At 73.8% G+C, this 44,148-nt stretch carries 37 protein-coding genes (1 of these 37 running past the window's edge); 19 read left to right on the plus strand and 18 right to left on the minus strand.

Annotation, left to right across the window (positions count from 1 at the left end; translation table 11 throughout):
• Together AB0K92_RS20700 and AB0K92_RS20705 are read left to right on the plus strand one after the other, a co-directional pair.
• On the plus strand, positions 1-831 hold the 3' portion of the coding sequence (locus tag AB0K92_RS20700) for a nickel transporter (RefSeq protein WP_365924838.1). 735 nt of this gene lie to the left of the window's left edge; only the last 831 of its 1,566 coding nucleotides appear in the window; its start codon lies off the left edge, out of view; its stop codon occupies positions 829-831.
• A gap of 53 nt (positions 832-884) precedes the next feature.
• A complete protein-coding gene (locus AB0K92_RS20705) occupies positions 885-2,522 on the plus strand; it encodes a serine/threonine-protein kinase (protein ID WP_365924840.1) in 1,638 nt (545 codons plus the stop codon).
• 3 nt (positions 2,523-2,525) lie between these two features.
• On the opposite strand, the gene AB0K92_RS20710 is transcribed toward AB0K92_RS20705, so the two are convergent.
• Positions 2,526-3,329, minus strand: a complete 804-nt coding sequence (locus tag AB0K92_RS20710) for an SGNH/GDSL hydrolase family protein (protein WP_365924842.1) — start codon at positions 3,327-3,329, stop codon at positions 2,526-2,528.
• A 383-nt stretch (positions 3,330-3,712) separates the two neighbouring features.
• Here AB0K92_RS20710 and AB0K92_RS20715 point away from each other — a divergent pair, with 383 nt between their 5' ends.
• The 7 genes from AB0K92_RS20715 to AB0K92_RS20745 all read left to right on the plus strand — a co-directional run bounded on the left by AB0K92_RS20715 (position 3,713) and on the right by AB0K92_RS20745 (position 13,421).
• Positions 3,713-4,918 carry a S8 family peptidase gene (locus tag AB0K92_RS20715; RefSeq protein WP_365924844.1) on the plus strand — a complete coding sequence of 402 codons (1,206 nt, stop codon included), beginning with the start codon at positions 3,713-3,715 and terminating at the stop codon, positions 4,916-4,918.
• 140 nt (positions 4,919-5,058) lie between these two features.
• The gene (locus AB0K92_RS20720) at positions 5,059-5,562 is read left to right on the plus strand and encodes a hypothetical protein (protein ID WP_365924846.1); all 504 of its coding nucleotides are present in this window, start codon (positions 5,059-5,061) and stop codon (positions 5,560-5,562) included.
• Between the two features lie 4 nt (positions 5,563-5,566).
• Positions 5,567-6,688 (plus strand): GNAT family N-acetyltransferase, encoded by a 1,122-nt coding sequence (locus AB0K92_RS20725; RefSeq protein WP_365924848.1) that lies wholly within the window; start codon positions 5,567-5,569, stop codon positions 6,686-6,688.
• Between the two features lie 320 nt (positions 6,689-7,008).
• The gene (locus tag AB0K92_RS20730) at positions 7,009-7,830 is read left to right on the plus strand and encodes a glycosyltransferase family 2 protein (RefSeq protein ID WP_365924850.1); all 822 of its coding nucleotides are present in this window, start codon (positions 7,009-7,011) and stop codon (positions 7,828-7,830) included.
• Between the two features lie 95 nt (positions 7,831-7,925).
• Complete coding sequence (locus AB0K92_RS20735; RefSeq protein WP_365924906.1) at positions 7,926-8,897, plus strand: glycosyltransferase family 2 protein; 972 nt, start codon at positions 7,926-7,928, stop codon at positions 8,895-8,897.
• Positions 8,894-9,697 (plus strand): polysaccharide deacetylase family protein, encoded by an 804-nt coding sequence (locus AB0K92_RS20740; RefSeq protein WP_365924852.1) that lies wholly within the window; start codon positions 8,894-8,896, stop codon positions 9,695-9,697. The genes AB0K92_RS20735 and AB0K92_RS20740 overlap by 4 nt, the downstream gene beginning before the upstream one ends.
• Positions 9,690-13,421 (plus strand): lipopolysaccharide biosynthesis protein, encoded by a 3,732-nt coding sequence (locus tag AB0K92_RS20745; protein ID WP_365924854.1) that lies wholly within the window; start codon positions 9,690-9,692, stop codon positions 13,419-13,421. Before AB0K92_RS20740 ends, AB0K92_RS20745 begins: the two co-directional genes overlap by 8 nt.
• A gap of 12 nt (positions 13,422-13,433) precedes the next feature.
• Here the strand turns inward: AB0K92_RS20745 and AB0K92_RS20750 are convergent, their stop codons facing one another.
• The gene (locus AB0K92_RS20750) at positions 13,434-14,846 is read right to left on the minus strand and encodes a xylan 1,4-beta-xylosidase (protein WP_365924856.1); all 1,413 of its coding nucleotides are present in this window, start codon (positions 14,844-14,846) and stop codon (positions 13,434-13,436) included.
• 203 nt (positions 14,847-15,049) lie between these two features.
• Between AB0K92_RS20750 and AB0K92_RS20755 the strand changes: the two genes are divergently transcribed.
• Together AB0K92_RS20755 and AB0K92_RS20760 are read left to right on the plus strand one after the other, a co-directional pair.
• Positions 15,050-16,144: a DUF5925 domain-containing protein gene (locus tag AB0K92_RS20755; protein ID WP_365924858.1), complete on the plus strand. Its 1,095-nt coding sequence runs from the start codon at positions 15,050-15,052 to the stop codon at positions 16,142-16,144.
• Between the two features lie 15 nt (positions 16,145-16,159).
• Positions 16,160-16,939, plus strand: a complete 780-nt coding sequence (locus tag AB0K92_RS20760) for a DUF72 domain-containing protein (RefSeq protein ID WP_365924860.1) — start codon at positions 16,160-16,162, stop codon at positions 16,937-16,939.
• Positions 16,940-16,966: 27 nt separating this feature from the next.
• Here AB0K92_RS20760 and AB0K92_RS20765 read toward each other — a convergent pair whose 3' ends face one another.
• Positions 16,967-17,338, minus strand: a complete 372-nt coding sequence (locus AB0K92_RS20765) for a GntR family transcriptional regulator (protein ID WP_365924862.1) — start codon at positions 17,336-17,338, stop codon at positions 16,967-16,969.
• 71 nt (positions 17,339-17,409) lie between these two features.
• On the opposite strand from AB0K92_RS20765, the gene AB0K92_RS20770 reads away from it, so the two are divergent.
• The 3 genes from AB0K92_RS20770 (at position 17,410) to AB0K92_RS20780 (ending at position 19,166) form a co-directional block, all read left to right on the plus strand.
• Positions 17,410-18,342: a GNAT family N-acetyltransferase gene (locus AB0K92_RS20770; protein ID WP_365924864.1), complete on the plus strand. Its 933-nt coding sequence runs from the start codon at positions 17,410-17,412 to the stop codon at positions 18,340-18,342.
• Positions 18,323-18,835, plus strand: coding sequence for a DUF402 domain-containing protein (locus AB0K92_RS20775; protein ID WP_365924866.1), 513 nt, complete (start codon positions 18,323-18,325; stop codon positions 18,833-18,835). The genes AB0K92_RS20770 and AB0K92_RS20775 overlap by 20 nt, the downstream gene beginning before the upstream one ends.
• A gap of 196 nt (positions 18,836-19,031) precedes the next feature.
• Complete coding sequence (locus tag AB0K92_RS20780) at positions 19,032-19,166, plus strand: hypothetical protein (protein ID WP_277347392.1); 135 nt, start codon at positions 19,032-19,034, stop codon at positions 19,164-19,166.
• 9 nt (positions 19,167-19,175) lie between these two features.
• Here the strand turns inward: AB0K92_RS20780 and AB0K92_RS20785 are convergent, their stop codons facing one another.
• Positions 19,176-19,643, minus strand: coding sequence for a GNAT family N-acetyltransferase (locus AB0K92_RS20785; RefSeq protein ID WP_365924868.1), 468 nt, complete (start codon positions 19,641-19,643; stop codon positions 19,176-19,178).
• 179 nt (positions 19,644-19,822) lie between these two features.
• Here AB0K92_RS20785 and AB0K92_RS20790 point away from each other — a divergent pair, with 179 nt between their 5' ends.
• On the plus strand, positions 19,823-20,878 hold the full coding sequence (locus tag AB0K92_RS20790; protein ID WP_365924870.1) for a lytic polysaccharide monooxygenase: 1,056 nt from the start codon (positions 19,823-19,825) through the stop codon (positions 20,876-20,878).
• Between the two features lie 58 nt (positions 20,879-20,936).
• On the opposite strand, the gene AB0K92_RS20795 is transcribed toward AB0K92_RS20790, so the two are convergent.
• The 4 genes from AB0K92_RS20795 to AB0K92_RS20810 form a co-directional block, all read right to left on the minus strand.
• On the minus strand, positions 20,937-21,797 hold the full coding sequence (locus tag AB0K92_RS20795; RefSeq protein ID WP_365924872.1) for an alpha/beta fold hydrolase: 861 nt from the start codon (positions 21,795-21,797) through the stop codon (positions 20,937-20,939).
• Between the two features lie 159 nt (positions 21,798-21,956).
• Complete coding sequence (locus AB0K92_RS20800) at positions 21,957-22,532, minus strand: GNAT family N-acetyltransferase (RefSeq protein ID WP_365924874.1); 576 nt, start codon at positions 22,530-22,532, stop codon at positions 21,957-21,959.
• A 9-nt stretch (positions 22,533-22,541) separates the two neighbouring features.
• Positions 22,542-23,549: a hypothetical protein gene (locus tag AB0K92_RS20805; RefSeq protein ID WP_365924876.1), complete on the minus strand. Its 1,008-nt coding sequence runs from the start codon at positions 23,547-23,549 to the stop codon at positions 22,542-22,544.
• Entirely contained in the window at positions 23,546-27,160 is a 3,615-nt protein-coding gene (locus AB0K92_RS20810; RefSeq protein WP_365924908.1) for a DNA polymerase III subunit alpha, read from the minus strand. Before AB0K92_RS20810 ends, AB0K92_RS20805 begins: the two co-directional genes overlap by 4 nt.
• Positions 27,161-27,292: 132 nt before the next feature.
• Here AB0K92_RS20810 and AB0K92_RS20815 point away from each other — a divergent pair, with 132 nt between their 5' ends.
• Positions 27,293-28,327: a DUF3533 domain-containing protein gene (locus tag AB0K92_RS20815; RefSeq protein WP_365924878.1), complete on the plus strand. Its 1,035-nt coding sequence runs from the start codon at positions 27,293-27,295 to the stop codon at positions 28,325-28,327.
• 227 nt (positions 28,328-28,554) lie between these two features.
• Here AB0K92_RS20815 and AB0K92_RS20820 read toward each other — a convergent pair whose 3' ends face one another.
• The 8 genes from AB0K92_RS20820 to AB0K92_RS20855 all read right to left on the minus strand — a co-directional run bounded on the left by AB0K92_RS20820 (position 28,555) and on the right by AB0K92_RS20855 (position 37,535).
• Positions 28,555-29,205 (minus strand): 2'-5' RNA ligase family protein, encoded by a 651-nt coding sequence (locus tag AB0K92_RS20820; protein ID WP_365924880.1) that lies wholly within the window; start codon positions 29,203-29,205, stop codon positions 28,555-28,557.
• Positions 29,206-29,378: 173 nt separating this feature from the next.
• Positions 29,379-30,461 (minus strand): S1 family peptidase, encoded by a 1,083-nt coding sequence (locus AB0K92_RS20825; protein WP_365924882.1) that lies wholly within the window; start codon positions 30,459-30,461, stop codon positions 29,379-29,381.
• 400 nt (positions 30,462-30,861) lie between these two features.
• Positions 30,862-31,173: a hypothetical protein gene (locus tag AB0K92_RS20830; protein WP_365924884.1), complete on the minus strand. Its 312-nt coding sequence runs from the start codon at positions 31,171-31,173 to the stop codon at positions 30,862-30,864.
• A 135-nt stretch (positions 31,174-31,308) separates the two neighbouring features.
• On the minus strand, positions 31,309-32,214 hold the full coding sequence (locus AB0K92_RS20835; protein WP_365924886.1) for a S1 family peptidase: 906 nt from the start codon (positions 32,212-32,214) through the stop codon (positions 31,309-31,311).
• A 268-nt stretch (positions 32,215-32,482) separates the two neighbouring features.
• A complete protein-coding gene (locus AB0K92_RS20840; RefSeq protein ID WP_365924888.1) occupies positions 32,483-33,262 on the minus strand; it encodes a DUF1684 domain-containing protein in 780 nt (259 codons plus the stop codon).
• Between the two features lie 58 nt (positions 33,263-33,320).
• Positions 33,321-35,078, minus strand: coding sequence for an FAD/NAD(P)-binding protein (locus AB0K92_RS20845; protein WP_365924890.1), 1,758 nt, complete (start codon positions 35,076-35,078; stop codon positions 33,321-33,323).
• Positions 35,075-35,923: an amino acid ABC transporter permease gene (locus AB0K92_RS20850; RefSeq protein ID WP_365924892.1), complete on the minus strand. Its 849-nt coding sequence runs from the start codon at positions 35,921-35,923 to the stop codon at positions 35,075-35,077. Before AB0K92_RS20850 ends, AB0K92_RS20845 begins: the two co-directional genes overlap by 4 nt.
• A gap of 313 nt (positions 35,924-36,236) precedes the next feature.
• Entirely contained in the window at positions 36,237-37,535 is a 1,299-nt protein-coding gene (locus tag AB0K92_RS20855; protein ID WP_365924894.1) for a DUF5685 family protein, read from the minus strand.
• Positions 37,536-37,827: 292 nt separating this feature from the next.
• Here AB0K92_RS20855 and AB0K92_RS20860 point away from each other — a divergent pair, with 292 nt between their 5' ends.
• The gene (locus tag AB0K92_RS20860) at positions 37,828-38,265 is read left to right on the plus strand and encodes a cell division protein SepF (protein WP_165997137.1); all 438 of its coding nucleotides are present in this window, start codon (positions 37,828-37,830) and stop codon (positions 38,263-38,265) included.
• Positions 38,266-38,309: 44 nt separating this feature from the next.
• Here the strand turns inward: AB0K92_RS20860 and AB0K92_RS20865 are convergent, their stop codons facing one another.
• Together AB0K92_RS20865 and AB0K92_RS20870 are read right to left on the minus strand one after the other, a co-directional pair.
• A complete protein-coding gene (locus AB0K92_RS20865; RefSeq protein WP_365924896.1) occupies positions 38,310-39,500 on the minus strand; it encodes an acyl-CoA dehydrogenase family protein in 1,191 nt (396 codons plus the stop codon).
• A gap of 137 nt (positions 39,501-39,637) precedes the next feature.
• Entirely contained in the window at positions 39,638-41,242 is a 1,605-nt protein-coding gene (locus AB0K92_RS20870; RefSeq protein WP_365924898.1) for an MFS transporter, read from the minus strand.
• Between the two features lie 258 nt (positions 41,243-41,500).
• Here AB0K92_RS20870 and AB0K92_RS20875 point away from each other — a divergent pair, with 258 nt between their 5' ends.
• Positions 41,501-42,757 carry a mannosyltransferase family protein gene (locus AB0K92_RS20875; protein WP_365924900.1) on the plus strand — a complete coding sequence of 419 codons (1,257 nt, stop codon included), beginning with the start codon at positions 41,501-41,503 and terminating at the stop codon, positions 42,755-42,757.
• A 240-nt stretch (positions 42,758-42,997) separates the two neighbouring features.
• Positions 42,998-44,116, plus strand: a complete 1,119-nt coding sequence (locus AB0K92_RS20880; protein ID WP_365924902.1) for a phosphatase PAP2 family protein — start codon at positions 42,998-43,000, stop codon at positions 44,114-44,116.
• Positions 44,117-44,148: the final 32 nt, after the last annotated feature.

The raw sequence follows: 44,148 nt of genomic DNA on the forward strand, positions 1-44,148 counted from the left end.
TTCGCCGCGCTCGCCCTGGCCGTCGCGCTCGGCCTCGGCGCGCTGCACGCACTGGCGCCGGGCCACGGCAAGACGCTGATGGCCGCGACGGCGGCGGCCCGCGGCGGCCGGGCCCGGCTGCGGGACGTGCTGCCGCTGGCCGCGTCGGTCACGGCCACCCACACCCTCGGCGTGGTCGCCCTCGGCCTGCTCGTCACGGCCGGTTCGGCGGCCGCCCCGTCCGTGGTGGCCTGGCTGGGCATCGCGAGCGGCGCCCTGGTCACGGCGGCGGGAGTGGCCCTCGTACGACGGGCCTGGCGCAACCGAGGACACGGGCACGAGCACGTACACGGTCATGCTCACGGGCACGCACACGGCCATGCCCACGCCCACGTCCACGGCCACTCCCCCGAACCCGGTCACTCCCCCGACGACGAACACGAACACAAACACGAGCGCGACCACGACCACGCCCACGAGCACCCCCACCCCCACGAGCACGCACACCCCCACCCCCGCCCGTCCCTCCGCGGCACCCTCTTCCTCGGTTTCGCCGGAGGACTCGTCCCCAGCCCCTCCGCGGTCGTCGTGCTGGTCGGTGCGGCGGCGCTGGGGCGGGCCTGGTTCGGGCTGCTGCTCGTCGTCGCGTACGGCGCGGGGCTCGCGGTGACGCTCACCGCGGCCGGGTTCGCCGTGTTCCGGCTGGGTGCGGGCCTGGCGGCGCGGGTCCGGCGGCCCGCGGGCCCGCTGGCCCGGGCGCTGCGGCGCGGCGCCCCGCTGGGGTCGGCGTCCGTGGTCGTGGCCCTCGGCGCCGGATTGGTGCTCAAGGGGGCGGCAACGGCACTCGGGTGAGCTACTTTCGTGAAGAAACAGGGATTTCGCCCGGATGCGAATGGGGGACGCCCGTGTCCGACGTACCGGGTCGTGAACGGCTGATCGCGGGGCGCTACCGGCTGCTGTCCCCGCTCGGCGAGGGCGGTATGGGCACGGTGTGGCGGGCCCGTGACGAGGTGCTGCACCGCGAGGTCGCCGTGAAGGAGGTGCGCGCCCCGGCGGGGCTGGCCGCGTCCGACGTGGAGCGGATGTACGCGCGGCTGGAGCGCGAGGCGTGGGCCGCCGCGCGGGTCGCGAACCGCAATGTGGTGACGGTGTACGACGTGGCGACCGAGGAGGGCCGCCCCTGGATCGTGATGGAGCTGGTGCGGGGCATCTCGCTGGCCGAGCTGCTGGAGGCGGAGGGTCCGATCGCCCCGCGGCGGGCGGCGCGCATCGGCGCGGAGGTGCTGTCCGCGCTGCGGGCCGCGCACGCGGCGGGGGTGCTGCACCGGGATGTGAAACCGGCGAACGTCCTGCTGTCGAACGACGGCCGGGTGGTGCTCACCGACTTCGGGATCGCCATGGTCGAGGGCAGTTCCGCGCTGACCATGACCGGCGAGGTCGTCGGCTCGCCGGAGTTCCTCGCCCCCGAGCGGGCGCTGGGCCGCACGCCCGGCCCGGAGTCCGACCTGTGGTCGCTGGGCGTGCTGCTGTACGCGGCGGTGGAGGGCAGTTCGCCGTTCCGGCAGGACACCCCGCTGAGCACCCTGCGGGCCATCGTCGACGAGGAGCTGCCGCCGCCGCGCCGGGCGGGCCCGCTCGGTCCGGTCATCGAGGGGCTGCTGCGCAAGGACCCGGCCGAACGGCTGTCCGCCGAGCGGGCCGAGCGGGATCTGCGGCTCGTCGACGCGGGCGGTACTCCGCGCGCCGATCACGCGGACACGGCCCCGACGACGCCGTACGCGCCGTACGCCCCGACCGTCGCCGCGGGTGCCGCGGGTGCCGCGGGGGCGGCCGCCCCGCCGCCGGGACAGGGAGGCCACTCGACCGGCCCCGCCGCGCCCACCGCCCCCGGCCGGGAGCCGCCGTCCCGCGACCGCCGGGCCGTGACCGCCCTGGTCGCGGGCGTGGCCGCGCTGGCGCTGGCGGTCGCGGGGCTGACGTACGCGCTGCTGAACCGCGAGGACCCGGGCGGCGGGAACACGGGCGCCGGCACGGACACCCCCACCGTGCAGCAGGCTTCGCCGACGCCCTCGGACGAGGAGACCGGCGGGAAGTCCCCCTCGCCCACGCCGAGTCCGAGCCCGAGTCCCCGCCCGAGCCGCAGCCCCTCCAGCACTCCGCCGCCCCAGTCGGTGACCGTGGCGGTCACCGGGGCGCGCACCGAGTACGAGGGGCCGTGTCCGCCGCCGGCCGAGGACGCGCCGCGGTTCACGGCGACGTTCACGGTGGGCCGGGTGCCGGCACAGGTCGTGTACCAGTGGGTGGACGAGGACGGCGAGCCGTTCGACGGCGGCTGGAAGACCCTGTCGTTCCCGGCGGGCGGCGGCAGCAGCGCGCAGGACCGGGTGACCGTGACGACGTACGACGACAGCGGGACGTTCGAGAACGCGATCGGGGTGGAGGTGCGTGAGCCGGTGCACACCACGTCCGGGAAGGTGGCGTTCTCGGTGACGTGTGTGACGGAGACCCCGACGGACGGGGCCTCCGCCTCACCGAGCGCGTGAGGGTCAGGCCGCGCTGCGGAACACCGGCAGATAACCGCCGGACTGACCGTTCGCGGTCGGGTGGTACGAGTCGCCGATGTTGAGCCAGTTGACGCTGTGCAGCCACGAGCTGCCGGAGCAGATCTCGTGGCCGGTGAACGTGGTGCGCACGTCACCGAAGGTGAAGCCGTGGTTCAGGGCGCGCTTCTCGATCGCGGCGTTCAGATGGTCGGAGGCCTGGTTGATGGCGGCGCGCTTGGTCTCGGACAGGCCGAGGCAGGCGGTGCCGAGCTGGTAGAAGCGGGGGTAGCCGAGGACGACGACGTGGGCCGACGGCGCCTTGGAGCGGATGGCGTCGTACACGGCGTCGAGCTTGCCGGGCAGGGTGCTGTCGACGTACGCCTTGGCGGTGTTGATGCGGCTGACGCAGGCACTGTCGGACTGCGTCACACAGGTGATCATGACGTCCGCGAAGCCGGCGTCGTTGCCGCCGACGCTGATGGACACGAGGCCGGTGCCCGTGCCGAGCGGGGTGAGCTGACCGGCGAGGACGTCGTCGGTGCGGGCGCCCGAGCAGGCGGTGAAGTGGAAGGAGGCGGGGGCGTTGGCGGCGGCCCACAGGTACGGGTACGCCTTCGTGCTGCGCTTGCAGTCGCCGCTGGAGCTGAGGTAGCTGCCCGCGCCGACGCCGGAGGAGTAGGAGTCGCCGAGCGCCACGTATCCGGTGGCGGCGGCTTCTGACGCGTGGACCGCGGTGGCTCCGGTGAGCGTCGCTACGACGCCGAGGAGTACCGAGGTCACGTATGCGACAAGTCGGGAACGTCTCATGCAACCTCCCTTTAGCAGGGTCTCTGCCTCAACCGTGGTACCAACTACGCGCATTGACGGGAAGTGTCCATGCCAAGTCTTTTTGTGTGCGTTACCGGCCGGTTCCTGATCGGTCATCACGTGGTTCCGGCGATTTTCGGACCGTCACCGATCACTTTCCGGACCGATGCACCGACGCCCCCGTGCGCTTGATTTCGCGTACATGACAGATTTGTTGATGGGTGTTCAACTCCCTTGTTCCACACCCGTAGATCACCCACGCTTTACCTCAGCCCGGAGCGGTACGCGCCGCTCCGGGCCGTGTGCGCGAGAACGCGCGCATCCCCCACACGCGCGGCGCCCCACCCGGGCGCGCGCGCCGCCTAGAGGAGGACTCCCTCGTAATGGCACACCTGCGGAGCAAGAAGGTGCGGCTCGCCGCGATAACCAGCCTGGCCACCGCCGCCCTCGTGGGCGGGCTCACCACCCTCCCCGCCCAGGCCGCCCCGGCCGTGGGCCCCGTGCTCGCGGCCGACTCCCCCACCGCGATCAAGGACAGCTACATCGTCACGCTCAAGAAGGGCGCTGGCTTCAAGGCCACGTCCAGCCAGGGCAAGAACCTCATCAAGGAGTACGGAGGCTCCGTCAAGCGGACGTTCGGCAGCGCGCTGAACGGCTACACCGCCACCCTCTCGGCGGCCGAGGCGAAGAGACTCGCCGCCGACCCGGCGGTGGCCGCGGTCGAGCAGAACCAGCGCGTCTCCATCGACGCCACCCAGACCAACGCGCCCTGGGGCCTGGACCGCATCGACCAGGCCTCGCTCCCGCTGTCCGGCACCTACACCTACCCGGACACCGCGGGCAGCGGCGTGACCGCGTACGTCATCGACACCGGCGTGCGCATCACCCACTCCCAGCTCAGCGGCCGGGCCGTCAACGGCTACGACGCCGTCGACGGCGACACCACCGCCCAGGACGGCAACGGCCACGGCACCCACGTGGCCACCACGATCGCGGGCTCCACCTACGGCGTCGCCAAGAAGGCGAGGATCGTCGCGGTGCGGGTGCTGAACAACAGCGGCTCGGGCACCACGGCGGGCGTCATCGCGGGCATCGACTGGGTGACCAGGAACCACTCCGGCCCCTCGGTCGCCAACATGTCCCTCGGCGGCGGCGTCTCCAGCACCCTGGACACCGCGGTGCGCAACTCCATCGCCAGCGGCGTCACCTACGCCGTCGCGGCGGGCAACAGCAACACCAACGCCTCCTCGTCCTCCCCGGCCCGGGTCGCCGAGGCCATCACGGTCGGCGCCACCACCAGCACCGACGCCCGCGCCAGCTACTCCAACTACGGCTCGGTGCTCGACATCTTCGCGCCCGGCTCCTCCATCACGGCGGGCTGGCACACCAGCGACACCGCGACCAACACCATCTCCGGCACCTCGATGGCGACCCCGCACGTCGCGGGCGCGGCCGCCGTCTACCTGGCCAGCCACACCTCGGCGACCCCGGCGCAGGTCGCCTCCGCGCTGACCGCCGGCGCCACCACCGGCAAGGTCACCAGCCCGGGCACCGGCTCGCCCAACCGGCTGCTGAGGCTCGTCCCCTGATGCTCCGCAAGCAGATGTGAGCCACGGTTCCCCGGGGGCGCGCGCCGCCTCCGGGGAACACCTGCGCGCTCTTGACGGCCCCCTCGGCACTGGGCCACATTGAAGCCCGGCATCCGGCGCTTCGGGGGGCAAAGTCGCCCATGCAGAACATCCGCAGCACAACCGATCCAGACCGAACTCCAGAGGCAAGAGACGGAACAGACGGAACAGGCGGGGCGGACGGAACAGAGACGGGGGACGAGGCGGGCGCGACGGACGACGCCGGGCGGACGCGGTCAGGGCCGGGGAGGGACCTGACGCCGCTGCTCGCGGGCGCCGCGACCGCCATCGGGGGGCTGGGCGCGCTGCTCGCGCTCACCGACTCGGGCTCGCCGCTGCGCGCCCCGTTCACCTTGTTCTTCCTGCTCGCGGCACCGGCCGCGGCGATCGCCGCCGCGCTCACCGGGCTGGAACCCTTCGGCCGCACCGTCGCCTCGCTGGCGGGCGCGGTCGCCGTCGACATGCTGGTGGCCCAGCTCCTGCTCGCCACCCACCACTGGTCGGCGGGCGCCGGACTGGCGGCCGTGACCGCGTTCAGCGCCCTCGTTCTCCTGTCGGCCCTCCTGCGCCGGCCGGCCCGCCGTACACCGAAGAGACAGGGCTAGTGACGTGGACATCAGCGTGTACCGCCCGGGCGAGCTGACCGCCGCCGACCGGGCGGCGTGGACCGCCCTGCAGGCCAAGGCGCATCTGCACGGGGCGCCGCAGCTCGCGAACCCCTTCCTGTCCCCCGAGTTCGCGCTCGCGGTGGGCAGGTACCGGCGCGGGGTGCGGATCGCGGTGGTCCGGGAGGGCGGCGAACCGGCCGCGTTCCTCCCGTTCCAGCGGTCCGCCGCCGGGGTCGGCCGGGCCGTCGGGCTCGGCCTCTCGGACGCGCAGGGCGTGGTGCACCGGCCCGGGTTCACCTGGGACGCCGGCCGGCTGCTGCGCGCCTGCGGGCTCGCCGTGTGGGAGTTCGACCACCTGGTGGACGGCCAGCGGCCGTTCGAGGCCGGGATCTCGGGCACCTTCCCGTCCCCGGTCATGGACGTCGACCAGGGCTACGACACCTATCTCGCCGGGCTGCGCGAGCGCTCGCCCAAGTTCACCCGGACCACGCTCGCCAAGGAGCGCAAGCTGGACCGGGACACCGGCGGGCTCCGCTATGTGCACGACGAGCGGGACCCCGCCGCGCTGCGCACCCTGATGGAGTGGAAGTCGGCGCAGTACCGCCGCACCGGCCGCAGCGACCGCTTCGCCCAGGACTGGATCACCGACCTGGTCCGCCATCTGTTCCACACCCGCACCGACCGGTTCGCCGGGAACCTCTCGGTGCTCTACGCGGACGGCCGTCCGGTCGCCGCCCACTTCGGGCTGCGCAGCGAGCGCGTTCTCGCCTGTTGGTTCCCGGCGTACGACCCGGCGTTCGCCAAGTACTCCCCGGGCCTGATCCTGCATCTGCGGATGGCCGAGGCCGCCGCGGCCGACGGCATCGCCTACCTGGATCTGGGCCGGGGCCGCAAGGAATACAAGGAATCCCTGAAGACGCGCGACATCCGGGTGTCGGAGGGGTGGGTGACCCGCCGTCACCCGGTGGCGCTGGGCCACCGGGCGCGCCGGGCCCCGGTGCGGGCGCTGCGCAACGCCGTGGTGTCCCGGCCCGAACTGTTCGAACCCGCCGACCGGCTGCTCAAACGGGTGGGAAAGATCCGCTCGGGCCGGGCAGCCATGGATAAACCGACAAAAACGTGAGACCTGGTTGCAGGTCTTGCCATAGTGGTTCAACCATCAATACCGTCGTGCATCTCACCCGCATCGGACATCACACAGCGGAACCGGGGAGGGGCTCAGGGCCGCGGTGGTGCCGGGGCGGGGCGCGGTAGGGGGGTGCCGTGGCCGGCCGGACGTGCGTGCCTGTGCGCGCGTGCGCGGGCCGGGACGTGCCGCGCAACCGGCTGCCGTTTTTCGGGTCGCCGGTGAGGTGTGCCAGTTGACAACCCCCCTTTCGAACCGGACACACAGCCGGGCCGCCCGGGGGTGGGCGGCCCACCGGACGAGAGGGATTCGGACTCATGAGCTCAGTACTGCGCCCGGCCGACCCGGGCGAGGAGCAGGCCAGGACCACCGCGTACCGGCCGGTCTCCTCTCACCTGGCCATCGCGCCACCGGTGAGCGTGGTGATCCCCGCCATGAACGAGGCGGAGAACCTGCCGTACGTCTTCAAGACCCTGCCGGCGTGGATCCACGAAGTGGTCCTGGTCGACGGCAACTCCACCGACGACACCGTCGAGGTGGCCCGCGCGCTGTGGCCCGGCGTGAAGGTCGTCCGGCAGCGCGGCAAGGGCAAGGGGGACGCCCTGATCACCGGGTTCGCCGCCTGCACCGGCGACATCATCGTGATGGTCGACGCCGACGGCTCGGCCGACGGCGGCGAGATCGTCTCGTACGTCTCCGCGCTGGTCTCCGGCGCGGACTTCGCCAAGGGTTCCCGCTTCGCCAACGGCGGCGGCACCGACGACATGACCTTCATCCGCAAGCTGGGCAACCGCGCGCTGTGCGCGGTCGTCAACCGCAAGTTCGGCGCCCGCTACACCGACCTGTGCTACGGCTACAACGCCTTCTGGCGGCACTGCCTGGACAAGATCGAGCTGGACTGCACCGGCTTCGAGGTCGAGACCCTGATGAACATCCGGGTGGTCAAGGCGGGCCTGAGGGTGCAGGAGATACCCAGCCACGAGTACCTGCGCATACACGGCACCAGCAACCTCAGCGCCGTGCGCGACGGGCTGCGGGTGCTGCGGGTGATCCTGCGGGAGCGCTCCAACCGGCGGGCGCTGCGCCGCCGTCGGCACACCTCCCCGATGCTGGACGCGGTGCGGGGAGAGGCGTCTTGAGCGCCACGCACAGCGCGCCGGACAGCACGAGGGAGAGCACGAGGGCCGAGGCAGCGGCCGGCGGCACGGACCACGGCGCCCCGGACGGACCCGCGATCTCCGTCGTCATCTGCGTGTACACCGAGGACCGCTGGGCGGACATCCTCGCGGCGGTCTCCTCGGTGCGGGAGCAGTCCCGGCCGGCGCTGGAGACCCTGCTGGTGGTCGACCACAACCAGGCGCTGCTGGACCGGCTGGCCCGGGAGTACAAGGAGGCCGGGGACGTGCGGGTGCTCGCCAACGCGGGCCCCCGCGGGCTGTCCGCGGGCCGCAACACCGGCATCGCCGCCTCGCGCGGCGAGGTGATCGCCTTCCTCGACGACGACGCCGTCGCCGAGCGGGACTGGCTGCGCCACTTCGCGGCCGGGTACGCCGATCCGCGGGTGATGGCGGTCGGCGGCCGCACCGTGCCCGTCTGGGCGTCCGGGCGCCGGCCCGCCTGGTTCCCGGAGGAGTTCGACTGGGTGGTCGGCTGCACCTACCGCGGCCTGCCGCCCGGCCGGGTACGGGTGCGCAACGTGCTCGGCGGCAACGCCTCCTTCCGCCGGACCGCGTTCGACGCGGCGGGCGGCTTCGCCACCGGCATCGGCCGCGACGGCGACAAGCGCCCGCTGGGCTGCGAGGAGACGGAGCTGTGCATCCGGCTCACCCGGGCGGTGCCGGACGCGGTGCTGCTGATCGACGACCGCGCGGTCATCCACCACCGGGTGCCCGCCGGGCGGGAGCGGTTCGGCTACTTCCGCACCCGGACGTACGCCGAGGGTCTGTCCAAGGCGCTCGTCGCCCGCAGTGTCGGCGCCGGCAAAGGGCTGGAGTCGGAGCGGCGGTACGCCACCCGGGTGCTGCCCGCCGGGGTGGCGCGCGGGCTGCGGGACGCCGTGCTGGCCCGGCCGGGCGGCGCGGGACGGGCCGGGGCGATCGTCGCCGGCGTGCTGACGGCGGCCGGCGGGTACGTCGTGGGGAGCGTGCGGGCGCGCCGGGGCGGGGCCACGTTCTGCGTGGCGCCGGTCGGGAGGGAGAGCAAATGACCGCGGACACCGGTGTGCCGATCCTGATGTACCACGCGATCGACACCGACCCCAGCGACGCCACCCGCGGCCTGTCGGTCACCCCGCGGGCGTTCACCGCCCAGATGGAGCTGATCGGCGAGCTGGGGCTCACCCCGCTGACCACCGCCGACCTCGCCGGCCGCTGGCGCGACGGCCGCCCGCTGCCGCCCCGCCCCGTCCTCGTCACCTTCGACGACGGCTACGCGGGCGTCTACCGGCACGCGCTGCCCGTGCTCGCCGAACACGGCTTCCCGGCCACGCTGTTCGTCTCCACCGGCTGGATCCGGGGTCCCTACGACACCGGGGGCGCCCTGGACACCATGCTCGACTGGGACCAGGTGCGCGAACTGGCCGGCACGGGCGTGGAGATAGGGGGCCACAGCCACAGCCATCCGCAGCTCGACCAGCTCGGCGACGACGCCCTGCGGCTGGAGCTGACCCGCTGCCGTGACCTGGTCGCCGACGAGCTGGGCGCGCTGCCGGTGTCGTTCGCCTACCCGTACGGCTACTCCGACCGCCGGGTGCGCCGGCAGGTGCGGGCCACCGGGTTCGCGCAGGCGCTCGCCGTCGGCAACGAGCTGGCCCGGCGCCGCCAGGGGCCGTACGCGCTGCGCCGGGTCACCGTGCGCCGCGGCACCGGCATCGAGGAGTTCGGGCGGCTGGTCGAGGGCCGCGCGATCGGCCGTACGTTCGCCACCGACCGTGCCCTGACCAAGGGGTACGCCCTGGTCCGCAGAGCCCGACAGGTCCGCCGGAAGGCCATCCGTACCCGTGTCTGACACGACCACCGCAGCGCAGGCCGGCCCCGACGCCCGACCGGAGCGGCCGGCGCCCGGACGGGCCGGCCGCAGCCAGCTGCTGCGCAACGCCTACGCGCTGATGCTCAACACCGGGATCTCCGCGGTGCTGGGCCTCGGCTTCTGGCTGGCGGCGGCCCGCTACTACACCGAGTCGGCGGTCGGCCAGGGCTCCGCCGCGATCGCCGCGATGAAACTGCTCGCGGGGCTGACCGCGGTGACCCTGACCGGCGCGCTGGCCCGGTTCATCCCGGTCGCCGGGCGCTCCACGGGGCGGCTCATCGCCGGGACGTACGCGGGCAGTTCGCTGGTGGTGGCGCTGGCGGCCGGGGCGTTCTGGCTGACGCTGGACCTGTGGGGGCCGTCGTACGCCTTCCTGGCCGGGCCGGTGGGCGGGCTGGGTTTCGTGGTCGCGGTGGTCGCCTGGAATCTGCTCACCCTGCAGGACGGGGTGCTGACCGGGCTGCGCAGCGCGCTGTGGGTGCCGGTCGGCAACACCGCGTTCTCCGCGGTGAAGCTGGGGCTGCTGGTCGCCTGCGCGGCGACCGTGCCGGCCACCGGGGTGTTCGTGTCGTGGGTGGCGGCGATCGCCGTCTCCGTGCTGCCGCTGGGCTGGCTGGTGTTCCGGCGGCTGGTGCCGCGGCACGTGCGGGCGACCGGGAACCGGTCGGCGCCGCCGTCCCCGCGGGAGGTCGGCCGGTTCCTGGCCGGCGACTGCACCGGCTCGCTGTTCTCGCTCGCGGCGGTCTATCTCGTCCCGGTCATCGTGGCCGCGCAGGTCGGCTCCGAGGACAACGCGTACTTCTACGTCACCGCCACCATCGGCGGCACGGTCAACCTGCTCGCCATCAACATGGGGGCCTCGCTGACCGTCGAGGGCTCGCACGCGCCGGGCCGGCTGGCCGCCGACACGCGCGCGGCGCTGCGCCGGATGGCGAAGATCATGCTGCCGGTGTGCGCGGTGCTGTTCCTCGGCGCGCCGTGGATCCTCGGGGTGTTCGGCGCGGGCTACGCGGACGCCGCCACGCCGCTGCTTCGCTGGTTCGCGGTGGGCGCGCTGCTGCGGGTGGTGATCGAGACGTACTTCGCGGTGCTGCGCGCGCAGAGCCGTACCGCCGGGCTCGCCTGGCTCCAGGGCCTGCTCTGCGCCCTGGTGCTCGGTCTGACGCTGCTGCTGCTCCCGCGGATGGGGCTGACCGGCGCGGGCGTCGCCGAGATCGCCAGCCTCGCGGTGATCGTGGCGATCGCCGCGCCGAAGCTGTACCGGACCGTGCGGGCGGTGCCGCCGCCCGGTGCCGTACCCCCGGAGGAGGAGGCCGCGGACGGGACGGCGGCCGGTGCGGGCGCGCGTGAGGCGCCCGCCGGATCCGCGGGCCGCCGGCGCCGTCCGGGCTGGGCGCTCGACACGGACACGCTCATGCTCGGCGTGCGGGTCGACGTCGACCATCCGGAGCGCCGCCCGGACGTGCGTCCCGGGCCGGGCACACCGCCCGCGGGCATACCGGTAGCGGACATGCCGGTCGCGGACATGCCGGTCAGGGACGCGGGGGTTGCGGACCCGGGGGCGGGCGCGCCGTTCGAACGGGACGCCGAGCGCCCGGTGGAGGAAGGGGGAGCGTCCGAGCCCGTGCGGGTCGCCCGAGAGCCGGCTGCGACGCCGGAGGTGCCGCCGCCGTCCTGGCGGGAGCGGCTGATGCCCACCCGTCTCGGGGTGGTCCTCGGCTGTCTGCTGATCGCCGCGCTGCTGCTGTACTGGGTGCCCGCCGCCCGCCTCGGCGAGGCCGACCTGGACCGGATGGGCGGGCTGGGGCTGGTCTCGGTGCTGCCCGCCGCGACGCTGGCCGGTGCCGGGCTGCTCGTGGTGGTGTTCGCGTCGCTGCTCCGGCCGGCCCGCGAGCACCGGACGCTGCTGCTGGTGACACTGCTGGCCACGGTGGTGTCCCTGCACGCGCTGCCCGCCGTGATCGAGACCGAGCCGCGGTTCGCGACCGCCTGGCAGCACCTGGGGTTCCTCGACCACATCGAGCGGACCGGGACGGCCGTACCGGACCTGGACGCGCGCGGGAGCTGGCCGGGGTTCTTCGCGGCGGCCGCCTTCGTCGCCCAGGCCTGCGGCGTCGACGACTTCACCGAGGTCATCCGCTGGTGGCCGACGCTGATCCAGCTGGCGTATCTGGCGCCGGTGTTCCTCCTGACCCGCTCGCTGCGGGCGGGCTGGCGGGCCCGGTGGGCCGGTGTGTGGATCTTCGCGCTGAGCGGCTGGGTGGGCCAGGACTACTTCTCGCCGCAGGGCTTCACCTATCTGCTCTACCTGGTCTTCGTGGCGGTCCTGCTGGTCTGGTTCCGCGCCCCGCGGGTGATCTGGACGCGGCTGCGGCCCGGCGAGGCGGAGGCCGAGCCGGTGAACCGGCGGCAGCGGGCGGTGCTGCTGCTGGTGGTGACCGGTCTGTTCCTGGCGAGCGTGCCGGCCCATCAGCTCACGCCGTTCGTGATGCTGGGCGTGGTGACCGTGCTGGTCCTCGTCGGGCGCTGCGAACTGCGCGGGCTGCCGCTGCTGTGCGGGGTGGCGGTGGTGTCGTGGATCGGCTTCATGGCGGAGCCGTACTGGTCGGGGCACTTCGACGAGTTGTTCGGCGGGATCGGCGGGGTCGGGGGCAATGTCTCCTCGTCGGTGTCCGGCCGGATCGAGGGCGGCAGCTCCACCCACAAGCTGGTGCTGTACACGCGGGTGGCGCTGGCCGGCGGGGTGCTCGCGTTCGCCTGCTGGGGCTGGTGGCGGCGGCGCCGGGCCGGGTACCGCGAACGGTCCCTGCTCGTCCTCGCCTTCGTGCCGTTCCTCGGTTTCGGCATGCAGTCCTACGGCGGCGAGATGGCGCTGCGCGTCTTCCTGTTCGCCCTGCCCGGCGCGGCCCTGCTCGCCGCCCTGGCGCTGTTCCCGCGCACCGGGGTCACCGCGACGGAGCGCGGCCGGGACCGGGCGAGCCTGGCCGTGCCGGCCACCCTGCTGGCCGGCCTGGTCCTCATGGGCGGCTTCCTGGTGGCCCGCTGGGGCAACGAGCCGTTCGAGCGGATCCGGTCCGGCGAGGTCGCCGCCATGGAGTACGTGTACGCGCACGACGATCCGAGTGTGCGGCTGCTGTGGCTGAGCAACGACACCGTCGAGAACGTGACTCCGGCGATGCCGTGGGGCGCGCGGGACATGGAGAAGGTGGAGTATCTGCCCACTCTCGCGCCGGCCGACCCGGTGCTGGTGTCGGGGCTGGTGAAGGCGCTCAAGGACGCGGGCCCGAACGCGTACCTGATGGTCAACCGCAGTCAGGTCACCTACCTGGTGATGGACGCCGGCTACGCCCCCACGTGGGAGTCGCGGCTGATCCGGAACCTGGACCGGCGGCCCGAGCTGCGCACGGTGCTCGCCAACGACGACGTCACGATGTACGCGCTGCGCGAGCGGCCCGCGGGCGAGGTCCCGGAGCCTGATCCCGGCCCGGCCGGTCCACGGGTGACCTGGACGCCGTGGTCGGTGGTCGGCGCGCTCGCGGCGGCGGCGCTGCTGGTGCTGCTGGCGGCCCGGGAGGTGGTCCGGGTCGCGGCCCGGCCGGGGGTGCGGCAGCTGCGCGCGCTGCAGAGCGGTTTCTGGTTCTCGCTGCCGCTGCTGGCGGTGCTGCTGGCCTCGCTGGCGCAGCGGTTTCTGACGCTCGAGTGAGGGGGCGGGGCGTCAGCGCGTCAGCCAGGTGACCTCGTAGGCCTGGAGGTGGACGGTGCGGCCGTCGACCTTCGCGGTCAGGGCCCGGTCGCGGGTGTTGACGACGAGGGCGGTGCGGTCGGTGGCGAGGACGCGGACGTCGTCGCGGGAGACGGGGACGCTGTCGTAGCGCGTGCCCGGCGGGAACGCGGCGGCGAACCGGGAGACGAGGCCGTACATCGGCAGCTCGCCGCCGCCGTCCGGGCGGCCGGTCGGGGTCCACAGGCAGCCGGGGCACTCGGGTCCCTTCTCGGCCTGCGGGTTCCAGTAGAAGCCGGAGGTGGCGCCGCCCTCCGCCATGGCGATCATCCCGGCGGCCTGGACGGCGACCCGGTGCGTCTCGGACCAGCCGTGGCGGTGGTCGTCGCCGTCGGCGGGCTCGACGTAGTACTCGGCCCACCACAGCGGCAGGTCGCCGCCGGTCTGCCGGCGCACCCACTCCCCCACCGCGGTGAACTTGCCGGTGGCGGTGAACTCGTCGGGCAGCAGTTCGTCGTCGCGGGTGTAGCTGGAGCCGTCGACCACGACGAAGTCGGCGCCCGCCTTGTGCCGGTTCCAGTAGGCGAAGGCGTCCAGCACCCGCTGGTCCAGGGCGCCCCAGGGGCCGTTCAGGGCGGCCGAGGCGTGCTCGTCGCGCGGGTCGAGGCTGTCCATGACCAGGTAGGGGCCGCCGACCATGATGTCCTCGTCGACGTCCTTGAGCGCCCGGTACACGAGGTTGTACATCCGGGTGTAGCCCTCGTGGTCCCAGCGGTGCCCGGCGTCGTTCCAGAAGCCCTTGAACTCGTTCCAGACGATGAAGTGCCGTACGTCCGGGTAGCGCTTGGCGACGGTCGCGGCGAGGGCGGCGAAGTCGTCGTAGTGCCCGGGGTCGGGCGCGGTCTCCAGGGCGGCCTGGCTCCAGTCCGTCTCGCCGGCCCCGGCCTCGCCGCCCTTCATCCAGTCCGGGGCGCAGCACAGGGTGATGACCGGGGTGGCGCCGGAGGCGCGCATGAAGTCGACCCGCGCGTCGAGGGCCGCGAAGTCGTAACGCCCCGGCACCGGTTCGGGGTTGTCGGCGCCCCAGCCCATGATGTGCTGGTTCTGCGGCAGCCCGGCGTCCTTCAGCCGGTCCTCGACGCGGGCGACGGCGCGCGGGCTGCCCTCGTCGGCGCTGAACTGAGTGTGCGTGAAGCCCCAGCCGACGTCGGGGCGCGGCCGGCCGGGCGGGGTGGCGGGCGTGCCGTGCACCTTGTCGCCGTCGGGTGAGGTGCCCTCCGTGGCGGGGCCGCCGCCGGGCAGCGCGCCGACCAGGGTCACCAGCAGGGCCACGACGGCCGCCGACACGCCGAGCAGCGCGGCCAGCCGCCACCGCCGGACCCCCGCATCCCACCCGTGTCGTCCCATCGAGGGCAACAGTAACGGCGGAGACGGGCGCCGGGGCAGAGGTCGCCGTAAAGCACCGAAGGGGCGCGTAAGGGGCAGTACGAGACGAGAGGCGCGCGCCCGGCACCGGGGCGCGTACGCCGACACTCCGGGCGCGCGGCGACACTCCGCGCGCACCTCGGAAACCGGGTGCACGAGGCGGCCGGGTGCCCGATCATGGCGGCATGTCCGCGAACCCACACGACGCACTGCCGATCCGGCTCACCGTCGACGACAGCGACTCGCCGTCCGATGTCGTCGACGCGCTGTTCCTCGGCCGTTTCGCGACGGGCGAGCAGCCCTACTCGCACGCCGCGAACATCGACCGCGTCCGCTCCGGGGCGACCCTGCTGCCGCCGGACGCGCGCGTGCTGCGGGTGGCCCGCGACGACGACCGCAGCGCCACCCTCGCCGAGGGCGACGGCTGGACGGTGCTGGTCTCCCGCTGGAACCGGGGCGCCGACGTCACCGTGACGGCGACCACGGCCGACCTGGCGAAGAAGGTCCTCGACCAGGCCACGGACGGCGCGGCGGACGAGCCCGAGCCGCAGCCGGAGAACGTCACGATGGGCTTCTGGTACGTCTCGCCGAGGCGCGGCCCGCACCGGACGACCCGGCAGATCTCGGCGGGCACGTGGGACGAGGTGCGGGGCAACTACACGGCGCCGGTCGCGGAGGCGATGGACCGCCTGATGAAGACGACGCCGGAGGACATCGCGGGCCGTCTGCTGCTGCTGCACGGTCCGCCCGGCACCGGCAAGACCTCGGCGCTGCGCACCCTGGCCCGCTCCTGGCGGGACTGGTGCCAGGTGGACTGCGTGCTGGACCCGGAGCGGCTCTTCAGCGACGTGGGCTATCTGATGGACATCGCGATCGGCGAGGAGGACGCGGCGGGCAAGGGCCGCTGGCGGCTGCTGCTGCTGGAGGACTGCGACGAGCTGATCCGCGGCGAGGCCAAGCACACGGCGGGCCAGGCCCTGTCGCGGCTGCTGAACCTGACGGACGGCCTGCTGGGCCAGGGCCGCAACGTCCTGGTCGGCGTCACGACCAACGAGGACCTGGAGCGGCTGCACCCGGCCGTCGTGCGCCCCGGCCGCTGTCTGGCCCGCATCGAGGTGGGGCGGCTGACCCGGGCCGAGGCGGTGAACTGGCTGGGCACCGAGGAGGGGGTCGGCCGGGACGGGGCGACGCTGGCCGAGCTGTACGCGCTGCGCCGGGGCACGTCCCCGGCGTCGCTGCCGGAGCCGCGGGGCGGGACGGAGGCGGGGCTCTACCTGTGATGCTTTGATGGGGTTATGCCTGTGCACGTCGGCACGTCGGGATGGCAGTACAAGGACTGGAAGGGCGTCCTGTACCCGCCGGAGGTGCCCACGCGGCGCTGGCTGGAGGAGTACACGCGGTGGTTCGCCACCGTCGAGATCAACAACGCGTTCTACCGGCTGCCGTCCCGTGAGACGTTCGAGGCGTGGCGGGAGCGGGTGCCGGACGACTTCGTTGTCGCGGTCAAGGCCAGCCGGTATCTGACCCACATCAAGCGGCTGAAGGACCCCGGGGAGCCGGTGGAGCGGCTGATGACCCACGCGGCCGGTCTGGCCGGCCGGCTGGGCCCGGTGCTGCTCCAGCTGCCGCCGACGCTGCGCGCGGACGCCGCCCTGCTGGACGCGTGCCTGGGCTGCTTCCCGCCGTCGGTCCGGGTGGCCGTCGAGCCGCGGCACGAGTCGTGGTGGACGCCGGAGATCCGCGACGTGCTGACGTCCCGGGGCGCCGCCCTGTGCTGGGCGGATGTGCTGTCCCGCCCGGTCACCCCGCTGTGGCGCACGGCCGGCTGGGGTTACGTCCGCTTCCACCAGGGCCGCGCCCGGCCCTGGCCGCGCTACGGCCGCCAGTCCCTGGAGACCTGGCTGCGCCGTATCGCGGAGGCGTTCGACGACGGCGACGACGTGTACGCGTACTTCAACAACGACCCCGGCGCGGCGGCGGTGGCGGACGCGGCGGCGTTCGGCCGGCTGGCCGTGGCGCGGGGCCGCACGGTGACGCGGACACCGGCGGGGCTGGCGGGTGCGCCCGGCCGGTGACCCGCGGCGCTCACCGCTCCCCGGTGCTCACTCCCCGTACGCCGCCCGCAGCGCCTCCCGTACGGCCGTCAGGGCCGCCTCCCGGCCGGTGCCCAGGCGGTGGGCGCGCTCGGCGTACGACCGGGCCGCCGCGGCCAGCTCGCGTTCCGCCGCCGCGCCGGCCGCGGCGACGAACGTGCCGTTGCGGCCGCGGGTCTCGATCACGCCGTCCGTCTCCAGGGCCCGGTACGCCTTGGCGACGGTGTTCGCGGCCAGGCCCAGCGACTCGGCCAGGCCGCGCACGGTGGGCAGCCGGTAGCCCACCGGCAGCTCGCCCGACCGGGCCTGCGCGGAGATCTGCGCGCGCACCTGCTCGTAGGGCGGTACGGCGCCCTCATCGATGTGGATCTTCAAGGTCACGGGCCGATTGTCCCGCAGCCCCCGGAAAATGGGAGGCACCCGGCCCCGCCCCTTGCGTAACGTGCGCCGACATGACCGTGATCGTGCGCGAGCTGCGTCCCGGGGCCCGGGCCGACGCCGAGGGTTTCGCCGGCGTGCGGCGCCGGGCGCTGCCGTTCATGCCGACCACGCCCGAGTCCGTGCTGCACGACCTCGCCCACAGCCATCCCGGCGCCCGTCACCGGCAGCTGGTGGCCGAGGAGGACGGCGAGATCGTCGGCACCGCCCAGGTGGGACTCGCCCACGACAGCCCGGAGCCCGGCCAGGGGTATCTGAACGTGTACGTCGATCCGGAGCGGACCCGGCGCGGCGCCGGTTCCCTGCTGGTGCGCACCGGCGAGGAGTACCTGGCGGCGCAGGGCGCGGCCCGGCTGTTCGCGTGGGTGCTGGACGAGCCCGCGCACCGCGCCTTCGCCGAGCGCCACGGCTACCGTCCGAGCCGTTCCGCGCACTTCCTGCGCCTGGACCTGGCGAACGCCGCCCTGCCGCCGCCGCAGAGCCCGCCGCCGGGGGTCGAGGTGCGCTCGGCGGCCGCCTTCGCGGACGACCCGCGCCCCCTGTTCGAGCTGGACGCGGAGGTCACGGCGGACGAACCCGGTGACGTCGGCGCCGAGTTCACCGACTACGAGGCCTGGCTCGCACAGACCTGGCAGCACCCCCTGCTCGACCGGGAACTGACCGCGGTGGTGGTCGCCGACGGCCGCCCGGTGGCGTTCAGCGCGGCCCACACGGACCGCGCGCACCGCCGCTACGGTTCCGCGATGACCGGCACCGCCCGCGCCTTCCGCGGCCGGGGCCTGGCGAAACTCGCCAAGAACGCCTCCCTGCACCGGGCCCGCGCCGCGGGGTACACGGAGGCGTTCACCGGCAACGACACCGGCAACGGCCCGATGCTCGCGATCAACGCGTGGTTCGGGTACGAGATCTGCGCGACGGAGGTGCGTCATGTCCGGGACCTCGGCTGATCGGGGACGTGGGTCCGAGCGGGTGGAGGTGGTGCTGGTCAAGGCGGGCCGGACGAAGATCCGTTACGCCGCCGAGCTGCTCGCCGACGACGGTGCCCGGATCGCCGTGCGGGCCGCCTGGGCGGGCGACGGCGTGCGGGACTTCGGCTTCGTGCGCTTCGAGCCGGGCGATGTCTTCACCGAGTACTACTGGCGGGACCGCTGGTACTCCGTGAAGGAGGTCCGCGCGGCCGGCGGCGCCCTGAAGGGCTGGTACTGCGACATCACCCGCCCCGCGGTCCGCACGGGCGCCGAACTCGTCGTGGAGGACCTGGACCTCGACCTGTGGCGCTCGGCCGACGGCTCGGACGTACGCCGTCTCGACGAGGACGAGTTCGCCGAGAGCGGCCTCGCACAGCGCGATCCGGGGGCGGCGCGCGCCGCCGTGGCCGCCCTCGACGAGCTGGAGGCCCTGGCCCGGGCGGCGGGCGGCCTGGAGTCCCTGCTGGCCTGAAACCGCCTGCCGGAACCGGTCACCCGGTGTGCGCAGGCGATCACACGGGTTTGCCGTGGCCCCAATGGTGACACCCGCCACTGACAACCGAATCGTGACAGCCGCCACTGACACCCCTGGCGGCGATGAGGAAGTCTCGGTGAACGGGTCTACCTCCGTGACAGCGCGGAGCTCGGTGGCCCACGAGGAGGCAGTCATGCGCCGTGTGATGCACAAGCCCCTGAAGAAGTCCGACGCGCGCCGCATCCGCGAGGAGGCCGCCGAGGAGCGTCCCGCCGGCCGCCCGGAGGTGCGCAAGGACATCGCCCGCACCTGGTGGCCGGAAGGGTGAGCCAGGCGGCTAAGCCGGGCGGTGCAGAAGCTTGCGGTAGTGGATCCGGTCGTACGGCCCGTCGACGCGCCGCTCCACGACCTCGTAACCGTACTTCGGGTAGATCTTCTGGTTCTCCCACATCATCGCGTTCGTGTAGAGCCTGATCTCGGGCAGGCCGAGCACGCGCGCGTGTGCGTCGGCGAACCGCAGCAGCCGCCGCCCCACGCCCCGGCCGTGGGCGTCCGGGTGGACGGCGATGCTGTCGAGGAACAGATGGTCCTCGTACGCGTCCAGGACGACGAGTCCGGTCACCGGGTCCCCGGTGACGAACACCCGCCCCGCGGCCACGTCCGCCGCGTGGTCCGCCTCCATGGGCTGCGGCACGACGCCGATGCGGGCGATGTAGGGGCGGTACGCCGCGTCGGTCACCGACCTCACGGCGGGTATGTCGGCGGTCACCGCCGCCCTGATCTCTTCGTGGCAGCTGTCGTTCACGCTCCGGACGGTAGCTTCCTGAGCGCAGTCTCAGCACGTCCTTAACGGCAGCATAAGGATCTCCGCCGGCCGCCTCCGGCAGGCGATTTCGCGGTTCTCCGGGGCTAGCTTCTGATCACCCCACGGGATCCCACGGACCCGACGGAAGCACTCGCCCCGACCGCCCCAGGAGTTCCGCCATGCCCCAGCGCCGCCGCCGCACGGCCGCCGTCACCGCCGCCGCCCTCGGCCTCGGCCCGCTCGCCCTGACCACGCTGTCCGCCGCGCCCGCGGCCGCGCACGGCACGATGGGCGACCCGGTCAGCCGGGTCGCGCAGTGTTACGCCGAGGGACCGGAGAGCCCGTCGTCGGACGCGTGCAAGGCGGCGGTCGCGGCGGGCGGCACCCAGGCGCTGTACGACTGGAACGGCATCCGCATCGGCGACGCCGCCGGGCGGCACCGCGAGCTGATCCCGGACGGCAAGCTGTGCAGCGCGAACAACGAGCAGTTCAAGGGGCTCGACCTGGCCCGCGCCGACTGGCCGGCGACCGGGGTGCGCAGCGGCTCGTACACCTTCAAGTACCGGGTGACGGCCCCGCACAAGGGCACCTTCACGGTGTATCTGACCAAGCCGGGGTACGACCCGGCCCAGCCGCTGGCCTGGGACGACCTGGACCTGGCCAACCCGGTGGCGACGGCCGTCGACCCGGCCGCGGCGGGCGGCTTCTACACCTTCACCGGCACGCTCCCCGAGCGCTCCGGCACGCACGTGCTGTACGCGGTGTGGCAGCGCTCGGACAGCCCGGAGGCGTTCTACTCCTGCTCCGACGTCACCTTCGGCGGCGGCGCGGCGGCTGACGGCGGTACGACGGAGAGCGCCGCCCCGGCCCCGTCCGCGTCCGCGCCCACCCAGGAGCAGATCGAGGCGGGCGCCGGCCAGTCGACCGTCGAGAACCACGGGCACGGCGACGACGACCACCGGACGACGGCGGAGCCCGCCGCCGCGGAACCGGCCGCCGGGGAGCCGGCCGCCGCCGAGCCCGCCGCGGAGCCCGCCGCCGGGGAGCCGGCCGGTGAGGCGCCGGCCAACCAGCCGAAGGCGGCGGGCGCCTCCGGGAACCTCGCCGAGACCGGCGGCGACAGCGGTACGGCCTACGTCGCCGTCGGTGGCGCCGCCGCGCTGGCGCTGGGCGCGGCGGCCCTGTTCGCCTCGGTGCGCCGCAAGGCGGACACCGGCGGCCGGCACGGCCGCTGAGGCGACGCGTGACTCCGGGGTCCGACCGGCGGCTCAGGCCGGTCGGACCCCGGCGGCGTCAGCTGAACGCGGCGGCGCAGGTGGTGGGCCGGGCGTGCGCCGGATCGAGGGCGCCGGCCACCGCGTGGAAGGCGATCCGGTCGAACAGCCCGATGGCCAGGTGCTCGGAGAAGTCGGCCGGGCAGAGGTCCTGGAGCAGCACGTTGCGCACGTTCGGCCCGTCGAGGAACCCGCTGCGGTACGGCGTGACGACCTGCTCGTACTTGGTCGCGAGCACGGTGTAGCGGACGCCGGGCACGGTGTCGCCGCCCGCGTTGAGCCTGGTGAGGAAGGCGGATCCGGCGATCTGGTCGGCGAGCGCCGGGGTGGCGGTGGAGAGCAGGTCCTCGGCGCCGGGGAAGTAGGGCAGCAGCTGGGTGAGTCCGGCGAGGGTGGTGCCGTGGTTGTCGGGCGCGATGCCGACGAGCGCGTTCACCTCGGCGGCGCCGCCGAGGAACGTGAGGTAGTGACGGGGCATCATGCCGCCCTGCGAGTGGCCGACCAGGTCGACCTCGGCGGCGCCGGTCGCGCCGAGCACCTTGTCGACGAACGCGTCCAGCTCCTGCGCGGACTTCTCGATGGGGCCGAGCCCGTGGAAGAAGGGGACGCCGGGCAGCCGGCCGTAGTCGAGGGAGAAGACGCAGTAGCCGCGCTTGACCAGGTAGGGGGCGAGGCCCAGCCAGTTGTCGACGGAGTTGCCGAAAGTCCCGTGGACCAGCACGACGGGGCGGGGGTGGGCGGCGGAGGGCTTGCAGCCGTAGTCGTTCCAGCCCCGGCTCGGGGCATCGGTGGCGTGGGCGGTGGCGGCGGGGACGAGGACGGCCGCGGCGGCCAGCAGCAGGGCGGCCGCGGATCTGCGTATTCGGCTCCAGGGCAGCATCGGGTGATCTCCTGACGGCTCGTGGGGAAGGAGAGTGCGTCTGCCTTGCGCCCGGTGATCCGGATCACGGGATGCTGTTTCTTCCGTCAAGTTACGGACGGGTAGCCCCAAGGGGAAGGTACGCGACGGCAAAAACCGACAGCGCTGGTCGACGGCCGATCAGTACGCCGTCGGCCCGCTGACGCCGGTACGGGCCACGACCACCCCGCGGTCGGCGGCGCGGAAGGACCGGACGTCCAGCTCCGCGCGCAGCGCCGCCTGTTCGGCCGGTCCGGTGTTGCGGTCGCCCACGGAGACCCCCGGGGTGGCCGCGATACGGAAGCCGGTGGCGCGCAGGAAGGCGGCGCCCGGGGCCCAGCCGGGTGCGAGCGTCGCCGTGATACGGCGTACGTCCGGCGCGGCGGACAGCAGGGACGCGGCGACGGCGCCGCCGATGCCGCGCCGGCGCCACCGGGGGGCGAGCAGACAGCAGCCGACCGCGCAGGTCTCCGGGTCCGGGTGGCCGAGGACGGCGTCGACGAGCCCGATCACCTCGCCCCCCGCCTCGATGAGCAGCAGCCGCTTCTGCTCGGGGGCGCAGCCCGGCGGCAGCGCGTAGTACATGCTCTGGACGTCGCCCGGCCCGGACGGCTGTCCGGTGGCGGCGACGAACCAGTCCTCGCAGGCGGCGAAGAGGTCCAGCACGGCCTGCTCGTCCTCGGGGGTGAACGCGCGCAGATCGATCTTCAGAGCCACCCGGTCAATCTACGCCGCCAGTCTTCCCGGCATCACCGCGCGCGGCCCGAACTTGGCCCGTGCGCGGTCGGCGACCTCCTCGATACGGCGGATCCGTTCGTCCGCGGGGTCGAAGGTGAGCTGGTGGGAGGCCTGTTCGGCGGGGATCAGGCCCTCGGCGCGCAGGGCGATCGCGCGGACCCGGGCGCGCTGGAGGCCGAGGGCGTCGTACATGCCGTAGACCGCCCTCGCCAGCGCCGCGGAGTGGGCGGTCGGTTCGGCGAGGGTGCGGGAGCGGGTGGTGGCGGACCGGTCGGCGTAGCGCACGGTGAGGGTGAGGGTGCGGCAGACCTTGTCCACGGCCCGCAGCCGGGCACCGATCTCCTCGGCGGCCGACAGCAGGGCGCGGCGGTGGCGTTCGGGGTCCAGTTCGTCGCGGTCGAAGGGGCGTTCCGTGGCGAGGATGGGGGTCCCCCCTGCTCGAGCGCAGCCGAGAGCTTGGGGGAGGGAGACGGCGTTGGGCACGACCCGGCCGCGGTCGATGCCGTTCGCCTTCTCGTGCAGTTCGCGGCCCGCCTTCGCGCCGACCAGGCGCTGGAGCGTGGACAGCGGCGCGGCGGCGACCCGGCCGAGGGTGTCGAGGCCGTAGTCGCACAGGGTGCGGGCGGTCGCGGCGCCCACGCCGGGGAGTACGGCGACGGGCCGGTCGGCGAGGAACTCGGCCACCGCGTCCTCGGGGACCGCGCAGGTCACGCCGGGCCGGGCGGAGCGCAGCGCGATCCGGGCCAGCATCGGGCCCGGCCCGGCGCCGATCGCGCAGTCGACGCCGAAGTGGGCGAGGGCGCGGACCCGGATCACGGAGGCCAGTTCGAGGGCGTCGCGCCCGAAGTAGCGTTCGGCGCCGCCGAGATCGGCGAGCGCCCCGTCGGGTGGCAGGGCCTCGACGACCGGCGTGAACTCCTCCAGCAGCCCGAGCAGCCCCGGCAGGGCCGTCTCGTACATCGGCGGCAGCTGGAAACGGACGCAGAGAATCGTCATCCCGCACTCCCCGGACTCTGGTGCCACAACTTCCTTACCTGTGAACGTGTCTGTGCGGGCTCCTCGCCCGCGGGCCGCAGATCCGCCCAGGGGTGCATCTCGTACCCGGTGGGCATGCGGATGGTTCGCGACCGGTGGTCGTCCATGCGGTCCGGCGCGGCGGAGCCGGCCGGGGCGGGCAACCCGTCGGAACCGGCGAGCCGCCTCCGCGCGGGCCCCCGGCCGTCACCGGACGCGGAACCGTCACCGGACGCGGAACCTTCGCCGGACGCCGGGCCGGGGCCGGGCGCGGAGCCGTCGCCGGGCGCCGGGCCGGGGCCGGGTGCGCCGGCGAGCCGGGCGGCGACCCCCTCCAGTCCTTCCTCCCGGCGCGCCTCGACCAGTTCGGCGAGGTTCCAGACGGCGGCGCCGACCACGCTGAGGCTGCGCGGGCCGCGCCGCTGGACCACGCCGCGCACCAGCAGCAGCCAGGAGTGGAAGACGGTGTGGGCGCAGGCGTCGTGGGAGTCGTCGAAGAAGGCGAGGTCGACCAGGCCGGTGCCGTCGTCCAGGGTGGTGAAGACGACCCGCCTGCCGGACCGGATCGGCGGGGTCTGGGTGGCCGCCTTGGCGCCCGCGACCAGCACGGTCTCCCCGTGCCGGGCATCGCGCAGCCGGCGCGCGGGGACGACGCCCAGCTCGTCGAGGAACTCGCGGTAGTCGTCCATCAGGTTGCGTGAGGCGTCCATGGAGAGCACGCCCAGCTCGGCGCTCAGCCGCTCCTCCGCGGAGAGGTCGGGCAGCCCGGCGGGGGCGGTCTTCCGGCCGCCGGGCAGGGGCAGTTGCCCTCCGCCGCCGCCCATGCCCCGGGTGCCCCGGTGCAGTTCGGTCAGGTGCAGTTGCAGGTCGCGGCGGTTGGCGCCGAACGCGTCGAGCGCGCCGACCTGGGCGAGCCGCTGGGCGAGCGGGCGGCTGGGCCGGGCCCGTTCCCAGAAGTCGAGCAGGGAGGAGTAGGGCTGCCCGTCCTCGATCCGCCGCGCCTCGGCCTCGCTGATGTTGTGGACGTCGGAGAGGGCGAGCCGCAGCCCCCACACCTCCGATGATTCAGACACCAGTTCGATCCTGTGTGCGACCCCCGACTTGTTCACGTCCAGCGGCAGGATCGGCACCCCGCGCCGCCGCGCGTCCGCCAGCAGCAGCCGCTTCGGGTACATACCGGGGTCGTGGGTGAGCAGCCCGGCGTAGAAGGCGGCCGGATGATGGGCCTTCAGCCAGGCCGACTGGTACGTCGGCACGGCGAACGCGACCGCGTGCGCCTTGCAGAAGCCGTACGACCCGAAGGCCTCGACGATCTCCCAGGTGCGCCGAATCGTTTCCGCGTCGTAGCCGCGCGCCGCCGCGTGCTGGGCGAACCACACCTTGATCCGCCCCTGCGACTCCGGGTCGGACAGCCCCCGGCGCACCCGGTCGGCCTCGCCGCGCCCGCAGCCGGTCATGATGTCGATGATGTCGATGACCTGCTCGTGGAAGACGACGACCCCGTACGTCTCCCTCAGCGGCTCCTCCAGATCCGGGTGCGGGTAGCGCACCGGCGCCCGCCCGTGCCGCGCCTCGATGAACGGCCGCACCATGTCGGCGGCGACCGGGCCCGGCCGGAACAGGGAGATGTCGACGACCAGGTCGTGGAACGTGGCCGGCTGGAGCCGCCCCACCAGGTCCCGCTGGCCCGGCGACTCGATCTGGAAGCAGCCCAGGGTCTCGGTGGAGCGGATCAGGGCGTACGTCGCCGGGTCGCCCGGCGGCAGCGCGTCCAGGTCGACCTCGGTGCCCGTCACGCGCTTCACCTCGGCGACCGCGTGCGCCATCGCCGACTGCATCCGCACGCCCAGCACGTCCAGTTTGAGCAGTCCCAGGTCCTCCACGTCGTCCTTGTCGAACTGCGCCATCGGGAAGCCCTCGCCGCTGGTCGGCATCACGGGCGTCCGGGAGAGCAGGGAGGCGTCGGAGAGCAGTACGCCGCAGGGGTGCATGGCGACCCCGCGCGGCAGCGCGTCCAGCGCCTCGACCAGCTCCCACAGCTCGCCGTACCGCTCCTGCTCGGCGGCGAGCGCCTTCAGTTCGGGCAGCTCCGCCAGCGCCGCGCGGGCGTCGCGGGCGCGGATGTGCGGGAAGGACTTGGCGAGGCGGTCGATCTCGGCGGGGTCCAGGGACAGGGCCGCGCCGACGTCGCGGATCGCGTGCCGCACCCGGTAGGTCTCGGGCATCGCGACCGTGGCGACCCGCTCGGCGCCGAACCGGCCGATGATCGCCCGGTAGACCTCCAGGCGGCGCGCGGACTCCACGTCGATGTCGATGTCGGGCAGGACCACCCGCTCCCTGGACAGGAAGCGCTCCATCAGCAGCCGGTGCTCGACCGGGTCGGCGTGCGCGATGCCGAGCAGGTGGTTGACGAGGGAGCCCGCGCCGGAGCCGCGCGCGGCCACCCGGATGCCCATCTCCCGGACGTCGTCCACGACCTGGGCGACCGTCAGGAAGTAGGAGGCGAAGCCGTGGTGGGCGATGATGTCCAGCTCCTGGTGCATCCGCTCCCAGTAGGCGCGGCGGCCGGTGTAGCCGAGCCGCACCATGCCGGCCGCCGCCCGGGAGGCGAGCACCCGCTGGGCGGTGCGGCGGTCCGCGCCGACCAGGTGCGGTTCGGGGAAGTGGACGGTGCCGATGCCGAGGTCGTCCTCGGGGTCGACCAGGCACTCGGCGGCCGTCGCCCGGGTCTGCTCCAGCAGCCGCAGGGCGGCCTCGCGCCGGTACCCGGCGGCCTCCACGATCCGCTCGGCCGCCTCGCGCATGGCGTCCGCGCCCTTGAGCCAGGCCTCGCCGGAGTCCAGCTCCCTGGCCGGGTCGATCGGGACCAGGCGGCGGGCGGCGTCCAGCACGTCGGCGACCCGGCCCTGCCCGGGGTCGGCGTAGCGCACGGCGTTGCTCAGCACCGGGCGGACGCCCTGCTCGGCGGCGAAGCCGGCGGTCCGCGCGGCCAGCCGCAGGGAGCCGGGTCCGGTGCCGGTACGGCCGTGCCACACCGTCTCCAGACGCAGGGCGTCGCCGTAGACCTCGCGCCAGGGGGCGAGGAGCCGGGCGGCCCGGTCGGGGCGGCCCGCGGCGAGGGCGCGGCCGACGTCGGAGTCGGGGCCGAGCAGCACGATCAGGCCGTCGGCGTGGTTGCCGTCCCAGGGCAGGACGGGGGTGCCTTCCCGCCGGTGCGCGGTGGTGACCAGGCGGCACAGGTCGGCCCAGCCGCGGGCGCCGTCGCGGGCGAGGAAGGTGACGCGCGGGGTCGACTCGTCGACGAAGACACCGCCGCGCACGGGGGTGCGGCGGCGCCGCTCCCGGCGGGCGGGGCCGGACTCGGGGGCGGTCGCCGCCGGCTCCACCGCCAGGTTCACACCGAACAGCGGGCGCACACCCGCGCGGGCACAGGCCTTGGCGAAGCGGACGGCACCGGCGAGGGTGTCGCGGTCGGTGAGGGCGAGGGCGTCCATGCCGCGCTCCACGGCACGCTCGGCCAGCCGCTCCGGGTGCGAGGCGCCGTAGCGCAGGGAGAACCCGGAGACGGTGCGCAGATGCGTGAAGTCCGGCATCCGCACCTCCTGCTCGAACATCCGTTCCCAACCTGCTCACCACCACCATAGACCAAATCCCGAACACGTGTACGACAACCGTTCGGGCGCCTCCCACCTGCGGAAACACCCCCTGACCAGGACTGTGGGGACATGACACGGACCACGTTCCTCCGCGAGGTGAAGGACGCCGTCACACCGCGGGCGACCCTGCTCGTCCTCGGCGTGATCGCCCTCCAGCTGCTGTTCATCGCCTCGTACGTGGGAGCGCTGCACGACCCGAAGCCGCGGGACGTGCCCTTCGCGGTGGCCGCGCCCGAGGCCGCCGCCCGGCAGGCGGTCGCCCGGCTGGAGCGGCTGCCGGGCTCGCCCCTCGACCCGCGGGCGGTGGCCGACGAGGCGACGGCCCGCAAGCAGATCAGGGACCGCGACATCGACGGCGCCCTGGTCCTGAACCCGGCCGGCCCCGCCGACACGCTCCTGGTCGCCTCCGGCGGCGGCACCGTGCTCGCCACCGCGCTGGAGCAGCTGACCACCACCCTGGCGAAGGCGGAGCGGCGCACGGTGCGGGTCGTGGACGTGGCCCCGGCCTCACCGCGGGACTTCGACGGGCTGTCGTCGTTCTACCTGGTCGTCGGCTGGTGCGTCGGCGGCTATCTGTGCGCCTCGATCCTGGCGATCAGCACCGGCGCCCGGCCCGCGAACCCGCGCCGCGCGGCGATCCGGCTGGGGACCATGGCCCTGGTGTCGGCCGCCGGCGGACTCGGCGGCGCGCTCATCGTCGGGCCGCTCCTGGACGCCCTGCCCGGCGGTGTCGCCGCCCTGTGGGGGCTCGGCGCGCTCATCACCTTCGCCGTCGGCGCCGCCACCCTCGCCCTCCAGGGCCTCTTCGGCATCGTCGGCATCGGCCTCGCCATCCTCCTCGTGGTGATCGCGGGCAACCCGAGCGCGGGCGGCGCCTTCCCCCTGCCCATGCTCCCCCCGTTCTGGGCGGCGATCGGCCCGGCCCTCCCCCCGGGCGCCGGCACCTGGGCGGCCCGCTCGATCGCCTACTTCCGGGGCAACGACACACTGGGCGCCCTGCTGGTGCTGTCGGCCTGGGCGGCGGCCGGCATCGTGATCACCCTGGCGGCGGCGGGGCTGCGGGAGCGGCGCGGGGGCGGGACCCTGCCGACGGAGGCCCGGTAGGCCAGCGGGGGCAGTGGGTCGGGCTCCCTCCCCTCCCGCGGCAAGCGAGCCGGCCTCACTCCCCCTCCCGCGCCCTGCGCACCGTCGGCCTCACCCCCGTCCCGCGCCCTGCGCACCGTCGGCCTCACCCCCGTCCCGCGCCCTGCGCACCGCCGGACTCACTCCCCTCCCCCGGCCCACGCACCGCCGGCCTCACTCCCCCTCCCCCGGCCCACGCACCGCCGGCCTCACTCCCCCTCCCCCGGCCCACGCACCGCCGGCCTCACTCCCCCTCCCGCGGCCCGCGCACCGCCGGCCTCACCCCCCTCCCCCGGCCCGCGCACCTCCCCCGTGCCCAGGGTGATCACCGCCCGCGGTCGCATCGGGCCCTCCTCGCGGCGGGAGAGGAGGGTCAGTTCCCCGACCACAGTCGGCCGGGTGCCGAGGCGGGCCGCGCACTCGGCGGCCAGGGGCTTCGGGTCCCGGGTGCGGCCGAGGGAGAGATGCGGGGTGAAACGGCCGCCCCGCCCCTCGCAGAGCGGGAACCGCTCCAGCAGCTCCCGGTGGAGCCGGACCCACGGCGCCCGGTCCGCCGCGGCCGGGTCGAGCCACACCGTCGCGTACCGCCGGTGCCGGAACCAGCGCACCCCGGCCAGCCGCGCCGGGAACGCCGCACTGCTCGCCGCCGCGGCGGCGAGCAGCGGCAGGGCCCGCTCGAACTCCTCCTCCGGCACGAAACCGAACAGCAGGTTCACGTGCGGCGGCCACCGGCGCACCTGCGGATCGTGCTCCCAGCGGATGTCCTGGATCGCCGGCCACAGCTCCCGGGGCGGCAGCCACGCCACCGCCGTCCGCGGGGTCGGCGCCACCTCCAGCGCGTCCGCCGGCTCGCCGTTCACACGACCATCGAAGCACCCCGCCGCCCGGCCCGCAGCCGCCACCGGCACCCGGCTCGCAACCGTCACCGGCACCCGGCCCCCAACCACCGCCGGCACCCGCCCACGCGAAGGTCCCACCCCTCGCGCGCGGGGCGGGACCTCACCGGAAGCGGAACGAACGGCGGCGGAACGGATCAGCCGATCTGCGTCCCCGTCGCCGACAGCGCCTCCGTCACCGGCTGGAAGAACGTCTCCCCGCCGGAGGAGCAGTCACCGCTGCCGCCGGACGTGAGCCCGATGGCCTTGTCCCCGGAGAACAGCGCGCCACCGCTGTCGCCGGGCTCGGCGCACACATCGGTCTGGATGAGTCCGTTGACGATGTCGCCGTTGCCGTAGTTCACGGTGGCGTCCAGGCCCGTGACCTTGCCGGAGTGCACCTGCGTGGTGGAGCCGCTGCGGGTGACCTGCATCCCGACGGTCGCCTCGGCCGCCCCGCCGATCTGCTGGGCCGAGCCGTTGTAGAGGTTCACCTCGCTCGGGTGCTCGACGTCGGCGGTGTACTTGACGAGCCCGTAGTCGTCGCCCGGGAAGCTGGAGACCTCGTTCTGGCCGATGACGGTGCCGGACGAGTCCGACCAGGTGGAGATGCCCTCGGTGCAGTGGCCGGCGGTCAGGAAGTACGGCTCCCCGCCCTTGACCACGTTGAAGCCGAGCGAGCAGCGCCCGCTGCCGCCGGTGATGGCGTCGCCACCGGCGACGAAGGGCTTGAACTCCCCCTTCGTGCGCTGGAGTTCGGCGACCGGGCCTAGCCCGTCGACGACCTCGGCCAGCTTCTTCCACTCCGCCGCGGAGACGGTGCGGTCGGCGGTGACGACGACCTTGTTGGTGGTCGGGTCGGTCACCCAGGCGGTGCCCGGGATGGCCGCGTCCTGCTTCAGCGCCGTACGGGCGCTCTTCAGCTCGGCCGGCGAGTGCTCGACGATTCTCGCCCGGGCACCGGCCTCCTCGACCACCTCGGCGGCTGCCTCGTCGAGCACGTTCACCACCAGGCTCTTGGCCTGGGCGTCGTAGTAGGCGCCCGCCGCGTCCGCGCCGAGGTCCCGGTCCAGCGTCGAGGCGAGCTTTCCGGCCGCGATCGCGGAGAGGGTCTTGAGCTCCGGGGCGTCCGAGGGCTCGCTGGCGTTCGCAGTCTGGAAGGTGACGCCCGCGGCGACCAGTGCGGCGATTCCCGCTCCTGTCACGACTGCCCGCCGCTTGGGTATGCGTCGGTGCTGCAACTCACGTCCTCCTGTGGGGGGTCGGCCCGGTGGCGGTTGTGGGGACCACCACGGGCCGGAAGGCTTGGTTGACGGGCGCCCACTCTTCCGAACCGCACAGGTGGCGCACAAGGTCGACTTCAGGACGCGCACACGGTGACCACCGCGCGCCCTTGGCTTCTTCACCACCCGCGCCGCCCCACTGGAAAAGGCGGGGAATGCGCGGGCGATTCGCACTGCAAACGCTACGCGTGAGTAACCGTGCACAGGCTGGTGTGGTCTGGACCTGACGCGTTTTCACCCCTGTGCGCCCCTGCCCCTCGCCGCGTTCCCCGCCCCGGACGCCCCATGGGAACGCCCCGGCATCCAGTGATCCGGGGCGGTGTCAGAGGGGGTGAGGTGATCGTTCGCAGCTGTGCGGCTAAACCTCCCCGCCCGTCACAGTGCCCATCACGTCGACACCACCCATCTCGTGGAGGATGGTCGGCAGTCCCAGGGTGCCGCACTGGTTGCCTGGGCTGCCGGCGGGCGAGGCGACACCGAGACCGGTGAGGATGCCGCTGTGCCGCTCCGTAGCACCAACGGCACGAGGGCCGCCGATATTGGCGCAGGCGTTGTCGTAGGCAGCGTTGCCGAAACCGATGACGGAAGTAGCGCCGGCGGGTGTCGCGGTGGTGAGGACGCTGCCGGCGGTGAGCAGCGCCAGCACGCCGGTGACGTGGATACGGTTCATGCACCGCCAACGCGTACCCGTACGGGTCGGACACGGGGGCCGATCCCCTCCGACGCCTCGGCCCGGGCAGGGAGAAGCCCCCGCACGCGGGTGCGTGCGGGGGCTGAGACGTGCCGGCCGTGAACGTGGTGAGGATCAGTACACGTTGACGCCGTAGGCGCTCAGGGCCTCGGTGACCGGCTGGAAGAAGGTCGTACCGCCGGTGGAGCAGTTGCCGCTGCCGCCGGAGGTGAGACCGTACGCGGTGCCGTTGCTGCCGTACAGCGGGCCGCCGGAGTCGCCGGGCTCGGCGCAGACATTGGTCTGGATCAGACCGGAGACGATGTCGCCGCCGCCGTAGTTGACGGTCGCGTTCAGCGCGGTGACGCGGCCGCTGTGCGTACCGGTGGTGGAGCCGTCCCGGATGACGGTGGTGCCCACGGCCGGGGTGGCCGCGCGCGTGATGTCCACACCGTTCGCGGTGCCGGGCTTGCTCACCGACGTGTTGGTGTAGCGGACGATGCCGTAGTCGTTGCCCGGGAAGCTGGAGCCCGTGGTGGTGCCCAGGACGGTGGTGCGCCCGGAGTTGGAGTACCAGGTGCCCGCGCCGTCGGTGCAGTGACCGGCGGTCAGGAAGTACTGGGTGCCGTTGCTGGCCTGGACGTTGAAGCCGAGGGAGCAGCGCCAGCTGCTCGCGTAGATGGCGTCGCCGCCCTCGATCAGCTTGGTGAACTTGCCGGGGGTGCGCTTGATGGTGAGCGCGTCGGCGTGGGCACCGGCCTGCTTCTTGATCTTCGCGATCTCGGCCTGGGAGACCGTGCTGTCGACGGTCACGAGCACGCGGTTGTTCTTGCTGTCGACGGCCCAGGCGGTGCCGGGGACGTCGGCCTTGAGCACCGAGGCGCCGGCGCTCTTCAGCTCGGTGGCGCTGAACGTGGTGGACTCGGACGCGTTCGCGTTGGGGATCGCGATCGCGGCGGCGGCCACGAGTCCGGCGGAGACGGCGGTCAGCCGAGTCCGTCTCGAGATGCCGCTGCGCGGGGTGGTGCGCTTGATCCTCACTTTTCGTTCCTCCACAAAGGAAGTCGGGGGCCCGCGTGGGGTCGGGGCCCGTGAGGCGCAGCCGGGGGCACGAGCGTCCGGATTCCGGACACGCCGTGCCCCTGACAAGCGCTGGGTGGGAGTATTCGGCCGAACGGCCGGTAGGCGCAAGGGTGCCTTTCGGCCGTCAACCTTTGAACCAACTGTCTGATTGGCCCCCTGAACAGCGGCTGATGGTCCGTCAGGCCGCAGCGATGTCCGCCGGGCCAGGCCGGCGGCCGGTCACCCTTCAGGCCAGGTTCCGCTCCCCCGCCGCGACCGCCACGTCCAGGGTGTTCCCGGGCGGCGGGAAGGGGCAGATGAAGTGGTCGGCGAAGGCGCACGGGGGCAGCAGGGCCCGGTTGAAGTCCACCGTCGTCCGGCCGTCCGCGTCGGGCGCGCCGGGGCGCAGGAACCGGAAGCGGTGGCTGCCGTTTCCGCTGGTGGCGTCGGCGAAGACGGCCCACAGCGAGCCGTCGGCCTCCACCGACACCTGGAGCGTGTGCTCCCGCCCGTCGAGGGTGAACGCCAGCTCTCCGCCCAGCCCCAGCCCGCGCCGCCGCCCGTCCGCGTTCTCCACCCGTACGGTGCGGTTCTCGCCGTACGGCGTGAAGCGTCCCGGCACCGACCAGCGCGGATCGTAGGGCGTGGCCTCGATGCCGCGGAACCGGCGGCGGTTCTCGGCCGCCGGGTCGAAGTCGCGTACCGCCCAGGCCCCTTCGCGGACCAGTACGACGAGCCGTCGTTCGCCGTAGCCCACCCGCGCGGCGGCCGGACCGGAGTCGGCCGCGAGCCGTACCCGGCCCTCGAAGGGCGCGCCGTCGAGGGTCAGCCCGTCGGCGCGGACGGCCGTGAGGACGACGGCGTCCTCCTCGGTGGTCCAGTTCCCGGGGATGTCCGGAATTCGACCCTCCGGATAGTCCCCGAGCCAGTGCGTGGCGTTCAGCGCGAGGACCCCGTAGGGGGCGGACACCTCCTCCAGGCGCCCCTCGTGCCACTGCTTCCACGCGTCGAACGCGTCCGTCGTCATGCGATCCATCCTTCCGTGCCGGGTCGTCCGACCCGCGTGTGAGCACCGCGACGCGCGTTCACGCCGCGGCCCGGTTCGCCGAAGACCCCAGGAGCGCCAGCACCGCTCGGGCCGCCGCGTCGTTCTGCCGGAACGCCGGGCCGCCGGTGTGCGGCCGGGTGAACGCGCCCGCGCCGCGCACGTCGGTGTGCGGGCCGAGGGCGAAGCGGCGCGGATGCGGCCGGCCGGACCGGTCGAGGACGCGCCCGTCGGCGGGGTCCACGCGCAGCAGCCCGTCGGGGGTGGCGGCGGCTCCCTCGGCGTGCAGCTCCCGCAGCAGCGGGTCCCGGGACCGCGCCACCGTCGGCTGCGGCAGCCGCGCCTCGACCAGCGCCCGCGTCTCGACGGTGAACCCGGGCACGGTCGGGCTGGTCGCCCGGAACACCCCGTCCTCGGCGCGCACGCTCAGATCGGCGCCGGCGAAGCGCAGCACGCCCGCCCGGGACAGCGCGAGCAGCTGCCGCAGCCGGGGTCCCGGCGGCCCGGAGGCGAGGTAGCTGAAGAAGCCGTGCCACCAGGTGCCGATGTCCCCGAGCCGCATCAGCTGCCCGTAGACGGAGAGCAGGGCGAGGAAGACCGCCTGGTCGGGGCTGTACGCGGGATCGTGACGCCGTCTCAGGTCGGCCTCCACATAGCGGCGCAGGCCCGCCTGGAAGGCCTCGTGCGAGTCGTACCGCACGCCGGCCAGCGGCCGGTCGAGTGCGGCGAGGTCGAGCCGGTCGGCCGGGTCGGGCACCGCGGCGGCGACGAGGGCGGCCCGCTCCGCCGGGTCGTCGGCGGCGGCGTACCGCCGCTCGAAGGCGGCCCAGCCGAGGCCGGTGCGCTCGGGGTGGGCGGTGAACAGCCGGTGGTAGTGGGCGTGGCCCAGCTCCTTCTCCACCAGCGGCCACACATCGCGCCGGAAGTCGAAGCCGCCGGGCCGGGCGAGCAGCGCGTCGGTCTCGGCGGGGCCGAGGAACCGGGGCAGCGGCGGCGGCGCGCCGTCCAGCCGGTAGCCGATCTTGGAGTGGTACGGCACTCCGCGCCGCGATCCGACGTACAGCACCGGCTCCCGGCCGGAGGGGACGTAGGTGTCCCCGTCGTACCGTCCGCCCCGGCCCTCGGTGAGCAGCACCATCAGGTCGACGAAGGCGAGCCCGAAGCCGCGCACCAGGACCGGCTCGCCGGGCCGCAGCGGGGTCAGGTCGCTGTCGGCGGTGAAGTCGGGCGGCAGGTGGACGAGGCCGTGGGCGCGGGCGTACGCGCCCAGTTCGGCCTGTTCCGGGTCGGGTTCGGCGGCGAGATGGCCGAGGGTGAGGACGACGGCGTCGGCGAGGAGCGGGCGCGGGCGGCCCGCCAGCCAGACCCGCTGGCGGCCCTCGCGCGGCCCGGAGACGCGCACGGCGCGGCAGGGGTGGTGGTGCACGGTGACGTCCGGCGGCAGCGCGGCCACGGCCCGGTCGTAGGCCCAGCGCAGATACGAGCCCTGGACCCGGCGGCCGACGAACGCGTCCCCGTCGAGGCCGGCCCACTCGTGCAGGGTGGGGCCCTCCCGGACGGGTCCGGCCATCCGCACGCTGGAGTCGGTGAACACGGTGACGTCCTCGGCGCGGGAGTTCATCCACAGCAGCGGTGACTGCTCGGTGCGCCAGATCCGTCCGGGGCCCGGCCGGTACGGGTCGACGAGGTGGATGTCGAGGCCCGTCCCGGGCGGCAGTTCGGCGGCGTTGGCGGCGATCCGCTCCAGGACGCCGGTCCCGCGCGGCCCCGCCCCGACGATGACCAGGGACGCCCTCATCGGACCCGCTCCGTACCGCGCGCGAAGCGCTTCTCGACGTAGTGCTGGCCGACCCCGAGCACCGAGGTGACGACGGTGTACCAGACGGTGGCCACCATCAGCAGCGGGATGACCTGGTAGGTCTGGTGGTAGACGAGCTGGGTCGAGTAGAGCAGGTCCTGGACGGCGATGACGCTGACGATGGAGGTGCCCTTGAGGGTGCCGATCAGCATGTTGCCGGCGGGCGGCACGATGGAGCGCATCGCCTGCGGCAGCACGATCCGCCACCAGCGCCGCCACCGGCTCAGCCCGAGCGCCTGCGCGGCCTCGATCTGCCCGGCGCCCACCGACAGGATCCCCCCGCGCACCACCTCGGCGGCGTACGCGGCCTCGTGCAGGGTGAGTCCGATGACGGCGACGGCGACCGGCCCGAGCAGGTCGACCGTCCGCACGCCGAGGATCCGCGGGTACAGCGCCCCGATGTTGAACCAGAGCAGCAGCTGCACCAGGATCGGGATCGAGCGGAACAGCCAGACGTATCCCCAGCTGACGGCTCTGAGCACGGGGTTCGCGGAGAGCCGGGCCGCCGCGAGGAGGGCGCCCAGCGCGAAGCCGAGCACCATCACCACCGCGGTCAGCCAGAGGGTGAGCCACAGTCCGCGCAGCACCGCGGCCGAGGTGAAGTAGTCGCCGACGACGTCCCACTGGAAGGCGTCGTTGCGCAGCACGGACTGGACGGCGAACCCGAGCAGGACGAGGACGAGGGCGGCGGCCGACCACTGGCCGTAGCGGCGCTGGGGGACGATGCGCACGGGATCGGGTGGTGCCGAGAGCGCGGGGGCCTGGGCAAGGGTGTCCGAGGACATGGGAAGGCTCCGTGACGTAGGCCAAACACGGTGACGCCTTCACACAGCGGCCAAGCCCCTCAGCACGGCCGTGATCGAGAGTACGGGCCGGGTCTGCCGGGCTGTCAAGCGGTGTCTCATTCAGGGGACCGGTTGACGAGCCGTCCGGACACCTGTTCCACTTGGCCCATGCATTCGCAGCAGTGGCTGGTCACGCGCTCCCACATCGACTTCGGTCGCGTGTGGTCCTCTTCCTGTTGAGCCGACCCCGCTGCCTGCCTTCTTCCTTCTCCTCTCTCCTCGCCTTCACGCGCGCACCCCTCCCCTCAGCAGCTCAACACCCGTCGCAGGGGCAGCAGCAGTCGCAACTGGGACAGTCGCAGTTCTGACAGCAGCCCTCGCGCTTCTTGCGGGACCACGGCCCCTCGTACTCCTCGGCACAGCACAACTTGCAGGTGCAGCACAGCAGCCAGAACATTCCGCAGCCGGCCCAGAACCCGCGCCGTCCCCTGGGCGGCTGGGGCGCGGGCCCGCCCCCGAACCCGCCGAAGCCACCACCGTCACCGCCACCGCCGTGCCCTCCTGAACCGTGGGCCGCTCCGCCGTGGGCCGCTCCGCCGTACGCTCCCCCGCCGGCGTGCGGGCCGTGCGGGCCGCCCTGCTGCGGCGGCGTGCCGTAGGGCCCCGCCGGGTAGGGCTGCTGGGGCTGCCCGTACGGACCGGGCTGCTGCGGCGGCGGGCCGTACGGCCCCGGCTGGTGCGTCGCGCACGCGGGCACGGTGCCGAAGGCCCGGTCCACCGAGCGCCGCAGTTCGTGCACGAGGAGCAGGTGGGCCAGCCGCCCGTCGGTGAACTCCACCTCGCGCAGCGCCAGCCGGATCCCGTGCACGGCGTCGTCGGCGAGCCGCCGGGCCTCCGCGAGGGACGTCCCGGTCGCGGTGAGCGGGTTCCAGGCACCCGACGCGGCGTCGGACCACTGGTCCTCCACGGCGTCCAGCAGGTGCGCGAGCCGTCCGAAGAGGCGTCCGGCCTCGGCCAGCGGCGCGGCGTTGCCGGGCCGCCCGGCGAGCACCGCGGTGTGCGCGAAGGCGGCGGCGGTGGCGGTCTCGGTGGGTTCGGTGACGGCGAGGAGCGGAGTGCCGGTCCCGGCCAGGGCCTCGATGCCCAGCTGCCGGTCGACGGCGTCGACGAGTACGGCGGTGTCGAAGCCGACGGCCGTCCCGGTGCGGGCGCCGGCGCGGCCCCAGCCGTCGGCGACCCGGCGCGCGGCGAGTGCCACGGGGCGGCGGGCCAGCAGCCCGTCGCCGTCGGCGACATGGTCGCGGACCTTGGCGGAGGCGAGCACCAGGGAGACGGCCGCGGCGAGCCGGGCGCCCTCCCCCTGCGCGACCGACGCGGTGCGCATCCCGCGCAGCGGGCACGGTCCGGCCGTACGCCGCCACCGCCCGCCCTCGCGTTCGCCCTGAGCCTCCGTCAGGACCGAGATGAGCAGCCCGTCGTAGTTGGTCACCACCCGGGCGAGCTGGCCGTGGTCCGAGCGCAGCGCGAGACACAGGCCGCACAGATGCGCCATCCACTCGGAGGTGAGGCGTTCTCCGAGACGGTGACTGCAAGGCCTGACTATTCCGAACACGACACTTCCCCCGTGGTCCGTACGACGCGGATTCGGCCGCATCGTATCGGCCACTTCGTTCACCCGTACGCACTGCCCGTCACCCGTACGCCGAGAGAAATCATATTTCACTCACAGTCAGCAGCCGCATACGTCAAGACCCTTGGGGTATCCGGCCTCTCGACGGATTGGCTGTGCACCAGTACCGTCACAAACCCCCCGCGCGGCGTCTATCCACTTGGCGCGACATCCGCATCATGGACGACCATGGGGATGCGGAAAGCACGAAAGACCGCTGTGAGAGGAGGCGTCCATGGGATCGGTGCGCAAGGCGAGTGCGTGGCTCGGCCTCGTCGACGACAACGATGACGAGCGCTACTACGACGACGAGACTTACGAGGGCAACGAGCCCGGGGACGCCTGGGTCACGGACCCACGGGTGAAGGTGGCCTCGGACACGGCCGAGGAGAAAGGCCGCCGGATCGGCACGGTGACCCCGGACAGTTTCCGGGACGCGCGGGCCATCGGCGAGCTGTTCCGGGACGGCGTCCCGGTGATCATGAATCTGACGGCGATGGAGCCGGCCGACGCCAAGCGCGTCGTCGACTTCGCCGCGGGGCTCATCTTCGGGCTGCGCGGTTCGATCGAGCGGGTGTCGACCCGGGTGTTCCTGCTGACCCCCGCCCACACGGAAATCGTGAACGGCGACCCGGCGGCGCACCGCTCGGACGGTTTCTTCAATCAGAGCTGAGGCAGGGCCGATCCCCCCGGCCCCGCCTCCGCTCCCCCGGCGGCTTACCGGAAGGCGTCCAGTCCGGTGAGCGCCTTGCCCAGCACCAGCTGGTGCATTTCGACGGTGCCCTCGTAAGTGAGCACCGATTCCAGGTTGGTCGCGTGCCGCATCACGGGATATTCGAGGGAGATCCCGTTGGCACCGAGGATCGTGCGGGCCGTACGGCAGATGTCGATGGCCTCGCGGACGTTGTTGAGCTTGCCGAAACTGACCTGCTCGGGACGCAGGCGGCCGGCGTCCATCCGCCGCCCCAGATGGTGGGCGAGCAGAATCCCCTTGTGCAGTTCGACCGCCATGTCGGCGAGCTTGGCCTGGGTGAGCTGGAATCCGCCCAGCGGCCGCCCGAACTGCTCCCTGGACTTCGCGTAGTCGACGGCGGTCTCGAAACAGGTGCGGGCCGCGCCCATCGCGCCCCACACGATGCCGTAGCGGGCGTGCGAGAGGCAGCTGAGCGGGCCGCGCAGTCCGGTCACCCCGGGCAGCACGGCGTCGGCGGGCAGCCGTACGTCGTCCATGACCAGTTCGCTGGTGACGCTGGCCCGCAGGGACCACTTGTGCTTGATCTCGGGCGCCGAGAAACCGGGGGTGTCGGTGGGGACGGCGAAGCCGCGGATGCCCTCGTCGGTCTGCGCCCAGACCACGGCGACCCCGGCGACCGAACCGTTGGTGATCCACATCTTGCGGCCGTTCAGCACCCAGTCGGTGCCGTCCTTCTTGGCGTACGTCCGCATCGAGGCGGGGTCGGAGCCGTGGTCGGGCTCGGTGAGGCCGAAGCAGCCGATGACCTCGCCGGCCGCCATCCGCGGCAGCCAGGCCTGCTTCTGGTCCTCGCTGCCGTAGCGGTGGATCGCGTACATGGCGAGGGAGCCCTGCACGGAGACCAGGGAGCGGATGCCGGAGTCGGCGGCCTCCAGCTCCAGGCAGGCGAGCCCGTACTGCACGGCGCTGGCGCCCGCGCAGCCGTATCCGTCGAGGGACATGCCGAGCGCGCCGATGGCTCCCAGCTCCCGGGCCAGCTCGCGGATCTGCGGCAGCTCGCCCTTCTCGTACCACTCGGCGACGTACGGCAGCACCCGGTCCGCCGCCCAGCCGCGCACGGTGTCGCGCACCGCCAGGTCTTCGGGCCCGAGGAGGTCGTCGAGGTCCAGCGGGTCGGCGGGGTCGAACGGGGGCAGCTTGGCGGACGTGGACACGGGCACCCTCCGGCGGCTCGGGGCGGCGGCGCCAGTCGTCAACTAGCGCCGCTAGTCTCGTATTCAGGGCGACGCTACGACGCGGTCTCCCGTACGTCCAGCGCCGGCCGGCCCGCGCGTCCGGGGGCCGGGGCCGCTCAGGCGGACACCCGGGACTCGGCCACCTCGCGCGGCGCCGGCACCTCGACCCTGGCGCTTTCCGGCTCGCAGTGCATCACCCGCGGCAGCCGCAGTGCCATCACCGCGCCGAGCAGCAGCAGCCCCGCGCTGACCAGCAGCGTCACATGCAGTCCGTGCACGAAGCAGTCCCGGGCGGCGCTGCGCAGCGCCTCGCCCGTCGCGCCGCCGAGCCGGTCCGCCACGTCGTAGGCCTCGCCCAGGGAGTGGCTCGCCGACGCCGCGGCCGGTGCGGGCACTCCGGGCACCGCGCTGATGCCGGGCGCGTAGGCCGCGTTCATCACCGTGCCGAGCAGCGCGATGCCGATGCCCGCGCCGAGCTGGTAGGAGGTCTCGCCGATCGCGGCGGCCCCGCCGGCCTGCTCCTGCGGGGCCTCGCTGAGCATCGACTCGTACGCCCCGAAAAGGGTGGTCTCCAGGCCGAACCCGAGGAGGACGAACCCGGAGAGCATCAGTGCGGCGTTGTCCTCCCGGCCCATCGCGGTCAGCAGCACCACCGCGCCCGCCGTCAGGCAGAACCCGAACACCACCATCCGGCGCGGTCCGAACCGGCGCAGCATCCGCGCCCCGGCCAGGCCGGCCGCCATCGCCGCTATGGTCAGCGGCAGCAGCCGCAGCCCGGTCTCCAGCGGGGACAGCCCCAGCACCAGCTGGAGGTACTGCGCCGCGATCAGCTCCAGGCCGACCAGGGCGAGCATGGCGAGCACGATGCAGCCGACGGAGGTGCTGAACGCCGGACGGGCGAACATCTTCAGGTCGACCAGCGGATGCGCCCGCCGCCGCTGCCGCCGCGCGAACAGCGTCAGCAGCACCGCGCCCACCAGCAGCGGCACCAGCGTGGCCGGGCCCAGGCCCTCGCCGCCGCCGAGCCGCTTCACGCCGAGCACGGCGCCGAACAGGCCGGCCGCCGCCATCAGGGCGCCGACGACGTCCCAGGGTCCCTTGCCGTCCCCCTTGGACTCGGGCAGCAGCAGCCGCCCGACGGGCAGGCTGACCAGCATCAGCGGGATGTTGACCAGGAAGACCGAGCCCCACCAGAAGTGCTCCAGCAGGAAGCCGCCGAGCAGCGGGCCGACGGCCGCGCCGACCGCGGCGACCGCGCTCCAGATGCCGATGGCGAGCGCGCGTTCGCGCCGGTCGGGGAAGACCTGGCGCAGGATCGACAGCGTCGCGGGCATGATCATCGCGCCGCCGACGCCGAGCAGCGCGCGGGCGACGATCAGCACCCGGGCGTCGGGGGCGAAGGCGGCCAGCGCGGAGGCCACCCCGAAGAGGGCGTATCCGAGGAGCAGGACGCGTCTGCGGCCCACCCGGTCGCCGAGCGTGCCGAACAGGATCAGCAGCGAGGCGCAGACCAGCGGGTAGGTGTCGACGATCCAGAGCAGTTCTATCGCGCCGGGTTTGATGTCCTCGGTGACGGCGGGGACCGCCACGTGCAGCACGGTGGCGTCGACGGCGACCAGCAGCAGGCTGACGCAGAGGACGACGAGGACGACCCAGCGGTTGGCACCGGCCCCGGCCGCCCGACGGCGCAGCCCGACGGCAGCCGTGGTCGTCCCGGACATGTACGTACCTCCCAGATGTTCCCTCGCATCGGCGGGCTCGCGGGGTGGGGACTCCCCGCGACTCGGCCGGAGGAGCGGTGGTCTCCGGCCCGCGCAACGAACGGCGAGTGACACGTCAGCGTACGCGAGACCACGGCGAGGTCGCGTGGCGGAACTCTCACCGGTCCGGCGGATCCGGTGTGGCGTGCACCACTCCTCTCACCGGGGAGTACGCCCGGCCCGGCCGTCCGGTTCACCCGCCCGCCGATAATCGAGCCCGTGACCGATCTTGACGCGCGCCCCGGGCGCACCACGCGCCGCACGCTGCCCGGGGCGGCCCCGGCCCTGCTCGGGTACGCGGCCGTCCGCGCCCTGGGCCTGCTCGCGCTGTTCGTGTGGAGCGCGGCGCGCGACAAGGACGCGTACACCCTGCTGACCGCCCGCTGGGACTCCCTCTGGTACGCCAGGATCGCCGAGCACGGCTACGGCTACGAGATCCGCCTGCCGAACGGCGACGTGCACTCCGATCTCGCCTTCTTCCCGCTGCTGCCGTGGCTGGAGCGGCTGGGGCAGGCGGTGACCCCGCTGTCGTACGCGGACGCCGGGTTCGCGGCCGGCACGCTCGCCTCGTTCGCCGCGGCCTGGGGGATCTTCGCCGTGGCCGACCTGCTGTACGGGCGGCGGGCCGGGGTGTGCGCGGTGCTGCTGTGGGCGGTGCTGCCGGTCGGGATCGTGCAGTCCATGGCGTACAGCGAGTCCCTGTTCACCGCGCTCGCCGCGTGGTCCCTGTACGCCGTCCTCACCGGCCGCTGGGTGGCCGCGGGCACCCTCGCGCTGCTGGCGGGGCTGACCCGGCCGGTGGGACTGGCGGTGGTCGCGGCGGTGTGGGCGGCGGGGACGGCGTCGTGGCTGCGCGCGCGCCGGGCCCGCCGCATTGGGCCATCCGCGCGGCGGCGGAGCGCGGCGCCCGATCCAGGCGCACGTTCCACTCCGTACGCCCCCTCCCCCGCCCGCGGCCCGGTCCGGGAGGGCGCATCCGCCTGGCGGCGCGCCCTCGGCATGCTGCTCGCGCCCCTGGGCACGGCCGGATATGTGCTGTGGGTCGGCCACCGCACCGGCGAGGGCCCGCTCGGCTACCTGGACGTGCAGGCGGGCTGGCGCAACGGCTTCGACGGGGGCTACGCCTTCGCCCGGTTCGTCGGCGAGAAGTTCACGTCGTTCCCGTCGGCCCTGGCGGGGGCCGCCCTCACGGCCGGAGTGGCGCTGGTGATCCGGCTGTACGTCGTCTGCGTACGGCAGCGCCAGCCGCTCCCGGTGCTGGTGTACGCCGGGGTCGTCACCACCCTGGCGCTGTGCGCGTCGAGCTACTTCGGCTCGAAACCGCGCCTGCTGGTGCCCGCCTTCCCGCTGCTGCTGCCGCTCGCGCTCGCCCTCGCCCGGCTGCCCACCCGCCGGTCGGCCCTGGTCACGGCCGGTGTGGCGGTGGCGTCGGCGCTCTACGGGGCGTTCTGGCTGAACGGGTCGGGCCCGCCCTGACCGGCTCGCGCACCCGGTGAGCGCCCGGCGAATTCCGCCCCATGCACCGGTGAACGAATTCATAAGCGGCCCAAAACCGGCCACCGCGGAATGATCAAAGGAATTGAAGGGGAACACGTCCCGGGGATTGCGGAATGCCTGGAAATAAAGTAACTCCTGAGAGCAATCCCACATCACATCGTCATTACAAAGCCGGTGATTCGGCAGGGAAGTCAGCTCACTCGCTGTAACGTCGATTGGGTGCGTACCGAACCAAAGCCGACCCGGCTCGACCGGATCTTCGCCCGACTGGACCGCGAACCGCAGCGGCCGGTCCTCGACGTGCCGCGCATGACGCGGCACCGGGTGGTGCTCTTCGGCGCGACGCTCGCCTTCTACCTCACGATCGTCCTCGCCGTGGTGACCACCTCGTGGCTGGTCCGGCTGGACTGGCAGGCCATGCTGTTCCGGCCCTACCAGCAGTGGCCGGAGATCCACGCCTTCCTGGACTACTGGGTGGTCCTCGGCCAGCGCGGCCCGACCGCCGTGATGGTCGCGGCCTGGCTCGGCTGGCGGTGCTGGCGGCAGCACACCCTGCGCCCGCTGCTCGCCTTCGGCGCGGCCGCGCTGCTGCTGAACGTGACCGTGGGGGCCGTGAAGTACGGGCTGGGCCGCTCGGGGCCGCACTACGCGACCGAGGTCGGCTCCAACGAGATGTGGCACTGGTTCCAGGCCGGGAGCGACATATTTCCCTCGGGGCACACCGCCAACGCGGTGGTGACCTGGGGCATCCTCGCCTACCTGGCCTCCACACCGCGCGCCCGCCGCTGGCTGTCGGCACTGTCGGCGGTGCTGTCGCTCAGTGTCGGCCTGACCACCGTCTACCTCGGTACGCACTGGCTGAGCGACGTGCTGCTGGGCTGGGCCGCCGGTCTGCTGGTGCTGCTCGCGCTGCCGTGGCTGGAGCCGAACATCGCGAGCGCCGAGGCGTGGCTGTTCACCCAGCGCGACCGGCTGCGCGAGCGCCGCGGCGGCGCCGTCGCGGCCCACGGGTCCGCGATGCCCGACGCGGTGGTACCGGACGCGGTGGTACCCGGCTCCGTGACGCCCGGCTCCGTGGCGCCCGAGCCGGCGGTGCCCGAGGCCGTGCCGGTCACCCTGTTGCCGGGCGCCGAGGAGGAACCGGCGCCGGTGCGGGAGACCGTCCCGCCGGCCGCCGCGCGCGCCCCCCGGACGTCGGCGCTGCTGGCCCCCGGCCCGCACACGACCCGTTCCGAACGCACCCCGGTCACCCCGGCCGGCAGCCGCCGCCCGCCGCACACGGACCGCCTCACGCGCGGCACGGCGGCCCCGGCGGCGCGTCCGCTCACCGGCGGCTGAGAGCGCATGAGCAAGGCCCCGGTCGCGGTGAC

It is taken from the genome of Streptomyces sp. NPDC052687, from assembly GCF_040678395.1.
Lineage (GTDB): Bacteria > Actinomycetota > Actinomycetes > Streptomycetales > Streptomycetaceae > Streptomyces.

Bases quoted from the DNA above. Each gene is read 5' to 3' on its own strand.
- AB0K92_RS20815 (WP_365924878.1), top strand. From the start codon at position 27,293: ATGACACGGACCACGTTCCTCCGCGAGGTGAAGGACGCCGTCACACCG.
- AB0K92_RS20770 (WP_365924864.1), top strand. From the start codon at position 17,410: ATGACCGTGATCGTGCGCGAGCTGCGTCCCGGGGCCCGGGCCGACGCC.
- AB0K92_RS20715 (WP_365924844.1), top strand. From the start codon at position 3,713: ATGGCACACCTGCGGAGCAAGAAGGTGCGGCTCGCCGCGATAACCAGC.
- AB0K92_RS20740 (WP_365924852.1), top strand. From the start codon at position 8,894: ATGACCGCGGACACCGGTGTGCCGATCCTGATGTACCACGCGATCGAC.
- AB0K92_RS20850 (WP_365924892.1), bottom strand. From the start codon at position 35,923: ATGTCCTCGGACACCCTTGCCCAGGCCCCCGCGCTCTCGGCACCACCC.
- AB0K92_RS20805 (WP_365924876.1), bottom strand. From the start codon at position 23,549: ATGACGATTCTCTGCGTCCGTTTCCAGCTGCCGCCGATGTACGAGACG.
- AB0K92_RS20870 (WP_365924898.1), bottom strand. From the start codon at position 41,242: ATGTCCGGGACGACCACGGCTGCCGTCGGGCTGCGCCGTCGGGCGGCC.
- AB0K92_RS20720 (WP_365924846.1), top strand. From the start codon at position 5,059: ATGCAGAACATCCGCAGCACAACCGATCCAGACCGAACTCCAGAGGCA.
- AB0K92_RS20840 (WP_365924888.1), bottom strand. From the start codon at position 33,262: ATGACGACGGACGCGTTCGACGCGTGGAAGCAGTGGCACGAGGGGCGC.
- AB0K92_RS20750 (WP_365924856.1), bottom strand. From the start codon at position 14,846: ATGGGACGACACGGGTGGGATGCGGGGGTCCGGCGGTGGCGGCTGGCC.
- AB0K92_RS20710 (WP_365924842.1), bottom strand. From the start codon at position 3,329: ATGAGACGTTCCCGACTTGTCGCATACGTGACCTCGGTACTCCTCGGC.
- AB0K92_RS20775 (WP_365924866.1), top strand. From the start codon at position 18,323: ATGTCCGGGACCTCGGCTGATCGGGGACGTGGGTCCGAGCGGGTGGAG.
- AB0K92_RS20780 (WP_277347392.1), top strand. From the start codon at position 19,032: ATGCGCCGTGTGATGCACAAGCCCCTGAAGAAGTCCGACGCGCGCCGC.
- AB0K92_RS20730 (WP_365924850.1), top strand. From the start codon at position 7,009: ATGAGCTCAGTACTGCGCCCGGCCGACCCGGGCGAGGAGCAGGCCAGG.
- AB0K92_RS20845 (WP_365924890.1), bottom strand. From the start codon at position 35,078: ATGAGGGCGTCCCTGGTCATCGTCGGGGCGGGGCCGCGCGGGACCGGC.
- AB0K92_RS20830 (WP_365924884.1), bottom strand. From the start codon at position 31,173: ATGAACCGTATCCACGTCACCGGCGTGCTGGCGCTGCTCACCGCCGGC.
- AB0K92_RS20810 (WP_365924908.1), bottom strand. From the start codon at position 27,160: ATGCCGGACTTCACGCATCTGCGCACCGTCTCCGGGTTCTCCCTGCGC.
- AB0K92_RS20755 (WP_365924858.1), top strand. From the start codon at position 15,050: ATGTCCGCGAACCCACACGACGCACTGCCGATCCGGCTCACCGTCGAC.
- AB0K92_RS20790 (WP_365924870.1), top strand. From the start codon at position 19,823: ATGCCCCAGCGCCGCCGCCGCACGGCCGCCGTCACCGCCGCCGCCCTC.
- AB0K92_RS20795 (WP_365924872.1), bottom strand. From the start codon at position 21,797: ATGCTGCCCTGGAGCCGAATACGCAGATCCGCGGCCGCCCTGCTGCTG.
- AB0K92_RS20760 (WP_365924860.1), top strand. From the start codon at position 16,160: ATGCCTGTGCACGTCGGCACGTCGGGATGGCAGTACAAGGACTGGAAG.
- AB0K92_RS20860 (WP_165997137.1), top strand. From the start codon at position 37,828: ATGGGATCGGTGCGCAAGGCGAGTGCGTGGCTCGGCCTCGTCGACGAC.